The sequence below is a fragment of the Corallococcus sp. CA049B genome (assembly GCF_003611685.1).
GTDB lineage: Bacteria > Myxococcota > Myxococcia > Myxococcales > Myxococcaceae > Corallococcus > Corallococcus coralloides.
Genome location: NZ_RAWC01000005.1, coordinates 57672 through 100969, shown reverse-complemented (window position 1 = coordinate 100969; position 43298 = coordinate 57672). Strand labels below are relative to the sequence as shown.

20 protein-coding genes (1 of these 20 only partly in view) are annotated in these 43298 nt (G+C 71.1%); 12 read left to right on the top strand and 8 right to left on the bottom strand.

Features of this window, described 5'->3' with window-relative positions; genetic code table 11:
* The 4 genes from D7W82_RS02170 to D7W82_RS02155 form a co-directional block, all read left to right on the top strand.
* The coding region (locus D7W82_RS02170; protein ID WP_147439181.1) for a phosphopantetheine-binding protein at window positions 1-764 on the top strand (764 nt) is incomplete at its 5' end.
* Entirely contained in the window at window positions 757-5268 is a 4512-nt protein-coding gene (locus D7W82_RS02165; RefSeq protein ID WP_120616726.1) for a type I polyketide synthase, read from the top strand. The genes D7W82_RS02170 and D7W82_RS02165, both read left to right, overlap by 8 nt.
* Before the next feature lie 6 nt (window positions 5269-5274).
* Window positions 5275-17637, top strand: coding sequence for a non-ribosomal peptide synthetase (locus D7W82_RS02160; protein ID WP_120616725.1), 12363 nt, complete (start codon window positions 5275-5277; stop codon window positions 17635-17637).
* An 11-nt stretch (window positions 17638-17648) separates the two neighbouring features.
* Window positions 17649-19265, top strand: coding sequence for a cyclic peptide export ABC transporter (locus D7W82_RS02155; protein ID WP_199727662.1), 1617 nt, complete (start codon window positions 17649-17651; stop codon window positions 19263-19265).
* 39 nt (window positions 19266-19304) lie between these two features.
* Here D7W82_RS02155 and D7W82_RS02150 read toward each other — a convergent pair whose 3' ends face one another.
* Both D7W82_RS02150 and serC read right to left on the bottom strand, forming a co-directional pair.
* Window positions 19305-20282, bottom strand: coding sequence for a JmjC domain-containing protein (locus D7W82_RS02150; protein ID WP_120616723.1), 978 nt, complete (start codon window positions 20280-20282; stop codon window positions 19305-19307).
* A gap of 73 nt (window positions 20283-20355) precedes the next feature.
* On the bottom strand, window positions 20356-21444 hold the full coding sequence (gene serC, locus D7W82_RS02145; RefSeq protein ID WP_120616722.1) for a 3-phosphoserine/phosphohydroxythreonine transaminase: 1089 nt from the start codon (window positions 21442-21444) through the stop codon (window positions 20356-20358).
* Window positions 21445-21571: 127 nt separating this feature from the next.
* Here serC and D7W82_RS02140 point away from each other — a divergent pair, with 127 nt between their 5' ends.
* From D7W82_RS02140 to D7W82_RS02130, 3 genes are all read left to right on the top strand, one after another.
* A complete protein-coding gene (locus tag D7W82_RS02140; RefSeq protein WP_120616721.1) occupies window positions 21572-22459 on the top strand; it encodes a sigma-70 family RNA polymerase sigma factor in 888 nt (295 codons plus the stop codon).
* A 77-nt stretch (window positions 22460-22536) separates the two neighbouring features.
* Entirely contained in the window at window positions 22537-23499 is a 963-nt protein-coding gene (locus tag D7W82_RS02135; RefSeq protein ID WP_120616720.1) for an SMP-30/gluconolactonase/LRE family protein, read from the top strand.
* 30 nt (window positions 23500-23529) lie between these two features.
* Window positions 23530-26244: a serine/threonine-protein kinase gene (locus D7W82_RS02130; protein ID WP_120616719.1), complete on the top strand. Its 2715-nt coding sequence runs from the start codon at window positions 23530-23532 to the stop codon at window positions 26242-26244.
* Window positions 26245-26316: 72 nt separating this feature from the next.
* Here D7W82_RS02130 and D7W82_RS02125 read toward each other — a convergent pair whose 3' ends face one another.
* Window positions 26317-26901: a superoxide dismutase gene (locus tag D7W82_RS02125; RefSeq protein WP_120616718.1), complete on the bottom strand. Its 585-nt coding sequence runs from the start codon at window positions 26899-26901 to the stop codon at window positions 26317-26319.
* A gap of 47 nt (window positions 26902-26948) precedes the next feature.
* On the bottom strand, window positions 26949-27449 hold the full coding sequence (locus D7W82_RS02120) for a flavin reductase family protein (protein WP_120616717.1): 501 nt from the start codon (window positions 27447-27449) through the stop codon (window positions 26949-26951).
* 146 nt (window positions 27450-27595) lie between these two features.
* Here D7W82_RS02120 and D7W82_RS02115 point away from each other — a divergent pair, with 146 nt between their 5' ends.
* Genes D7W82_RS02115 through D7W82_RS02095 form a run of 5 tightly spaced genes read left to right on the top strand, consistent with a single transcriptional unit; the run spans window position 27596 to window position 40941 of the window.
* Window positions 27596-29944: an AAA family ATPase gene (locus tag D7W82_RS02115; protein ID WP_120616716.1), complete on the top strand. Its 2349-nt coding sequence runs from the start codon at window positions 27596-27598 to the stop codon at window positions 29942-29944.
* Between the two features lie 31 nt (window positions 29945-29975).
* On the top strand, window positions 29976-38102 hold the full coding sequence (locus tag D7W82_RS42275) for a hypothetical protein (protein WP_147439180.1): 8127 nt from the start codon (window positions 29976-29978) through the stop codon (window positions 38100-38102).
* 12 nt (window positions 38103-38114) lie between these two features.
* Window positions 38115-38642 carry a hypothetical protein gene (locus tag D7W82_RS02105; RefSeq protein WP_147439179.1) on the top strand — a complete coding sequence of 176 codons (528 nt, stop codon included), beginning with the start codon at window positions 38115-38117 and terminating at the stop codon, window positions 38640-38642.
* Window positions 38643-38659: 17 nt separating this feature from the next.
* Complete coding sequence (locus D7W82_RS02100; RefSeq protein WP_120616713.1) at window positions 38660-39424, top strand: hypothetical protein; 765 nt, start codon at window positions 38660-38662, stop codon at window positions 39422-39424.
* The gene (locus D7W82_RS02095) at window positions 39424-40941 is read left to right on the top strand and encodes an SUMF1/EgtB/PvdO family nonheme iron enzyme (RefSeq protein WP_120616712.1); all 1518 of its coding nucleotides are present in this window, start codon (window positions 39424-39426) and stop codon (window positions 40939-40941) included. The genes D7W82_RS02100 and D7W82_RS02095 overlap by 1 nt, the downstream gene beginning before the upstream one ends.
* Before the next feature lie 269 nt (window positions 40942-41210).
* Here the strand turns inward: D7W82_RS02095 and D7W82_RS40375 are convergent, their stop codons facing one another.
* The 4 genes from D7W82_RS40375 to D7W82_RS02070 all read right to left on the bottom strand — a co-directional run.
* The gene (locus tag D7W82_RS40375) at window positions 41211-41600 is read right to left on the bottom strand and encodes an AgmX/PglI C-terminal domain-containing protein (RefSeq protein WP_158617562.1); all 390 of its coding nucleotides are present in this window, start codon (window positions 41598-41600) and stop codon (window positions 41211-41213) included.
* A 1144-nt stretch (window positions 41601-42744) separates the two neighbouring features.
* The gene (locus D7W82_RS40370; RefSeq protein ID WP_158617561.1) at window positions 42745-42894 is read right to left on the bottom strand and encodes a hypothetical protein; all 150 of its coding nucleotides are present in this window, start codon (window positions 42892-42894) and stop codon (window positions 42745-42747) included.
* 142 nt (window positions 42895-43036) lie between these two features.
* Window positions 43037-43258 carry a hypothetical protein gene (locus D7W82_RS02075; RefSeq protein ID WP_014396098.1) on the bottom strand — a complete coding sequence of 74 codons (222 nt, stop codon included), beginning with the start codon at window positions 43256-43258 and terminating at the stop codon, window positions 43037-43039.
* Window positions 43255-43298, bottom strand: the 3' portion of a protein-coding gene (locus D7W82_RS02070) for a hypothetical protein (RefSeq protein ID WP_147439177.1). It continues 688 nt past the right edge of the window; only the last 44 of its 732 coding nucleotides appear in the window; its start codon lies beyond the right edge, outside the window; the stop codon is at window positions 43255-43257. Before D7W82_RS02070 ends, D7W82_RS02075 begins: the two co-directional genes overlap by 4 nt.

Genomic DNA, 43298 nt, shown 5'->3' with positions numbered 1-43298 from the left:
CCTCCTCTCCCGGCGCACGCCTCTACCGCACCGGCGACAGGGCCCGCTGGCTGCACGACGGCACCCTCCAGTTCCTCGGCCGCCTCGATGACCAGGTGAAGCTGCGCGGCATCCGCATCGAATTGGGGGAAGTCGAGGCCGCCCTGCGCCTCCACCCCTTCCTCTCCGACGTCGCCCTCCTGCTCCGGGAGGACGCTCCCGGCGACAAGCGCCTCGTCGCCTACTTCACCGCTTCCCAGCCTCCCCAAGCCTCCGAGCTGCGCTCCTTCCTGGAGCAGCGTCTGCCCTCCTTCATGGTCCCCTCCGCCTTCGTCCTCCTGGACGCGCTGCCCCTCACGGCCGCGGGCAAGGTCGACCGCAAGGCGCTGCCTGCTCCGGACGGTCTGCGGCTGGGGGCACAGGAGAGCTACGTCGAACCGGGCACCGAGCTGGAACGCGCCATCGCGCGCATCTGGCAGGAACAGCTCCGGCTGGTGCGCGTCGGGCGCGACGAGCGCTTCTTCGACCTGGGAGGCAACTCCCTGTCCATCGTCCAGGTCCACGGCAAGCTGCGCGGGGTGTTGGGCCTCGACGTCTCGCTGGCGGATCTCTTCCAGTACCCCACCGTGGGCGCGCTGGCCACGCACCTCGCGCGGGCCGACGAGCGCCCCTCCACCGAGGAGAAGGGCCAGCGCCGCGTGCAGGCCCGGCGCGAGCGCGCCGGACAGCGCGGCAGGCCGGCCCGGACCCAGCGTTCTTCCAGTGAGGATGATCAGGATGAGTGACACGCAGCCGGCCCGGCACGAGGGCGTCGCCATCATCGGCATGGCGGGTCGCTTCCCCGGCGCCCCCGACCTGGAGACCTTCTGGAAGAACCTGCTCCACGGCGTGGAGGCCCGCACCGTCCTCTCCGATGAGGAGTTGGAGTCCGCGGGCGTGCCGCATCCCCTGCGCACCCAGCCCCACTACGTGCGCTCCGGCTTCTTCCTGGACGGCGTGGAGCTGTTCGACGCGGGCTTCTTCGGCCTGACGCCGCGCGAGGCGGAGCTGTTGGATCCGCAGCAGCGCTTCTTCCTGGAGTGCGCGTGGGAGGCCCTGGAGCGGGCGGGCTACGCCAGCTCCCAGGAGGACCTCTCCGTCGGCGTCTTCGCGGGCGCCAGCGCCAGCAGCTACCTGCTGTCGAACCTGCTGTCGCGGCCGGAGCTGGTGCGCACCGTGGGCGCCCAGGCGCTCACCCTGGCCAATGACAAGGACTACCTGGCCACGCGTGCCTCGTACCTGCTCGACCTGCGGGGCCCCAGCGTCACCGTGCAGACGGCGTGCTCGACCTCGCTGGTCGCGGTGCATCTGGCGTGTCAGGCGCTGCTGAACGGGGAGATGGACGTGGCGCTCGCGGGCGGCGTGTCCATCCCCGTGCCTCACCGCGTGGGCTACCTGCACCAGCCGGGCTCCATCGCGTCCGCGGACGGACACTGCCGCGCCTTCGACGCGGAGGCCCAGGGAACCGTCTCGGGCTCCGGCGTCGGGCTGGTGGTGCTCAAGCCGCTGGAGCGCGCGCTGGAGGACGGCGACACCGTCCTCGCCGTCATCCGCGCCTCCGCGCTGAACAACGACGGCGCCACGAAGGTGGGCTACACCGCGCCGAGCGTGGAGGGCCAGGCCGCCGTCATCCACGAGGCGCTGGCCATGTCGGGCCTGACGCCCGCGGACATCCAGTACGTGGAGGCCCACGGCACGGGCACCGCGCTGGGAGACCCCATCGAGGTCTCCGCGCTCAACCAGGCCTTCGAGAGCCGGCCCGCGTCCGCCGGGCCCTGCGCGCTGGGCTCGCTCAAGCCGAACATCGGACACCTGGACGCGGCGGCGGGCGTCGCGGGGCTGATGAAGACGGTGCTGGCGCTCCAGCACGGCAAGCTCCCGCCCAGCCTGCACTTCCACCAGCCGAGCCCCATGGCCGACTTCGCACGGGGTCCCTTCCAGGTCGTCACCGGGGCGCGTGACTGGACGCCGCACGACGCGCCCCGGCGCGCGGGCGTCAGCTCCTTCGGCATGGGTGGCACCAACGCGCACGTGGTGCTGGAGCAGGCGCCAGAGGCCGGGCGCGCCAGGGAAGCACGCCCCTGGCATGTGCTGATGCTGTCGGCCCGGACGGAGCAGGCGCTGGACGCGGCGACGGACCAGCTGGCGGCGTGGATGGAGCGTCATCCGGACGCGGCGCTGGCCGACGTGGCCCACACGCTCCACGCGGGCCGGCGGCGCTTCGAGCACCGGCGCATCCTCGTCTGCCAGGACGCGGAGGACGCGCGTCAGGGCCTGACGTCACGCGACGCGCGGCGGCTGCTCACCCTGCCGTCCGAAGGCGCGGACAGCCCCGTCGTCTTCCTCTTTCCGGGACAGGGCGCGCAGCACGCCAGCATGGGCCAGGGGCTGTACGCGTCCGAGCCCGTCTTCCGCAAGCACGTGGACCGCTGCTGCGAGCTGCTCCAGCCGCAGCTGGGGCTGGACCTGCGCGCCGTGCTCTACCCCGCCGACGGAGGACGGGAGCAGGCCCAGGAGCGCCTGCGGGACACGGCGCTCGCGCAGCCCGCGCTGTTCGTCACGGCGTATGCGCTCGCGCGCCTGTGGATGTCCCTGGGCGTCCGCCCGAAGGCCATGCTGGGTCACAGCGTGGGTGAGTACGTCGCGGCCTGCCTCGCGGACGTGATGTCGCTGGAGGACGCGCTCGCGCTGGTGGCGGCCCGCGGCAAGCTCATGCAGTCGCTGCCCGAGGGCGCCATGCTGTCCGTGGCGCTGTCCGAGCAGGCCCTGCGTCCGCTGCTGGGGAACGGGCTGTCGCTGGCGGCCATCAACGCGCCCTCGCTCTGCGTCGCGTCAGGCCCCGTGGCCCAGGTGGAGGACCTGGAGGCGCGGCTGCGGGAGCGCGGCGTGGAGCACCGGCGCCTGCACACCTCGCACGCGTTCCACTCGTCGATGATGTCGCCCATCCTCGACGCGTTCGAGGCCCGCGTGCGGCGGACGCGACTGGCGCCGCCGAAGCTGCCCTACCTCTCCAACGTGACGGGCGCGTGGGTGACGGCGGAGCAGGCCACGGACCCGCGCTACTGGGTGGAGCACCTGCGCCAGCCGGTGCGGTTCGCGGACGCCCTGGGCGCGCTGCTCCAGGAGCCCGAGCGGGTGTTCCTGGAAGTGGGCCCCGGGCAGACGCTGACCCTGTTGGCCCGGCAGGCGGGCCCCCACGCGGTGGGGCGCGCGATGTTCACCTCCATGCGGCGCCCCCAGGACACCGCGCCAGACGCCGCGGTGCTGCTGGAGACCGCGGGGCGCCTGTGGATGGCGGGCGCCCGGCTGAAGCCGGACAGACTCCACGGCTCCACGCGGCGGATCCCCCTGCCCACGTATCCCTTCCAGCGCCAGCGCTATTGGATTGACGCGGGCACCGCCCCTGGCGCTGTCCCGGAGGCCCGGGACGCCACCGCGCGCAAGGAGTGCGCGGAGTGGTTCTACCGGCCGGTGTGGAAGCGGGCCCTGCCGCCCCCTGCCCCCGCGATCGCGGAACCCGGCCGGTGGCTGGTGTTGCTCGATGGCGCGGACCTGGGCTCGCGCCTGGCCGCGCACCTGGTGGGCCAGGGCGAGGACGTGGTGACGGTGACCCCGGGCGGAGCCTTCCTCCGCCAGGGCGAGCGCCAGTACACGCTCGACGTCCACCAGCCGGAGCACTACGCCCTGCTGCTGTCCGCGCTCCAGGCCGACAGCGGCATCCCCCAGCACATCGTCCAGCTCTCCGGCCTGGGCACCGGCACGGACAGCCTCTCCGGCTTCCACGGGTTGCTCTTCCTCGCCCAGGCGCTGCGGGCCCACGAGGCCCACGGGCCCTTCGAGCTGAATGTCATCACCCGGGGCACGCAGGACGTCACGGGCGACGAGCGCCTGGAGCCGGGCCGGGCCACGGTGCTGGGCCCGTGCAAGGTCCTGCCCCAGGAGGAGCCCGCGCTGCGCTGCCGCGCCATCGACGTGGTGCCTCCGGAGGACGGCGGCCCCGAACCGCGGCTGGTGGCGCGGCTCGCGGACGAGCTCCGCGCGCCGATGGACGGGACGGCGGTGGCCTACCGGTCGGGCCAGCGCTGGAGGGAGTCCTTCGAGCCCGTGCGGCTTCCCGCGCCAGCGGGCCGCCCGGCCCTGCTGCGCGAGCGCGGCGTCTACCTCATCACCGGCGGCCTGGGCCGCATCGGACTGGCGCAGGCGGAGGTGCTCTTCGAGAAGGCGCGGGCCCGGCTGGTGCTGGTGGGCCGCACCGCCATGCCCGAGCGGTCCACCTGGGAGGACCATGTCCGCACCCACGACGCGCACGACGCCACCCGCCGGACGCTGGAGCGGCTGATGGCGCTCGAACAGCGGGGCGCGGAGGTGCTGTGGGTGCGCGCGGACGTCGCCCGGCGCGAGCAACTGGAAGCGGCGGTCGCCGCGGCTCGGGCGCGGTTTGGTGAGCTGCACGGCGTCATCCATTCGGCGGGCAGCGTGGGCGAGCAGACCTTCCTCCTCGCGAACGAGGCGACCCCGGCGCGGTGCGAGGAGCAGTTCCAGGCGAAGGTCCACGGCACGTGGGCCCTGGACGAAGCGCTGCGGGACGTGCCCCTGGACTTCGTGCTGCTCCAGTCCTCGCTGGCTTCGGTGCTCGGCGGTCTGGGCTTCAGCGCGTACGCGGCGGCCAATGCCTTCCTGGACGCCTTCGCGGCCATGCGCTCGCGCACCGGGGGCACGCCGTGGTTGAGCGTGAACTGGCCCGGCTGGCACACCGCGGAGGGCCGCCCCGCCGAACACGCGGTCTCCCTCTCCGAGGGGTTGGAGGCCTTCCTCCGGCTCCTGGACGCGCCCGCCACCGCGCGCTGGGCCGTGTGCACCACGGACCTGTCCGCGCAGGCCGCCCGCTGGCTCCAGGCCGCGGCGCCCTCCGCCCCGAAGAAGGTGGGCGCCCGGCATCCGCGTCCCCCCCTGGCCACCCGGTACGTGGCGCCGCGCGACGACGTGGAGCAGGCGCTGGCCACCTGCTGGGAGGAGCTGCTCGGCATCGACGGCATCGGCGTGGAGGACGACTTCTTCGAGCTGGGCGGCCACTCGCTGCTGGGCACGCAGGTGCTGTCACGCGTGCGCGAGCTGTACCGGGTGGACCTGTCCCTGCGCGGTCTCTTCGAATCCCCCACCATCGCCGCGCTCGCGCTGGCCATCGTCAAGCACAAGGCGGCGACGGCGGACGCGCGGATGCTGGAAGCCCTCCTGGCCGAGTTGGAGTGAACAGACATGAGTGACATCGACCAGCGGATCGCCAGCCTGCCCCCGGAGAAGCGCGCGCTCCTGCTCAAGCGGCTCGCGGAGAAGGAGGCCGCCCAGGCCGGCGCGAAGGCCACGGCGCCAGCGATGCCCACGCGCGACCCGGCCCTGCCCGCGCACCTGTCCTTCGCCCAGCAGCGGCTGTGGTTCCTGGAGCGGTTGCAGCCGGGCACGGCGCTCTACAACAACCCCGCCGCCTTCCGCATGCGCGGCGCCGTGGACGTGGCCGCGCTCGAGTACGGGCTGGCCCAGCTGGTGCGGCGGCACGAAGCGCTGCGCACCGTCTTCACGGAGCGGGACGGACAGCCCCTCCAGGTCATCCTGCCCTCGCTGGAGCCGAAGGTCGCGCTCGTGGACCTGCGCGAGCTGCCGGAGCCGGCGCGCGAGGCCGAGGCGCTGCGGCTGGCGCAGGAGGAGGCCCAGCGGCCCTTCGACCTGGAGACAGGCCCGCTGCTGCGCGTGGGGCTGCTGCGGCTGTCGGAGCGTGAGCACCTGCTGCTGCTGACCATGCACCACATCATCTCCGACGGCTGGTCGCTGGAGGTGCTGGTCCGCGAAGCGGTGACCTTCTACGCCGCGCGGCTTTCGGGAGCGCCCGCCGCGCTCGCGCCCCTGCCGGTGCAGTACGCCGACTTCGCCGCGTGGCAGCGCGGCTGGCTCCAGGGTGACGTGCTGCGCACGCAGCTGGACTACTGGAAGGAGCGGCTGGGCGGCACGCTCCCCGTCCTCCAGCTGCCCACGGACCGGCCGCGTCCCGCCGCGCTCACGCAGCGGGGCGCCACCCACACCTTCCTGTTGCCCGCCGCCACGCAACGCAAGCTGGAAGCCCTCTGCGCCCAGGAGGGCGTGACGCTGTTCATGGCGCTGCTGGCGGTCTTCCAGCTGCTGCTCGCGCGCCACACGTCCCAGGAGGACCTGGTGGTGGGCACGCCCATCGCCGGCCGCAACCGGCGGGAGACCGAAGGGCTCATCGGCTTCTTCATCAACACGCTGGTGCTGCGCACGGACCTGTCCAGGAACCCGTCCCTGCGCGAGCTGCTCCGCCGCGTGAAGGAGGTCTGCCTGGGGGCCTATGCCCACCAGGACCTGCCCTTCGAGACGCTGGTGGAAGCGCTCCAGCCGGAGCGGCACCTGAGCCGCACGCCGCTCTTCCAGGTGATGTTCAACCTCCAGAACACGTCCCCGGGCCCGGGTCAGCAGGCCCTGGCGGGCCTGACGCTCAGCCCCCTGGACCTGCATCCGGGCACGTCGATGTTCGACCTGAGCCTGTCGCTGGCCCCGCATGCGCAGGGGCTGACCGGGCTCTTCGAATACAGCACCGACCTCTTCGACCCGGCCACCGTCGCGCGGCTCGGTGAGCGCTACCTCGCGCTGGTGGAGGGCCTGGTGGCGGACCCGTCCCAGCGGGCGTGGGCGCTCCCCCTGATGGCGGAGACGGAGCGGCGGCGGGTGGTGCGCGCGTGGAGCAATGCCTCCGCGCGGCCCGCGCGGGAGGCGTGCCTGCACACGCTCTTCGAGGCGCAGGTGGCGCGCACCCCGGACGCGGTCGCGCTCGTCTTCCAGGAGCGCTCGCTCACGTACCGGGAGCTGGACGCGCGTTCCCGTCAGCTCGCGGGGCACCTGCGCGCGCTGGGAGTGGGCCCCGACGTGCGCGTGGGCCTGTGCCTGGAGCGCTCGCTGGAGCTCATCATCGGCATGCTGGGCATCCTCCAGGCGGGCGGCGCCTACGTGCCCATGGACCCCGCGCTGCCCGTGGGACGGCTTGCCCTGCTGCTGGAGGACAGCGCCGCGCCGGTGCTGCTGACCCAGCAGCGGCTGCTCGCGCAGCTGCCCGCGCATGCGGCCCGGGTGCTCTGCCTGGACTCGGACTGGGAGCGCATCGCGAGCGGGCCCGGGGACACGCGCCCCCCGGCCGTCGGCCCCGGCCATGTCGCGTACGTCATCTACACCTCCGGCTCCACCGGCAGGCCCAAGGGCGTGCTCATCGAGCACCGCGCGGCGTGCACCCTCGTGGCCGCCGAGGCGCCCATCTACGGGGTGGGCCCGGGCAGCCGGATGCTCCAGTTCGCGAACGTCAGCTTCGACATCTCCGTGGAGGAGATCTTCACGGCGCTGACCTCGGGCGCCACGCTGTGCCTCGCCCCCGCGGACGCGCTGGCCCCGGGCCGGCCGCTCCAGGAGCACCTGCGGGAGGCCGCCATCACGGTGGTGAGCCTGACGCCCGCGGTGCTCGCGGCGACGCCCTCGGAGGACCTGCCCGCGCTGCGCGTCGTCATCTCCGGCGGCGAGTCCTGCCCCGCGGAGCTCGTCGCACGCTGGGGCGCGGGACGCCGCTTCTTCAACACCTACGGTCCCACGGAAGGCACGGTGGTGGCGACGCTGGTGGAGTGCGTGACGGGGGACGAAGCGCCCCCCATCGGCCGGCCGCTGGAACACGTGGAGGTGTACGTGCTCGACGCGCGGCTGGAGCCGGTGCCTCCTGGCGTGCACGGGGAGCTGTACCTGGGCGGCGCGGGCCTGGCCCGGGGCTACCTGGACCGGCCGGCGCTGACGGCCGAGCGCTTCATCCCCCACCCCTTCGCCACGGCCGCCGGACAGCGGCTGTACCGCACGGGGGACGTGGTGCGCTTTCGCGAGGACGGACAGCTCGCGTACCTGGGCCGCGCGGACACGCAGGTGAAGGTGCGCGGCTTCCGCATCGAACCCGGCGAGGTGGAGGCCGTGGTGCGCGGGCGCCCGGAGGTCCGGGACGCGGCCGTGCTCGTGCGCGAGGACGCGCCGGGCGACAAGCGGCTGGTGGCCTACGTCGTCCCCGCGCCCGGCCATTCGCTGGACGCCGCGGGGCTCCGCCGCGCGCTGAAGGACGCCCTGCCCGACTACATGGTGCCGTCCGCCTTCGCCGTGCTGGACGCCCTGCCCCTGACGCCCAACGGCAAGCTGGACCGCGCCGCCCTGCCCGCGCCAGTCCAGGGCGCGGTGCGCGAGCGCGAGTACGCCGCGCCCCGCACCGACGTGCAGCGCCAGCTCTCGGACATCTGGTCGGAGCTCTTGCGCGTGGAGCGTGTCGGGCTCCACGACGACTTCTTCGAGCTGGGCGGCCACTCGCTGCTCACCACGCAGGTCCTGTCGCGGATCCGCAGGGTCTTCCAGGTGGAGCTGCCCCTGCGGGAGCTGTTCGACGCGCCCACGCTGGCGGGCCTGTCCGTCGCCGTGGAGGCCGCCATCGCCCGGGGCCAGGGCGTGCACCGGCCGCCGCTGGAGCGCACCCCGCGAGAGGCGCGGCTGTTGCCCTCCTTCGCCCAACAGCGGCTGCTCTTCCTGGAAGAGCTGGAGCCGGGCAGCCCGCTCTACAACATCCCCGCGGTCGTGCTGCTGGAGGGCGCGCTGGACGCCGGAGCGCTCGAAGCCGCCCTGTCCGAAGTGCTTCGCCGGCATGAGTCCCTGCGCACGACGTTCCACGTCGATGACGCGGGGCCGTTCGTGCGCATCGCGGCCAGCGCGCCGCGTGCCCTGGAGCAGGTGGACCTGGGCCCCCTGCCCGAAGGGGAGCGGCTGGCGGAGGCCCTGCGGCTCGCGCAGCAGGAGGCCCAGCGCCCCTTCGCGCTGGCAACGGGCCCGCTCCAGCGCGCGCGCCTGCTGCGGCTGGAGGCGCGGCGGCACGTGCTGGTGCTGACGATGCACCACATCGTGTCCGACGGCTGGTCCATGGGACTGCTCGTGCGGGAGGTGGGCGCCCTGTACGCGGCGTTCCACGCGGGCCAGCCCTCGCCGCTGCCGGAGCTGGCGTTCCAGTACACCGACTTCGCGGCGTGGCAGCGCGGCTGGCTGCACGGTGCGGCGCTGGAGGCGCAGCTCGACTGGTGGCGCCAGCAGCTGGCGGGAGCAGCGCCCGTCCTGGACCTGCCCACGGACCGGCCGCGTCCCGCGACCCAGACCTTCCGGGGCGCCACCGTCCCGGTGCGCATGCCCGTGGAGCTGGCCCTGGCCGTGCGGGCGCGGTGTCAGGAAGAGGGCGTCACGCCCTTCATGCTGCTGCTGGCCGCCTTCCAGGTGCTGCTGCACCGGTACTCGGGACAGGACGACATCAGCGTCGGCTCGCCCATCGCGGGCCGGAACGTGGCGGAGTCCGAAGACCTGCTCGGCCTGTTCGTCAACTCCCTGGTGCTGCGCGCGCGGCTGGGTGAAGCCACCACCTTCCGCGAGCTGCTGGCCCAGGTGCGGGAGACGACCCTGGGCGCCTATGCGCACCAGGACCTGCCCTTCGAGCGGCTCGTGGAAGCGCTCCGCCCCGCGCGCGACCTCAGCCGTCCCCCCCTCTTCCAGGTGATGTTCGTCCACGACCAGGAGGCGCAGCGGGAGCTGGCGCTGCCGGACCTCACCCTGCGCCCGCTGGGAATCGAGCAGCGCACGTCCAAGTTCGACCTCACGCTCTTCTTGTCCGTCACCCCTGACGGCCTGGGCGGCGCGTTCGAATACAACGCGGACCTCTTCGACGCCGCGACGCTCGAACGCATGGCCGGGCACCTCCAGCACCTGCTGCGCGCCGCCGTCGCGCAGCCGGCCCTGCCCCTCTCCCGCCTGCCCCTGCTTCCAGAGCAGGAGGCGCACCAGGTGCTGCGCGACTGGAACGCCACGCACGCGGCCTTCGCGGGCGAGGACTGCCTCCACCACGCCATCGAAGCCCAGGCCCTGCGCACGCCGGACGCGCTCGCCGTCCTGGACGACACGCGGACGCTCACCTTCCAGGAGCTGGACGCGCACGCCAACCGGCTCGCCCGGTACCTGATGCTCCAGGGCGTGGGGCCCGAGGCCCGCGTGGCCTTGTGCCTGGAGCGTGGCGTGGAGCTGGTGGTGGCCGTGCTGGCCATCCTCAAGACCGGGGGCGCGTACGTCCCCATCGACCCGGCCTACCCGCATGAGCGCCAGGCCTTCGTGGTGAAGGACAGCGGGACCCGGCTCGTCGTGACCCAGACGCTCCTCGCGTCGCGCTTCGACGCACCCGGGGTGGCCGTGCTGTGCCTGGACGACTCCACCGTGCGGGAGGCCCTGGGCCAGCAGAGCGCGGCCACGCCGCCGCGCGTGGGCCGGCCGGAGCACCTGGCCTATGTCATCTACACGTCGGGCTCCACCGGCTGGCCCAAGGGCGTGATGATTGAGCACGCGTCGGTGATGAACCTGCGCGGCGCGCTCGCGGACACCGCGCACGCGGGCACCCGGGTCCCCCAGCGGGTCACCCTCAACGCCCCGCTCGTCTTCGACGCCTCCGTGCAGCAGCTGGTGCGGTTGGCGGACGGGCACGCGCTGTGCGTCGTGCCCCAGGAAGCCCGCGAGGACGCGGCCCTGCTGGTGGCGTGGCTGGAGCGCCACGCGGTGGACGTGCTGGACTGCTCGCCTTCGCACCTGCGCCTGCTGCTGGAGGAAGGCCTGGGCGCGAAGCGTCCCTTGCGCGTGTTGGTGGGCGGAGAGGCCGTGGACGCCGCGCTGTGGGCGGCGCTGGCGGCGCATCCCCGCATCGACTGCTTCAACGTCTACGGCCCCACCGAATGCACGGTGGACTCCACCTGTCGCGCGGTGCGGGGCACGGAGCGCCCCACGCTGGGCGGCCCGTTGGCCAACGCGCGCGCCTACGTGCTGGACGGGCACCTGCGGCCCGTGCCCGTGGGAGTGCCAGGGGAGCTGTTCATCGGCGGCGCGGGGCTCGCCCGGGGCTACCTGGGCCGGGCGGACCTCACCGCCGAGCGCTTCCTGCCGCACCCCTTCGCCACGGTCCCTGGCGAGCGGCTGTACCGCACCGGCGACAAGGCCCGCTGGCTTGCCACGGGCGAGCTGGACTTCCTGGGCCGCGTCGACTTCCAGGTGAAGCTGCGCGGCTTCCGCATCGAGCTGGGGGAGATCGAAGCGGTGCTCGCGCGGCACGCCACGGTGGGCAAGGCCGTGGTCGCGGTGCGCGAGGACTCGCCGGGCCACCCCCGGCTGGTGGCCTACGTCGTCCCGGCCCCGGGAGCGCAGCTGGCCTCCGCGGCCCTGCGGGAGCACGCGGAGCAGCGGCTCCCGGAGTTCATGGTCCCCACGGTGTTCGTGACGCTGGCGTCGCTGCCCCTCACCGTCAATGGCAAGGTGGACCGCCGCGCGTTGCCGGCCCCCGAGCCCGTCACCGTCACGCGGGCCGCCACGGGGGCGCGGACGCCCGTGGAGCACACGCTGGTCGCCGTCTGGGCCTCCGTGCTGCGGCGCGAGGACATTGGCATCCACGACAACTTCTTCGAGCTGGGCGGCGACTCCATCAGCAGCATGCAGGTCAGCAGCCGCGCGCGTCAGGCCGGCCTGCGGGTCACCCCCAAGCAGCTCTTCCGGCACCAGACCATCGCGGAGCTGGCCCGGGTGGTGACGCAGGGCGCGTCGCGCCCAGATGAGCAGGGGCCGGTCACCGGCCGCGTGCCGCTCACGCCCATCCAGCACGTGTTCTTCCAGCAGGGCTCCCCGCAGCCCCACCACTTCAACCAGTCCGTGCTGCTGGAGCCCCGCGAGCGCCTGGACGCCGCGCGGCTGGCGCGAGCGGTTGACCACGTGACGCGGCACCACGACGCCCTGCGGACGCGCTTCACCCGCACGGCGGAAGGCTGGGAGCAGCACGTGGACGGACCGGGCGCCACGGCGGCGCTGAGCCAGGTGGACCTGTCGCACCTGCCCGAGGACGCGCGGAGCCCGGCGCTGGAGCAGGCGGCGGCCACCGTGCAGCGCGGGTTCCGGCTGGACCAGGGCCCCCTGCTCCATGCGGCCCTCTTCGAGCGGGGCGAAGGCCAGTCCCAGCGGCTGCTGCTGGTGGTGCACCACCTGGTGGTGGACGCGGTGTCCTGGCGGTACCTGCTGGAGGACCTGGAGACGGCCTACCAGCACCTGGGGCGGGGCGAGCCCGTGGTCCTGCCGCCCAAGACGACGTCCTTCAAGACCTGGGCGGAGCGGCTGGAAGCTCACGCGCGCTCGGAGGCCTTGGAGCGCGAGCTGCCGTTCTGGCTCGCGGGTGCGGCGCAGGCCGCGCGGCCGCTGCCCGTGGACAAGGCGGGGGAGAACACGCTGGCGTCGGCCCGCACGCACACCGTGTCGCTCGAAGTCGAGGAGACGCGCGTCCTGCTCCAGGAGGCCCTGGCCACCTTCCGCGCGCGGGTGGACGACGTGCTGCTCACCGCGCTCGTCCTCGCGTTCGCGCGGTGGACGGGGCAGCCCCGGCTCCGGGTGGACCGCGAAGGGCACGGCCGCGAAGAGCTCTTCGACGACGTGGACCTCTCCCGCACGGTGGGCTGGTTCACCGCGATGTCCCCCGTGTCGCTGGAGGCCGCCCCCGCCGAATCGCCGCTCCTCACGCTGCGCCGGGTGGGCAAGGCGCTGCGAGCGGTGCCTGGGAAGGGGCTGGGCCACGGCCTGCTGACGTACCTGCGCGCGGACGCGGCGTCGCGGCGGCTCCAGTCCCAGCCGCGCGCCCAGGTGCTCTTCAACTACCTGGGGCAGCTGGACACGCTCGCGGCGGGCACGGCCCTGTTCGCCCTGGCCTCCGAGCCAGGCGGCCCCGCGCAGAGCGACCAGGGTCCCCGCTCCCACCTGCTGGAGGTGAACGGGGGCGTGTTCCAGGGCCGGCTGGAGCTGGCCTGGACGTACAGCGAGAACCTGCACGAGCAAGGCACCATCGAAGCGCTGGCCCGGGGCTACCTGGAGGCCCTGCGGGCGCTGCTCGCGGAGCACCACGCGCAGCGCGCGTCCCGCCTGCCCCGGGTGGACCTGTCGCTGGCGGAGCTGGACCGGCACGTGCTGGAGCAGGTGCTGGAGCAGACCCCCGGCCTGGAAGACCTCTACCCGCTCTCCCCCGTGCAGGAGGGCATGCTCTTCCACGCGCGGCTCAGCCCCGGGTCGGGCGTGTACTTCGAACAGCTGGCGTGGACGTTCCGGGGCCCGGTGGACATGCCCCGGCTCCAACGCGCCTGGCGTGAGCTGGTGGAGCGCAACGCCATCCTGCGCACCACGTTCCTCTGGGAGTCGGTGCCACAGCCGCTCCAGGTCGTGCGCGCGCAGGTGGAGCTGGAGTGGGCGGAGCACGACTGGCGTGGGCTGGAGGCCGCCCAGCAGCAGGCGCGGCGGGAGGCCCTGCTGGACGAGGACCGGGCCCGGGGCTTCGACCTGGTGCGCACGCCGCCATCCCGGGTGGCGATGGTCCGGGTCGCGGAGGGCGAGTGGCGCTGCCACTGGAGCTTCCACCACCTGCTGCTGGACGGCTGGAGCGTGGGGCTGCTGTTCGATGAGCTCTTCGCGCTCTACGACGCGCTGGAACAGGGCGCACCGCCGCCGCGGGAGCGGGCACCGGAGTACAGGGGCTACATCGCCTGGTTGAAGCAGCAGGACCTGGGCGAGGCCGAGTCCTGGTGGCGCCGGACGCTCTCCGGCTTCACGACGCCCACGCCCCTGCCGGAGTCCACCGCGGCGGTCCGCGAGGGCGCGGGCGTGCCGGCGGTGAAGGAGCTGAAGCTCCGGCTGCCCGACGCGATGACGGAGTCGCTCCAGGCCTTCACCCGCCGCCACCGCGTCACGCTCAACACCCTGGCGCAGGGCACCTGGGGACTGGTGCTCGGCCGCCATGCGGGTGTGGACGACGTCGTCTTCGGAGCCACCGTCTCGGGCCGCCCCCCCGCGCTCGCTGGCGTGGAGGGGATGGTGGGCATGTTCATCAACACGCTGCCGGTGCGCGTGCGCCTCCCGTCGCACGAGGGACTGCTGCCGTGGCTCCAGCAGCTCCAGGAGCAGCAACTGGAGCTGCGGCAGTTCGAGCACAGCCCGCTGGTGCAGGTGCAGGGCTGGAGCCAGGTGCCGCGCGGGACGGCCCTCTTCGACAGCATCCTCGTCTTCGAGAACTACCCGCTGGCCTCCGAGGTGATGGAGCAGGCCCGGCGGCTGGAGATGGACGACGTCGAGCTGCTCGACCGGACCAACTACCCGCTCTCCGCCTGCGTGATGCCCCAGGACGCGACGGTGCTGATGCTGTCGTACGACACGGAGCGCTTCAGCGACGCCACCATCCAGGTGCTTCTGGGCCAGTGGCGCACCGCCCTGGAGCAGTTGCTGGAGGTCCCCGGAGGCCGGCTTTCGGACCTCACGCTGCTGTCGCCCGACGAGCGTCAGCGCATGCTCTTCGCCTGGAACGACTCGCACGTCGCCTTCACCCAGGACACCTGCGCGCACCACCTCTTCGGGGCCCAGGCCGCCCTCACACCCGATGCGCCCGCACTGGAGTGCGAGGGCACCACGCTCTCCTACCGGGAGCTGGACTCGCGCGCCAACCAGCTCGCGCACCACCTGCGCCTGGCGGGCGTGGGCCCTGACACCCCCGTGGGCCTGTGCTGCGAGCGCTCGCCGGAGCTCGTCATCGGCATGCTCGGCATCCTCAAGGCCGGCGGCGCCTTCCTGCCGCTGGACCCCGGCCATCCTCCAGAGCGCATCGCCTTCGTCCTGCGCGACGCGGCGGCGCCCATCCTCCTCACCCAGTCCGCCATCGCTGACGAGCTGCCCTCGCAAGGTGAGCAGGTGGTGTGCCTGGACGACGATTGGCGGGCCATCGCGCGTCAGCCCACGCACGCGCCCGCGACCCGCGTCCTGCCGGACCACCTCGCCTACGTCATCTACACCTCCGGCTCGACTGGCCTCCCCAAGGGCACCCTCCTTCACCACCGCGGCCTCTGCAACACCGCCCAGGCCGCCGTCCTGCGCCACGGCTTCGGCCCCGCCTCCCGCGTCCTCCAGTTCGCTTCCCCCTCCTTCGACGCCTCCGTCTGCGAGGTCTTCGCCTCCCTCCTCGCGGGCGCTTGCCTCGTCCTTGCTCCCGCGCACGCCTTGCTGCCGGGCGCGCCCCTCCAGTCCTTCCTCGCGGCCCACTCCATCTCCGCCGCCACCCTCACCCCTTCGGTCCTCGCACTCCTCCAGCCCGAGGCACTCCCCTCCCTTCGCACCGTCATCTCCGCGGGCGAGGCCTGCCCTCCAGAGCTCTCCCGCCGCTGGGCTCCGGGCCGAAACCTCCTCAACGCCTACGGGCCCACCGAGGCCAGCGTCTGCGCCTCCATCAACACGCGCCTCGGCCCTGACTCCCTCCACATCGGCTCCCCCTGGCCCAACACCTCCCTCTTCGTCCTCGACTCCTCCCTTCGCCCCGTTCCCCTCGGCGCTCCGGGTGAGCTCTTCATCTCAGGTGTCGGCCTCGCTCGCGGCTACCTCCGCCAGCCCTCCCTCACCGCGGAGCGCTTCCTCCCCCACCCCTTCTCCTCCTCTCCCGGCGCTCGCCTCTACCGCACCGGCGACAGGGTCCGCTGGCTGCCCGACGGCAACCTCCAGTTCCTCGGCCGCCTCGATGACCAGGTGAAGCTGCGCGGCATCCGCATCGAATTGGGGGAAGTCGAGGCCGCCCTGCGCCTCCACCCCTTCCTCTCCGACGTCGCCCTCCTGCTCCGCGAGGACGCTCCCGGCGACAAGCGCCTCGTCGCCTACTTCACCGCTTCCCAGCCTCCACAGGCCTCCGAGCTGCGCTCCTTCCTGGAGCACCGCCTGCCCTCCTTCATGGTCCCCTCCTCCTTCGTCCTCCTGGACGCGCTGCCCCTCACGGCCGCAGGCAAGGTCGACCGCAAGGCGCTGCCCCCTCCGGAGCAATTGGGGCTCACGGACCGCTACGTCGCGCCCCGGACGCCCACGGAAGAGCTGCTCGCGGGGCTCTGGGCCGACATGCTCGGCCACGAGCGCGTGGGCGTTCAGGATGACTTCTTCGAGCTGGGCGGGCACTCGCTGCTGGCCGCGCAGCTCATCACGCGGATCCGCGCCACCTTCGATCGCGAGCTGTCGCTCAACGATCTGTTCGAGGCCCCCACCGTCGCCGCGCTGGCGCTGAAGCTCGGCACGGTCCAGGAGTCCCTCCCGCTGTCTCCGGTGGAGCCCTGCGACCCCATGGAGGAGCTCCCGCTCTCCCTCGCCCAGCAGGCGTACTGGTCACCGGAGCGCGGAGGCCCCGCGAGCCCGCTCAACTCCGTGCCAATGGCCTTCCGCGTGGACGGACCGCTCGACGAAGCGGTGCTCGCCAGGGCACTGACGGAGCTGGTGCGCCGGCATGAAATCCTCCGCACCACCTTCCCCCGCGTGGACGGGGTGCCCGTCCAGCGCATCGCCGCACCCGGCGACTTCCCGCTGGCATGCCTCGACCTGGAGCCCATCGCGGAAGCCCAGCGCGAGCAGGCCGCCCTGTCACGGCTTCACGAAGCGGCCTGGCGTCCCTTCGACCTGGAGCAGGGCCCGCTGATGCGCGCGCTCCTGCTGCGGCTGGAGGAAGAGCGGCACCTGTTGCTGCTCAACCTCCACCACGCGCTCACGGACCTGGTGTCCGGGCAGGTGCTGATGACGGAGCTGGCGACGCTCCACGACGCCTTCCAGCACGGGCGGGAGTCACCGCTGGCCGAGCCCCCCTTGCAGTACCGGGACTTCACGCGCTGGCAGCACGCCTGGCTCCGCGGCGAAGTCCTCGACGGCCTGCGGAGCTGGTGGGGGCGGAAGCTGGAAGCCCCCCTGCCCCTCCCGGCGCTGCCGCGGGAGCCGTCGCGAGAGGCCGGTGACGGCGGACATGGCGCCGGGAGCGTCCCCTTCACCCTGACGCCGGAGGTCTCCGGACAGCTCGTCGCCCTGAGCCGTCGCGAGGGCGTCACGCCGTTCATCCTCCTGATGGCCTCCTTCCAGGTCCTGCTGGCGCGGGCCTCGGGCCACGAAGAGGCCCTGGTGTCCTTCGCCCATGCGCACCGGCCACGTCCTGAGCTGGAGCGGATGCCGGGCATGTTCGCCAACCTGCTCGTGGTGCGCACGCCGCTCGCGGGCAACCCCGGCTTCCGCGAGGTGCTGCGCCGCGCGCGCACCGCGTACCTGGAGGCGTTCGAACACGCGGGGCTGCCCCACGGAGAGCTGATGCGGCTGTTGGGCGCGAGCAGCACCCGGGCCCCGCCCGCGCTGCCCGCGGGGTTCTCCTTCGCGCAGGTGGGCCAGGCCCCCCAGGGACTGCCCGGGCTCACCCTGAGCCCCGTGCCGCTGGAGCTGGAGCAGACCGTGAGCGACGTGTCCCTGTCCGTGCTCCAGGGCCCGGACGGGTTCGGTGGAAGTTTCGAATATCGTGCCGGGCTGTTCCGCCGGGAGACGCTGGAGGCGCTGGGCCAGGCCTTCGTGGGACTCCTGGAGCGAGTGGCGGTGGAGCCAGAGGCGCGAGTGGACTCGCTGGTGGAGTCGTCTGGCGTGCTCGCGGGAACGTTGACGGGTCGGGGTGTCGCTTGAATCTGCTGCGGATGCTGCTGAGGAATTCGAGGCTGGCGCTGGTGCTGGCCGTGGTGACGGGGCTGGCCTCGGGCGCGAGCAGCGCGGGCCTGCTCGCCATGACGGGTGCCGCGCTGGTGGGCAAGGCCCAGGGCATGGGGTGGTACTTCGCCGCGCTGTGCGCCGCCGCGCTGCTGTCGCGGTTCGCCTCGCACGCGGTGCTCAACTGGATGCACCACGGGCTCGTCTTCCAGATGCGCACGGAGCTGGGGACGCGGATGCTCGCCACGCCGCTGCGGCGGCTGGAGGACCTGGGCAGCCACCGGCTGCTGGCGGCGCTCACCGGGGACATCTCCTTCGTCGGCGCCGGGCTGATGCTGCTGCCCCAGCTCATCATCCACCTGGCCATCCTGCTCGGGTGTCTGGGCTACATGGCCTGGCTGTCCCGGCCCCTGCTGCTCACCACCCTGGGCTTCATGGCGGTGGGCATCGCCACGTACATGCTGCCCGCGCGGCGCTCGCTGGGGCTGATGCGGACGGCGCGCGAGCTGTACGACCGGCTCCTGAAGCACTTCGACACGCTGTCGGAGGGCACCAAGGAGCTGAAGATGCACCGCGAGCGCCGCCTGGCCTTCCTGCGCGAGGACCTGGTGGGCACCTCCGCCTCGCTGCGCCGGGTGGACGCGCTGAGCGGCGCCATCGACGCGGCCAACTCCAGCTGGGGCATGCTGCTGTTCTTCGCCATCATCGGGTTGCTGCTGTTCGTGATGCCCACCTTCGGAGGCATCGACTCCGCGACGCTGACGGGCTTCAGCCTCACCATCCTCTACATGCAGCAGCCGCTGGACTCGGTGCTCAACAGCTTCCACGGCGTGGGACAGGCCACCGTCGCGTTGGGGAAGCTGGAGGCGTTGGGGCTGGGAGAGGAGCCGCCGGAGCTCCAGGGCCCCCTGGAGGCCCCCCGCGCCTTCGAGCGCCTGGAGCTGCGCGCCATCACCCACGCCTACCGGCGCGAGCACGAGGACGGCCGCTTCCTGCTGGGCCCCATCGACCTGGCCCTTCGTCCGGGGGAGCTGGTGTTCCTGGTGGGAGGCAACGGCAGCGGCAAGACGACGCTGGCCAAGCTGCTCATCGGCCTCTACACGCCGGAATCAGGAGCTGTCGTCCTGGATGGCAAGCCCCTTGCCAGCGAGCAGGACTGGGAGCGCTACCGGCAGCTCTTCTCCAGCGTCTTCGTGGACTTCTGCCTCTTCGACCGGATGCTCGGCCTGGAGCGCCAGGATTTGACGGAAGCCGCCCAGCGCTACCTGGAGCGTCTGCAATTGACCCACAAGGTCCGCATCGAAGGGGGCGCGCTGTCCACCACCCGCCTGTCGCAGGGACAGCGCAAGCGGTTGGCGTTGCTGACCGCCTACCTGGAGGACCGGCCCATCTACCTCTTCGACGAGTGGGCGGCGGACCAGGATCCCGTCTTCAAGGCGCTCTTCTACGAACAGCTGCTGCCGGACCTGAAGCGCCGGGGAAAGGCCGTGCTCGTCATCACGCACGACGACCGCTACTTCCACCTCGCGGACCGGCTGCTGCGGCTGGAGTACGGCCAGCTGTTGCCGGAAGAGACGCCGCAGGCCCTGCGCCCGCACGGCTCGTGACGGACGGAGGGTCCGCCACGAGCGGGGGCGCGCCGGGAGCTATTCCCTGTAGGCCATGAACCCGAGCCGCTCCACGCGCTCGGCCCACGCCTTGGTGAGCGCGGCCTGGAATTCGCCGCCGGTCAGCAGCTCGCGCAGGGCGTGGGTGGAGGCCTCCAGTTCGGAGGGCACGGCGTCCGGCCGCCAGTTGTCGATGATGGTGTTCCGGCCGCCCAGCTTCGAGGTGAGCACGTCCTTCACCAGCTCGCTGATCATCTCGGAGAGGTTGGCCTTGTGCCAGAAGCCGATGGCGCACGTGGCGACGACGCCGCCCGTGCCGGTGGCGACATGGTAGGCGGATCCAGGCCAGTACATGACGTCACCGGGCTCGGCGATGAGCTCCGTGGCGTCCTTCTCGAACAGGGGGATGGCCGCGTTGCCGGCCTGGAGCTGCTGGAGGCGCTCCGGGTGTTCATCGAAGTACGCCTCCGGCCACACCAGCATCCGCTTGCGCCCTTCGATGACCAGGGTCAGCACATCGGCGGAGTCGTCCTTGTGGATGCCGAACGGCGTCACGTCGTAGTCACCCGCGAAGATGGTGGACTCGACGTTGCGCGCGGGGATGCCCACGCGGGAGATGAGCGGAGCCAGGAGCTCCCGCAGCAGGACGCCCAGCCGCGCGTTGTAGAGCTCCACGTCGTTGAGGATGATGCCGACGCGCGCGCCGTCGAAGGTGGCGTTGAGCTCCTGGATGTAGCCCGACAGCCCGTCCCCCCGGGGCATGAACTTGAGCTGCTCGGTGGGGCCAATCTGTCGGCCCTCCACGAAGAGGCGGACGTGGCCGCCGCGCTGCCTGGACGGCGCGGCCCCGGCCCCCTGACCCATGCTGTGGGTGACGTAGCCTCCGAAGGTCTCCAGGACGTCCAGGCCCGTCAGGAGGTCCTTCGGAACCACGCCCTTGAAGACCACGGACCGCTTCTTCCAGTAGTCCCGAGCGAAGTCGTCCCAGAACGCCGCCGTCAGCGCCGTCTTTTCCATGAAAACCTCCCTTTAAGGGAAGCGTCGACGGGCTCACACTCTGTGTCAATACAGGTTTGAAAATGCCTGGCGACTACCCGTTGCGCTTCGCGAAGTCGTCCATGAAGGACACCAGCGTCTTCACGTGGTCCACGGTCACCGCGTTGTACAGGGACACGCGGATGCCTCCCGTGATGCGGTGGCCCTTCATTCCCACCATGCCGGCCTTGGCGCCTTCAGCCACGAAGGCCTCTTCGAGCTTTTCATCCGGCAGGCGGAACACGACGTTCATGTACGAGCGCGACGCCTTCTCCACCGGGGCCCGGTAGAAGCCCGCGTTGCGGTCGATGGCCGCGTACAGCAGCTCGCCCTTCTCGCGGTTCCAGGCCTCCACCTGCTTCAGGCCTCCCACTCCCTTGATCCACGCGAGCACGTTGCGGCAGAGGTAGATGGAGAAGGTCGGCGGCGTGTTGTAGAGCGAGTTGTTCTCCGCGTAGGTCGTGTAGCGGAAGATCTTCGGGATGTCCTTGCGGCCCTTCGCCATGAAGGACTTCTCCACCAGCACCAGGACGATGCCTGAGGGCCCGATGTTCTTCTGCGCCCCCGCGTAGATGAGCGCGAAGCGGCTCACGTCGATGGGCTTCCACAGGATGTCGGAGCTCATGTCCGCCACCAGCGGCACCTGCCCCACTTCCGGGAAGGTGTGCCATTGCGTCCCGAAGAGCGTGTTGTTGCTCGTCATGTGGACGTAGGCGGCCTTCGGATCCAGCTGGAGCTCGGCCTGGGTGGGGACTCGCGTGAAGCGCTTGTCCTTGTCCACCGTGTTCGCGGCGATGCGCGGCGTGCCGTAGTAGCGCGCCTCGTCCACCGCCTTCTCGCTCCAGCCTCCCGTCACCACGTAGTCCGCGGAGCCGCCCTGGGGCAGGAAGTTCATCGGCACCTGCGCGAACTGCTGCGAGGCGCCTCCCTGGAGGAAGAGGATCTCGTGGGTGTCCGGGACGGCCAGCAGCTCCTTCACCAGGGCGAGGGTCTCGTTGTGGACGGCCTCGAACGCCTTGCCCCGGTGGCTGTGCTCGATGATCGACATCCCCGTGCCCTGGAAGTCGAGCAGCTCGTCCCGGGCCCGCTCCAGCGCTGCCGTGGGAAGGCCCGCCGGGCCGGGATTGAAGTTGATGACGCGCATGGCAGTGTCCTCTGGCAAGTGAACCGCGCCGGCATTCTCGCCGGAGGGACTCCGGGGGTCACGAGCAACGTGGGCTCGGGCGGGCGGTGGCCTTCCTCCGCCTGGTGGGGGTGCTAGCGTCCCGGGCGTGTCCCCCACTCCTTTGGCCTCCGCCTTTCTCGCGGTTCCTGGCCGCGCGCCTGCTTCGCTTCCGGAGCCCTCGCACCTGGAGGATCTGCTCCGTGCGTCGATTGACCGCGCCCGGGCTCGCTGGCCCGGGGTGGAGCTGGAGCCGCTCGCCTTCGTGGCGTTCGTCGCGGAGCGGCTGACGTCTCCGCCAGTGCTCCTGGAGGCGCTCGAAGGGGCCTCGCCTGCCTTCTCGGAGCTGTACCTGGCCTCCGGGTGCCTGCGGCATGACCGCGCCGCGCTCCAGTTCTTCGAGGACGGCTACCTCCGCGACGTCGGCGCGTTCGTGTCCGGCGTGGACCGCTCTCCGGCTTTCGTCGCGGAGGTGCGGCAACTGCTCCGCGAGCGGCTGTTCACGGGTGAGCCGAAGATCGCGGAGTTCACCGGCGGCGGCGCGCTGGGCGGCTGGGTGCGGGTCGCGGCGCTGCGCATCGCGCTCAACCTGAAGCGCTCCGAAGCCCGGGCCGACTCCGCCGCGCAGGACTCCGTCGAGTCCGCGTTCGGCGAGCAGCTGGGGCCGGAGCTCGAACACCTGCGCTCGCGCTACCGCGAGGCCTTCACGGAGGCCGTGCGCACGGCGCTGGGCGGGCTGTCCGACCGGGACCGCACGCTGATGCGCCTGTACCACGTGGAGGCGCTGTCCCTGGACGCCATCGCGGCCCTCTACCGCGTCCACATGTCCACCGTGTCGCGGTGGCTCAGCCGCGCTCGGGAGCAGGTGGCGGAGAGCACGACGCGGCGGCTGTGCGAGCGCCTGGGGGTGGGCGCGTCCTCGGTGGACAGCATCGCGGCGCTGGTCGTGAGCCAGGTGGACCTCAGCCTGACGCGGCTGCTCGGTCCGGGGGGCTGAACTTTCGCTGCAAGGGATTTCCCGGCCGGTGTCAGGGCGTCGAAAGGCCCCTTCCGGGCCTCACCGAGGAAAGCCCCATGCGCGTTGCTTCCTGGCTGTCCGTCGTCACCCTCGCCGCCACCGTCTCCGCCTGCGAGCCGTTCCCCGACGATGCCCCCTCCATCCCCACCGAGGTGCAGTGGCCCGGCGAGGCCTTCTTTCCAGAGGGCATCGCGGCCTCGAAGGACGGCACGCTCTACGCGGGCAGCCTGGGCACCGGCGCCATCGCGCGCGTCAAGCCGGGCTCGCTGGGGGCCGAGGTCTTCGTCCCGGGCCGGGCCTCCTTCGGCGTCTACGGGCTCGAGGTGGACGAGGCCCACGACACGCTCTGGGCCTGCACCTACGACGACCTGCTGCTGCCCGCGCAGGCCTCGTACCTGAACGGGTATGCGCTCTCCACGGGCGCCCTGAAGGCCAGCCATGCCATGCCCAGCGAGGTCAGCTTCTGCAACGACGTCGCCGTCGATGCCGCGGGCAATGTGTACGTGACGGACTCGTTCGGGAACGCGGTCTTCCGGCTGGCCGTGGGTGGGACGGCGCTCGACACGTGGTCCTCGGATGCCGCGTACGAGCCCTCCGAGCCGGGCCTCATCACGCTCAACGGCATCGCCTACGACGGGGCGAACCGGCTCTACGTCGTGAAGAGCGACACGGGCGCGCTGTTCTCCATCGATATCCAGCCGGATGGCAGCGCGGCGGCGCCCGTGACCATCCCGGTGACGCCGGCGCTGGAGACGCCGGACGGGGTCGAGTGGGTGGATTCGGGCCGGCTGTTCGTCGTGGAGAACACGGTGGGGCGGGCTTCGCTGGTGACGCTGGGTGAAGGCGCTGGCGCGAAGGAGGTGCTCGCCAACGGCTTCGTGGAGCCGACCGCCGCCGCGATCACGAAGGATGGCGCGTGGGTGCTGGAGTCGCAGATGGGCTTCTTCTTCGGCACGCCGGGGACCCCGGCCCTGCCCTTCCGCGCGTACCGGGTCGCGGTCCCCCCTCTTCTGCCCTGAGCGCGAACGCTCGTAGAGTCGCGTCCCACCATGTCGGGATGTCCCTCCGAGGAAACGATTCTCGCCTTCGTGGAGGACCGCCTGCCGCATGAGCAGCGCGCCCTCGCGGAGGCGCACCTGTCCCGCTGCGATTCCTGCGGGTCGCTGCTCGCGGCCGTCGCGGCGACGTGGCACGCGGAGGGCCGGCTCGCGGAAGCGGCTCCTCCCCGCTCGTTCGCTCCTGGGGAGCAGGTGGGGCCGTACGTCATCGTCGACCATGCGGGCAGCGGCGCGATGGGGGACGTGTACCGGGCTCGCGATGGGCGGCTGGGCCGGGACGTGGCCTTGAAGGTGCTCCCGCTCCGGTTCGCGCAGGACGCGGAGCGCCTGGCCCGCTTCCGCCAGGAGGCCCGCGCGGCGGGGGCGCTGTCCCATCCCCACCTGCTCACGCTGTTCGACGTGGGGACCCACGAGGACGTGCCGTACCTCGTCACCGAGTGGCTGGAGGGGGGCACCCTGCGGGCGCGGCTGATGCGTGGGCCGATGCCACCTGAGCAGGCGCTGCGGATGGGCATCCAGTTGTCGCAGGGGCTCTCGGCTGCGCACGCGCGCGGCGTCATCCACCGCGACCTCAAGCCCGCGAACATCTTCCTGTGCTCGAACGGCAGCGCGCGGGTCCTCGACTTCGGGCTGGCCCGGCTCACCGAGCGGCTCGAGGACGCTTCGCTCACCCAGAGCGGAGCAGTGGTGGGCACCGCCGGGTACATGGCTCCGGAGCAGATCCGCGGCCAGGGCGTGGACGCTCGCGCGGATGTGTTCTCGCTCGGCGCGGTGCTCTACGAGGCCGTGAGCGGCCGCGCTCCCTTTGGCGGTGACAGCCCGGTGGAGCGGATGAGCGCCGCGCTCCGCGATGTGCCTCCCGTGCTGCCGGGAGAGCTGGGGACGGTGATTGCTCGCTGTCTGGCGAAGGACCCGGGCGAACGGTTCCAGTCCGCGCAGGACCTGGCCTTCGCCCTGGAGTCCATCGCGGCTCGCGGTGCGCCCCTGGCCTTGCGGCGCGGAGTGTTCCCACGCCCTGCCCTGTGGGTGGCTGCGGCGGCCGTGCTGCTGTCTGTCGTGGGTGGCTTCCTGGCGTTCGGACACAGGCCGGCGACTCCGGCGGTGCCGACGGCGCAGTCCTCACGCCCGACGTACCGCCCCGTCACGTTCCGCCGGGGCCACGTGCTCAACGCCCGGTTCTCCGCGGACGGACACACGTTGCTCTATGGCGCGGCGTGGGAGGGAGGACCCGCGGAGCTCTACAGCGCGCGCACGGAGCGTCCGCTGTCACAACCGCTGGGGCAGCGCGCGGATGTGCTCGCCGCGTCTTCCAAGGGGGAGCTGGCGGTGCTGCTCGAGCCCCGGTTCTTCGACGCCGACCACGGCAGCGGGACGCTGGGCCTGATGCCGCTCGCGGGCGGCGCGCCCCGGGCCGTGCTCGATGGCGTGCTGGAGGCGGACTGGGGACGCGCGGATGGACCGCTCGCGGTGGTGCGCCGCGTGGGTGAGAACTTCCGGCTGGAGCAGCCCCCCGGCACGGTGCGCTTCGAGTCCCAGGGATGGATCAGCCACGCACGCGTCTCCCCCGACGGAGCGCGCATTGCCTTCCTGTTCCATGCGCACCCCAAGGACGACCGGGGCGGGGTCTGGGTGCTGGAGAAGGACGGTCCGCCCCGCGAGCTCTCGTCGGACTGGGCGAGCATCCGGGGGCTGGCGTGGGCTCCGGATGGAAGCGAGGTGTGGTTCACCGCCTCGCTTACAGGCGCGGACTCCGAGCTGTTCGCCGTCGACCTGCGCGGCGCGACGCGGCCGGTGGATCGGATCGCCGGGCGGATGGTGCTGCATGACATCTCCCGGGACGGCTCCGTCCTGGTGGATCACCCGGTGATCCGCACGGGGCTGGCCTTCGGGCACGCGGGATTGGAGAAGGACCTGACGTGGTCGGACTCGTCGTTCATGACGGACATGTCCCGCGACGGCCGGACCTTCCTCTTCGCCGAGGGCGCGGAGGTGGAGGGCCCCACCTACGGCGCCTATCTGCGCACCTCCGATGGCGCACCACCGATCCGCCTGGGCGACGGCATCCCCATGGCGCTGTCTCCGGACGGCAAGCAGGTGCTGATGGTGCGCTACGGCGAACAGATGGAGTTCCTGCTGCTCCCCACGGGCGCGGGCGAGCCCCGGTCGCTGTCGCTCACTCCTGTCACCACGGTGCTCACGGCGCGCTGGTTCCCGGATGGGAAGCGGTTGCTCCTGCGCGCGCACGAAGAGGGCCGTCCTGCCCGGCTCTGGGTCTTCGAACCCGGCGCCGGAGCCCCCAGGCCCATCACGGCGGAGGGCATGGGCCTCACCGCGGCCATCTCTCCGGACGGCTCACGGCTCGCGGCGGTGGATGCGGAGGGGAGCCTTCGCGTGTTCTCCGCTACAGGCGAGGCGCAAGGCACGGTCCCCGGCCGGTTCACGGATCAATGGGTGGTGGGCTGGGACGCGAGCGGAACGGCGCTCTACCTGCGAAGCGTCTCGCTCCCGGTGCACGTCTCCAGGGTCGACGTGAAGACTGGCGTCAGCACACCGCACCTGACCCTTCCGGCGGGCGGCGTCACGCCGGGCCTCATCTCCGTGATGACGCTGGCCATCTCCGAAGACGGAAGGTCCTACGCATACACCTACAACGAGGCGCTTTCCCGGCTGTTCCTGGTGGAGGGATTGGCTGCCGGGCGGCACTGAATGCATCCGAGAACCGCGCCGCTCCGGACCGTGCCGAGCCGGGCCGCGCGGTTCCCGTCACTTCACTTCACGTCAGGCGTTCTTCAGGTTCTCGTTCACGAAGTCCCAGTTCACGAGGCTGTTGAGGAAGACCTCGACGAACTTGGCGCGCAGGTTGCGGTAGTCGATGTAGTAGGCGTGCTCCCAGACGTCGACGGTGAGCAGCGCCTTCTTGCCGTGCTTCATCGGCAGGTCCGCGTTGGACGTCTTCATGATGGACAGCTTGTTGCCATCCTTCACCAGCCAGGCCCAGCCGGAGCCGAACTGCGTGATGGCGGCCTCGGTGAACTGCCTCTTGAACTCGTCGTAGGAGCCGAAGTCGCGGTCGATGGCGGCCGCGATGTCACCCGTCGGCTTGCCACCGCCGGCCGGCTTCATGCAGTTCCAGAAGAAGGTGTGGTTCCACACCTGGGCCGCGTTGTTGAACACGGCGCCGTCGCTGCTGAGGATGACCTCCTCCAGCGACTTGGCGGCCTCGGGCTTGCCGGCGGTCAGCTCGTTGAGCTTGTTGACGTAGGCCGCGTGGTGCTTGTCGTGGTGGAACTCCAGCGTCTCCTGGCTCATGTGAGGGGCCAGCGCGTCCTTCTTGTACGGGAGCTCGGGCAGCGTGAAGGGCATTTGGGTGCGTCCTTTCCGGGTTCAGTGAGGTTGCAGCTACGCGTTCGCTACTTCGGGGCGGGCCCTGGCTCCGGGTGCGCCGTCAGCGCGCGATATGCCCGGTTCCAGTAGAGCAACGGTTCTCCGTCTACTCCCCGCTGGATGCGCTCCACACGGCCCACCAGCAACAGGTGATCGCCGTAACGGTGCACATCCAACAGAGTGCACGCCAGACCCACCAGGCTGTCCTGCACGAAGGCTCCTTCGTCGAACATCTGGCCTTCGGCCTCCCCCTTCGCGCAGCGGACCGACACGTCGCGTTGGATGGTGGACAGCACGCTCACACTGAAGCGGCGGGCGGCCTCCACCCGCGGAAGCGTGCGGGAGGACTGCTGCAGCGCCAGGACGATGAGCGGAGGCGTCAGGGAGAGGGAGCTGAAGGAGCTGATCGTCGTCGCCGCGATCCCGTCCGCGTCACGGACGGAGACCACCGCCACCCCGCTCGCCCACCGGGACATCGCCTCCCGGAAGTCCAGGGCCGACACCCCTTCAGTACCGCTCTGAGTCATGTGCCGGTCTCTACCACCCGCCCCGCCACCCGGTCAGCAGTTCCTCCAATCCATTGGCGGAATACCAACGCAGTGGCACCTGCCCTCCGGGCCCGTCCATGGCCGGATCCACCCGCCATCCGTATGCTGGCCGGCTGGAGGCGCCCATGGATCCGTTGTGGGGGGAGACGCTGAGGCGTCTGGATGCGCTGCTCGTCCAGGTGTGTGACCTGGAGGAGGCCCGCGCGGCGAAGCTCCGGGGGGAACAGGAGGCGGGCTGGGATGCCGTGCGCACCACCGTGCGCCCCTCTACCGCCGAGCTCGCGTTCAGCTCCGCGCTCGCGGAGACGCCGCTTTTGGGAGCTGCGCCTCCCCTTCCCTTCGCCCGGCTGCGGGCCTCGCTTCGCGTGGACCCCGTGGAGGAGGAGGCGCTGTTGCTCCTGCTCGCGACGTGGCTGGAGCCCCGGTACTCGCGCCTGTTCGCTGTGCTCCAGGACGAGACCGCGCAGGGCTGGAACGTGGAGCGGTTGCTGCTCACCGTCCTGGGGCGCACGCCCGCTCGCGCTCGGCGCTTGCTGGCGTCCCTGACCGACAGCGGGCTTTTGGTGGGCGGTGGATGGGTGCAGACAGGGGCCGGCGCTTTTCCTCCCATGCTCCGGCCCGTGGACCTGGCTCCGGAGGTCCGCGAGGCCCTGCTGGAGCTGCCCCGTCCCTCCGTGCTGGGGGAACTCTCCCTGGAGTGGCATGGGCCGGAGGCGCTGCCTTCCTCCTCGCGCGGGACGTTCGCCGTCATACATGGCGAGGGGGAACGGCTGGGCGTGGCGCTGGGGCTCGCCGCGGAGGCGGGTGTGCCGCTGGTCGTCGCCCGGTGGGCGGGGGCTCCGGATCCGGTTCCCATGGCCCAAGCCCTGTGGCGTCTGGCGTCCGTGCGCGGCGCGCTGTTGGCCGTGGACATGTCCGGTGCCGAGCGGGGGCTGGCTCTCTCCGTCACCGAGACGCTGTCCGGGCTGTGCCAACGGTTTGGTGGGCGGGCCCTGGTGCTCGCGGACTCCGCGCAGCCTGTCGCAGTTCCGCACCACGATGCTCCGGCGCTGGGCTTCGTCCAGCGGCGGGCCCTGTGGGTGGAGGAGGCCCGGGCTCGGGGACTGTCATTGACGGAGTCGGACGCGGGACGGCTGGCGTCTGGCTTTCGGGGAGGGCGTCAGGAGATCCGCCGCGTGTTCGACTCGGCTCCGGGCGGTGACGCGGAGGCGCTTCGCGCGGCTGCCTCGCGGCTCGTCCAGGTGCCCCTGCGCCATGGCTACCGGCTGGAGACGTCACGGACGTTCGCGGAGCTCGTGGTGCGGGACACCACTCGCGCGGCCCTGGAGCGCTTGCTGTTCTATGTGGCCCAGCGCGACCGCGTCGCCGAGGAGCGGGGCCTGTCCCGCCGCTTCCGGCTGCACACGGGCCCGGTGGCGCTGTTCTCCGGACGCTCCGGCACGGGCAAGACATTGGCCGCGGAGGTCATCGCCCATGCGGTGGGCCGGCCTCTGTACGTCATCGACCTGTCCCGGCTCGTCAGCAAGTACGTGGGCGAGACGGAGAAGAACATCGACGAGGTGCTGTCCCACGGCGAGCGCTCTGGCGCCGTGCTGTTCTTCGACGAAGCGGACTCGCTGTTCTCCTCGCGCACGGAGGTCAGCAATGCCAATGACCGCTTCGCCAACCTGGAGGTCGGCTTCCTCCTCCAGCGCATCGAACGCCACGACGGGCTGATCATCCTCGCCACCAACCTGCAGACGGCCATCGATGAAGCGTTCCTGCGCCGCTTCCACGCGCGCATCGAGTTCCCCTTCCCCGAGGTCGAGGAGCGCCGCCGCATCTGGGAGCTGATGCTTCCGGAGGGTGTTCCTCGCTCGGGGACGCTCGACCTGGCGGGCCTGGCGCAGCGGCACCGGCTGGCGGGTGGTGACATCCGCAACGCCGCGCTCAAGGCCATCTTCCTCGCGGAACAGGCCGGTGCCCCGCTGGCCCAGGAGCACCTGGAGCGCGCCGTCGCGCTGGAGCTGTATGAGCTGGGCCGGCTCTCGCGGCGTCCGGAGGCGGACGCTCCCTCGGATGCGGGCACACGCCTGCGGCGCGTGGCGGAGGTGTTCCAGGAGGCACTGGACTCGCAGCTCAGACAACACTTCCTGAAGGAGGTCCACATCCTCCACGGCTCTCCCACGCGGGAGGCGCTCGCGGGGAAGCGGCCCGCGGTGTCGCTCGCGCTCTACCGGCTGGCGGTTGCGCAGAACGGTGCGCTGCGGCTGGGGCTCATCGTCTCCGCGTGGTCGCACCGCGCGGAGGAGGAACATGAGCTGCTCGGCGTGCTGCATGGGCTGCTCTCACGTGGACTCCCGCACGAGCTGGATGGCCGCAAGCTCACACCTCGCGTCCAGGAGAGTTATGACTTCGACCTGCTCCACCGCTTCTGGAGCAGTCATGGACATCCCATCCGGGCCTCGCTGGTCCTCGATGTGGAGATGACCTAGCGTCCCTCGCGCTGATGGTGCGGGGGGGACCGTGCGCATCCGTGACCAGGGCCCGAAGGCCTCCGCCAAGGCCATGCTCCGGAAGAACTCCGGGCGCACTCCCTCGTCCTCCGCGGCCCTTCCCCGTGCTCCGGGGGTCGTTCCCCGGGGCCCCTCCTCGTCCAATCCCGCACGTGAGCTGGCGGCACGGCTCGCGTCACTGAAGGGCGCGGCCCCTGCCCTTCACGGGCCCGTGCTTCGCGATGCCGCGCGCGACCTGGAGCGCCGCTGGAGCGACCCGGCGTGGCGCACTCTGGGCGGTCCGCGCTCGCATCTTTTCGAGCCTTGTCCGGTCCACCCGCCGGAGGTCGCGCTGCTCTCCACGCCCGGCGCCGTCGAGGCGGAGCTGGGCATCCATGGGCTCTCGCCACAGCCGAACACCGGGCTCGCGCAGGCGGCGGGCGCGTCCCAGCCCGCGACCGTCGCGCAGCAGGAGGAGGAGGCTCGGCGGCGTGATGCGGCGCGCATGGCCGTGCTGCCTCCGGGCTCCGCTGAACAACTGGGAGACACCGCCGCGCGGCTCGCCGAGGCCCGTGATTCAGACCTCACGCCAGTCACTGGCACCGAGGAGTCCGAAGCGGCGGGACTTGGGGGCAGCACCTCTCCCGCGCCCGATGACCTTGCAGCGACCACCGTCGATGCGCCCAGCGCGGGAGGTGAACTGGCAACGCCGGATCAGGCTCCCGCACCCGCCTCCATCCCCGCGGGGACGGCCCCTGGCGGCATGGACGACGCCGCTCGCATCGACACGCGGGTGACCGGGCTGTCGGGCCAGAGCGACGTCCACATCGTCGTCCGTCAGGCGTCCCCTGGCGCAGGGCCCCTGGAGCCCCCTTCCATCCAGACGGATGCCACGGTCGACGCAGGTCCCAAGGTGCCCGTGCCGCCGGCCGCGATGGACTGGCAGAAGGAGCTGGCCGCGGCCCACGCGCAGGGCGTCCAGGGCATCCAGCACGGTCTCGAAACCGCGCCGGATCCAACGGGCGCCGTCGCGGCGGTGGAGCCCCCTGCCCTCCTTCCCGCTCCGCCTCCTGCTCCGGCAGCGCCTGCCACGGCAGGGCCCATCCCCTCCGCTCCGGCGATGAGCACGGACGCGGATCCGGTCGCCGCATGGAAGGGTCGCATCGCCAGCAGCACGGCTCGGGTCCCGGAGCCCCAGCTTCCTCCCGCGCCTCGCTACACGTTCAAGATCATCCAGGCCGCCGTGGACCCCAACGCGGTCCGCGCCGCGCGCCTCAAGCAACTGGAGGACGAGGGCAAGAAGGCCATCACCCCGGCGAAGCAGCCCAAGGACCTTCCGGCCATCCCGGACGACCCCACCGGCAAGGCCTCCTCGCTGGTGGATGCGAAGTGCGAACGGAAGCTGGAGGTCAAGGAGGCCAGGCTCCCCGACCTGCGGAAGAGCCCGCTGGGCCACGTGCCGGAGATTGGCGCGCAGCTCATGCGCGACGACGGCGGGCACACGCTCATCAAGGGCCCGCTCGGCGACATCGTCTACAAGCCCGGCGGCCCCAAGCCCACCGACCCGGAGAAGCTCAAGGACTGGACGCGCCTCCAGAAGAAGATCACGGCCCAGGCCGAAAAGCAGAAGAAGGCGAAGGTCCAACCCAAGGAACCCGCGAAGGGCATCACCGTCCTCGAGCAGGCCGCCCCCGCGCCCATCAACGTCCCCGACTTCGCTCGCGTGGACATTGGCGACGTGCTGGCGCGGCTGCTCGCCGCTCCGGACAAGTACGCCGATGCCTCCGTCCAGAAGGCCCGCGAGGCCTATGTCCCGGGCGGCCTGGATGCGTCCTGGGGCGTGCCGCTCATCGCCGCCGAACGCCCCCTCTTCGCCGCGGAGCTCCAGCGCGTCGCGGACGCCGCGCAGATCAAGAAGGCGGACCTGGACGCGAAGGTGGAGGCCCGCCGCAAGCAGCTGGTGGACTCGCACGCCGCCACCGCCGGCTCGCTCAGCAAGGCCCACGAGGAGGCGAAGAGGAGCCTGGAGGAGAGCGGCAAGTCCTTCGCCGATTCCCTGTCCCGCATGCGCGCCTCGATCGACGCGCAGTCCGAGGCCAAGGCCGCCGCCATCAAGGGCGGCGTCGACCTGACCGAGGCCCGGCGCAAGCGCGACGCGCTCATCGCGGCCGTGGACACCAAGGTGAGCAACTGGGTCGTCCGGTACGACCAGAACGGCAAGCGCTTCAAGGAGTCCTTCGCGAAGGCCGCCAGCGACCAGATGCACGCCTACGAGCTCGCCGCGCTCCAGGACGAGTGGGAGCTCAAGAAGGACGCTGGCGATGATCCGGTGAAGCTCAAGGCGGCCACGGAGGCGTACCGCCCCACCAGGAAGTGGCTGGACGACCGCCGCAAGGAGCTTGGCGCTGTCGTCGCGAAGGCGAAGCGCGACATCGACCAGAGCGTGGAGCGCTACCAGCAGGAGCTGCACGACGCGGGCAAGGAGGCCCGGGAGGTCATCCGCGACTGGCACGCGAAGCAGATCGGCTACGAGCGCGGCTTCTGGGACCGGCTGCTCGGGTGGATCATCGACTGGCTGGATGCCGCCCACGACGAGAGCCGCGCGTGGGAGGCCGCTCGCGCGGCGGAGAACAAGACGTCGTTGGATCAGAACATGCTGTTCCTCGCGGAGGTGCGCCTGCGCCAGGGCGAGGCGCTGGACGCGGAGGCCATCCAGGGCAACCGCGCCCTCAGCGAGGAGCAGAAGGCCATCCTGCTCTCCTACTACGGCAAGGGGGGCAAGGACGCGGTGCAGGCGCTCGCGGAGGGCCTGGCCGTGCGCATCATCGGCCAGCGCCGCAAGCCGCTGATGGAGGCCCTGGAGAAGGAGCTGCTCGCGTCCACCGACCTGGAGCGGCTGAAGGTCGTCGTCGACCAGCAGGAGCCCCTCTTCAGCAACCGCGCCCGCAACATCTCCCTCAAGGTCTGGGAGGGCGTGGACCAGTGGGGCACGGACGAGAAGAAGATCTTCGACGCGCTCGCCAACCTCAACCCGCTGCAGGGCCACTACATCGAGGTCCTCTACCAGCAGGAGCACGACGAGAACCTGCGCGAGCGGCTCAAGAGCGAGCTGGACGACTTCTTCAGCACCACCACGCATGACTGGGACAGGGCGGAAGCCCTGCTCTCCGGCAACGCCGCCAAGGCCGCCGCCGTCGAGCTGAACGACGCCATGGAGGGCACCTTCCTCGGGACCGGCTGGGGCACGGACGAGGACGCCATCTTCAACCTGCTCCGCGGCAAGACGCCGGAGCAGATCGAAGTCATCAAGAAGGCCTACCAGCAGAAATACGGCAAGGACCTCGTCGCCCAGATGGACGACGAGCTGCGCAGCGGCGCGCGCACGACGCACGACGCGGACGAGATGCACGCCCTGGTGGAGGGCCGCACCGAGGACGCGCGCGCCATCGAGATGGACCGCGCCATGCGCGGCGGGTGGTTCTTTGGCCTGGGCACCGACCGCAAGGCCATGGAGGGCGTCTACGACCGCATCCGCAAGGAGACGGAAGCAGACGCGCAGCAGTACGGCTGGGATTCCAAGACGTTCCGCGCGGAGCTGCTCAAGCGCAACCAGGCCATCGACGCGTCGTACGAGAAGCAATACGGACCGGAGTGGACCGAGCGCACCGCCGGGGAGAGCGCGCTCAGCGCCGCGTTCCACGACGAGATGAAGGGCGAGGACCTCAAGCTCATCGAGGGCCTGCGCGACGACAAGGGGCTCCAGGTGGATGCCGCGCGCATCCGCATCGAGCACACCAGCATCTTCTACGCGGACGACAAGATCATCCGCGACGCCATGTCCGCGCAGGGCAAGCGGCAGATCGCCGACGCGCGCCGCGACGGCTACCTGGACATCCAGGAGCGGATGGACATCGAGCGCACGCTGGACGAGGCGAAGGTCAAGCCCGCCAGCGAGGGACCGCTCACCGAGGAGGACCGCCGCAAGGGCCGCATCAGCGAGCTGGAGTTCCTGGAGAAGTGGAGCCCGGAGAAGGTCCAGGCCCGCGTCGCGAAGGAACGCAAGGAGGTGGACGGCAAGGCGAAGGCCCAGGCCCAGGCCGACGCGCAGGCGAACATGAAGGCGCTGGCCGCCGAGTACGACAGCGCCTACGTGGAGGGCACGCACCTTCAGGCGGGCTTCGAGCAGGCCGTCCTGATGGACACCTCCGGCGCGGACCGGGACGCCGTCGCGGCGATGCTCCAGAAGGGCTACCTCACCGACGCGGAGATCGTTCAGTACGCCGTGCAGGGCGTGGGCACGGACGAGGACGCGCTCAAAGAGGTCTTCGCCGGGAAGACGAAGGCGGAGATTCAAGCCATGGCCGAGGAGTGGGCCAAGGACCACCCCGCCGACCCTGGCGACACGCGCACGCCCTTCGAGCGCTTCCGCGCGCGCATCGACGAGGAGCTGAGCGGGCGCGAGGCCTTCGACATCCTCGACATGGTGGACTACGGCGAGCCCGTCACGCCCCGGGAGAAGGCGGACCGGGCCTGGCGCCGGGTGCACTTCGAGGCGCGCTCCACCAACAGCATGGCGTCGTCGGAGTACCAGCTGGTGCTGGACCAGGCGTCCGCGCTCGACGCCGAGGTGAGCGCGCTGGAGCTGCACGAGCGGATGCGCCCCAAGCCGGGGGACAAGAACTACACCGTCGACGGGCTGCGCCAGTGGCAGGACGACTGGGAGAAGAAGTCCGAGCGCGTGCAGCGCCAGGGCGAGTACGCCGACGAGGCTGTGCAGATGCACCGCGAGCAGGTGGACTTCATCACCGACCGGCTGGTGACCATCCTCTCCGTGGTGGTGATGGCGGTGGTCATCATCATCGGCGTCGTCGTCAGCATCTTCTTCCCGCCCGCGGGCGTGGGGTTCTGGGCCGCGTTCGGCGCGTTCATGGCCAGCACGCCGGTGCTGGTGGGCACGGCGGTGGCGACGGCCGCCGTGACGATGCTGACCAAGGCCGCCTTGAAGGGCAGCGCCTACGGCTGGGAGGAGGCGGCCACCGACGCGGGCGTGGGCGCCGTGGACGCGCTCACCGCCGCGGCCACCGCCGGCATGGGCACCAAGCTGCTCAAGCTGGGCTTCCTGGCGCGCATGGCGGAGGAAGGCGGCGTGGTGGCGCGGATGACGGCGCACGGCCTGGCCCAGGGCGCGGAAGGCCTGGCGCAGTCCGTGCCCTCCGCGTTCCTGGGCAACGTCCTCAACGACGAGAACTACAAGGGCGGCAACGCGCTCTTCAACGTGCTGGCCGGCACCGCGATGCAGGCGGCGCCGGGCGCGGTGATGGCAGGGGGCCTGGGCGCGCTGGGCGGCATCTCCAAGCCCCACGTGCCGCCGCGCACCCAGGACCTGCTCCACTTCCGGGGCACGCCGAAGGAGCGGCTGACCCTCTTCAGGAAGTGGAAGGCGGAGAACCCCGCCGGAAACATGAAGGAGTTCCTGCGCGAGTTCGACGACGGCCTGCTCAAGCAGATGTCCGGCGACTTCGACAGGAAGCAGCTCCAGCGCGCGATGCGCAAGGAGCTGCTGGAGCACATCCCGCCCGCGCAACGAAAGGCGTTCGCGAACACGCCCATCGAGATGCTCTCCGAGGGCGACTTCGAAGCGCTCACCGGCAGCAAGTCCGCGCAGGCCGTCACGATGTTCCGGCGCGGCAAGCCCACCCTCATCGTCAAGGCGGGCGCGGACCTGTCGGAGCTGGGCGAGGAGGGCCTGCACCTGCTCCAGCGCCACGACAAGGCGACGCGCGAGCTGGTGAGGTCGCTGGACGAGACGGCGCTGCGGCACTGGGACCAGCTGCCCATCGAGAAGCAGTTCGAGCTGTACCGCAAGAAGCTGCGGCTGGAGATCGCGGCGCAGGAGTCGCTGCTCACGTCGCTGGAGGGCAAGCGCGGCGTGACCCTGGAGCCCGCGGAGGCGACCCGCCGCATCCGTCAGGGGAAGAAGACGCTGGAGAACCTGCGCCAGCGGATGAAGGAGGTGGATGCCTTCACGCCGGTGGAGATGGCGGAGTTCGGCCAGGGCGTGCGCTCGAAGCCGCAGTACCTGAATGAACCGCCGCGGCTGTTCAGCAAGAAGGAGCCGCCCGTGCCCCCGCCGGCACCGGAGGGAAAGCCGCCGGAGGTGGAGGGGGCCCGGCAGTTGGAGATGGAGTTCGCCGCGCCAAAGCCGGTGAAGCCGCCGGAGCCGGAGGTGCCGACGCCCCAGCAGATGGAGCTGTTCCCCGCGCCGAAGCCGCCGGAGGTGGTGGTCCCGGAGACGAAGCCACCCAAGGTGGAGGCGCCCAAGCCTCCTGGCGAACCCGAAGTGCCCAAGGGGGACCTGGCCGAGGGCGACTGGCCCCAGACCTCCCACGTTCACGCGAGCGCGGACGTGGGCCCGTACTCCCTCCAGCGGCCCGACCTGGAGGATCCGAAGGTCGCCTTGATGGAGCGCACGCCGCTGACGGAGGCGCAGCTCCAGCGCACCACGCAGCAGTTGGCGGAAGGAGAGTCGCTGGCCCAGGTGGGGCCGGCCTGGGAGGAGCTGAAGTTCAACAAGAAGCGCCGCGTATACGAGAAGCGCTACTACCGCCTGGTCGAAAAGACCCAGGCGAACGGCGAGAAGATCCTCATCGAGGAGATCCACTCCGCCCGCTCGGGAAACCGCTGGGAGACCCGCGGCGACTTCATCCGCAGGGAGGGCGACGAGCTGGAGAAGGTCGCCTCCCTGCGGATGACCGAGGAGAACCTGGGCGACCGGCTGGGGCCAGGCAAGGAGTTCCAGCGCGTCACCTTCAAGCCCAAGGGCGAGCAGGGCAGCGGCTTCGACGAGCTGCTGTTCCAGTTCGATGACGGCGTCAATCCCACGAAGGCGGACATCCACATCATGGAGGTCAAGGGCGGCAGGGAAGAGCCGCGCTTCCGCAAGTTCACCTCCACCGGCGGGACCCTGCCGCGCAACTTCGAGCTGCTGCGCGAGGCGCTGGACGACCCCAACTGGACGCGCGCCCACCAGCTGGGCCCGGCGCACGTCGCGGCGATCAAGACCGCCCTGGATGAGTGGCGGGTGCGCATCGAGCTGCGCGTCGGGCCCAGGACGAAGATGCCGCCCCGCGCCTTGTCCGCGCGCGTGGAGCGGGTGGCCAGCGCCTGGCGCGAGCTGGATCTGCTCACCCGGAAGCTGCCGGAGGGCGCGGTGGAGGACCTGGCGCGCGTCAATCAGCTCCAGGCGGACCTGAAGGCGGCCCTCAAGTCGAAGGACCTCGGCGTCGCGGATCAGGCGCTCAAGCGGGTGGAGGAGGCCGTGAACGGCGCCGAACCCGGCACCGGCCTCTTCGCGAAGCACGGCATCCAACAGGAGGCCCGGCCGCCCCTGGTGCGCGGACTGAATCCCGACGAGGTCGCGGGCACCATCGTCCGCATCGACGAGAAGTTCATGCCTCCCCCACCCGTCAAGCCGGCCTCGGTGGAGGAGGTGGTGGACTCGGTGACGGGGCTGGATGAAACCAAGCGGGTCCGCACGCTCGTGGGCGGCACGGTGCTGGGATGGGGAGGCTTCGACATCACCGAGTCCCTCCAGTGGAAGTCGCGGAAGCTCCTGACCTTCGAGCGCGCGCAGCTGCGCGACATCCGCGACCGGCTCGTCCAGATTCCCGAACTCGACCCCAAGCGCTTCGCCGGGCTGACGCCCATCGACAAGGAGCTGGCGCTGCGCGAGGCGGCGGAGGCCACCTTCGAGGCGCTGGGCATCCCGAAGTCACGGCGGCCGGACGTCCTCTTCAAGAGCCTGAAGGGGGACTATGGCTACATGAGCTGGAACTTCCAGAAGCTCAAGAGCGGGCGGCTGAGGCCGTACAAGAAGCGGGGCCGGCTGGTCATCGCGAAGGGGCTGACGGTGGGCGAAGCGGTGGGCACCATCGTCCACGAGTCCCGGCACTACTATCAGGCCTATCAGGCGTATCTGGAGTCGCTGGGGCGCAAGTCCGCGCATCCGCTCGCGGCGCTGTGGGCGGGCAACCTTCCCGGCTCCGGCGGCACGTACTACCTGTTCGGGGCGAGCTACTATTCACAACCCATCGAGGTGGACGCGGAGACCTTTGGCCGCCGTCTCATCGATCTGCTTCCGGGGCGATGGCCCCCATGAGGTCAAGACGCCATGCGTGGTCCTCCATCCAGGACAGTCACCTGCTACGTGTGCGGTTCGAAGTTCACCGTGCACCAGAAGCTGGTGGTCACGAAGCGCGACACGGAAGTGGTGCCGGACCCGGACGCGTGCCCGTACTGCGACACGCCCCTCAAGACCATTGGCGAGCTGGGCGAGGGCGAGGCCAAGGGACTGGTGCTGCTCGCGGCGGGCTTTCCGGATGAGGTCAAGGAGTACGGGAAGCTGGAGGACTACCTGGAGGAGTTCACGCTGACGGAGAAGGACCTCGACACGCTGGTGGAGGTGGCGCAGGGGTTGGATTTCGCGGCGTGGGCCGAGGACAACGCGCAGCGGCTGGCTCGGCGCAAGAACCCGCGCGTGCAGGCGGTGTCACGCGTCCTTCCCAAGCTCCAGGCACAGATGGAGAACGGTGAGCTTCCCGGGCGATTGCGGCAGGCCGCGGAGCACGTCAAGGATCTGTACCGCAAGCGGAGGGAGCGCCACCTCGCGATCTTCGAGAAGCGGCGGAAGCAGCGATGACGGGCGATGGAGGACGCATGGCGGAGCAACCGGTCGACATCCCCACCACCTGGAGCGCGCTCTTCTCCGGTGGCCGTGAGTGCGCGAACGCGAAGGAGACCGTGAGGCTCCTGACGCCTTCCGCGTTGAAGAACGTGAACGTCCCCGCGCGGGAGGCGGGGCCGCTGAGCAACACGCTCACCCTGGCGCTGGTGCTGTGCGAGCCCTCCGAGGGCCGGGCGCTGGCGGAGCCCCTGTCACGGCTGGCCGGGCCCGCGCTCCAGCAGGTCGCGAGGGACTTCGGCTCCCTGCGGCCCGCGCAGGTCATCAACGTGCTGTCGTTCGTGAACGCGCAGGAGTGCGCGGGCGTGCTGGAGGGACTGCTGGCGGGCTCGCCCGTGGAGGCGTGGCTGGAGGCGCTGATGAAGGTGCGCCGGACGCTGCACGAGGACCTGGCGTACCGGTGTGGACTGGTGGCGCTGGCGCTGGGGCCGCCGGAGCTGGCGGCGCGGTTCGTGGGCGGCGGCGCGCTGACGGAGGACTTCACGCCGGGGCAGACGTTCGGGTTCAACGTCCAGGGCTTCGTGCGCTACCTGGCGACGGCTCGGCTGCGGAAGGCCCCGGCCCAGGAGGTGCGCCCGGCGTGGGAGGCGTTCGTGGAGGCCTTCCCCATGAAGGCGGCGGCGGGCACGCTCGAGTGGAAGGACCTCTTCTGGGCGGCGCGCGCGTACTTCGCGGGCCTGGAGGGGCGGCCGGTGGCGCGGGTGGGCGAATCCCTGCATGCGCGAGTGAAGCCCGCCTGATGCGCTCCCCTGCCCTCGTCACGCGGCCGGAGGTTTCGTTCGAGGCGATGGACCGGGTGCTGGAGGCGATGGGCTGGTTCCTCCAGTCCGAAAGCCAGACGCCTCCGCTCATCCCCGGTGAGCCGGAGCTGGCGGTGTACGTGAAGCGCGCGACGGGCTCGGCGCTCCATTACACGTTCAACCCGGTGCTCCGGCTGCGGGTGCTGGAGTTCTCCGGACCTGACGCCGTGGGGGAATGGGCGATTGTGCGCAAGGCGTTGCCCGTGTTGGAGGCCCCGGCGCTCGCGGCGCTGCTGGCGTCGTCGGAGACACAGGACGTGCTGCTGGGGCTGCTGGCCACGGAGGCGCTGCGCGAGCGCTCGTCGATGGAGCGCGTGGCGGCGCTGCGGTTCCATCCGGAGTTCAGCGTGTCGCGGACCGCGGAGCGTGTGCTCGCGTCGCTGGTGCCGGATGGGACGGAGGAGGCGTTCGCGCGGTTGAAGGAGGAGAAGGAAGCGCACCCGGACCGCTCCGTGCTGTTCGCGCACCTGCCGGGGGAGGAGCAGCGGCGGCAGGTGTTGCGCTGGCTCATCCATGATCAGCCTGCGTCGAATCCGGACGTCGACGCGGTGCTGCGCGCCGCGCTGGTAGACGCGGACGCGGAGGTACGGGTGACGGCGGTGATGGCGGCGGCTCGGCTCCAGGCGAGGGAGGTGCTGCCGGCGCTGCGTGAGGCGCGGATGCCTACTTCGACGCGGGAGGGTGCGGACCCGAGGGACCGGCAGTTCTATTCGAACCTGCGGGACCTGGTGGCCCAGGTGCTGGCGGGCAGGCCTTTGCCTCCGGAGGGTTCACCGAAGCGTGAGCGGATGGCTCCGTTGCTGCGCGCGTTGTCGGGTCCCGCGGACGTGCGGGACGATCCCACGCTGCTGCTGCATGCGCTGACGACTCCTGTGGATCCAGGGTCGCGTCCGGAGGGTCTGCCCGAAGCGGTGGTGGAACGGGAGGGCACGTACCGGCTGCGCCGCTCTGGGTTGGAGGCGCGCTGGGTGCCTCCGGTGGAGCACTGGCTTGGGACGGGGCCGACGCTGCGGCGGGTGAAGTCACCGGGGTTCTTTGTCGCTCGGGTGCCCGTGAGCCGGGCCGCGGCGGCCTGGGCGATGGCGGCTTCGCAGGGGCCGGTGGGGACGGCGGGGCCGGATGTGGAGGAGCCGTTGCCGTGCACTTTCGGGGAGGCGGAAGCGCTGTGCTCGGCGCTGTCACGCATTGAAGGCGCGGCGCTGCGGCTGCCTTCCAGTGAGGAATGGGAGATGGCGGCCCGTGGTCCGGATGGCCGGCTGTTCCCATGGGGCAATTCGATGCGGGACGACGGGGCTTCGCGCGCTTCTCCCTGGGGCGTGGAGGGGCTCGTGGCTTCGATTCCGCAGTGGGCGCAGGGAGGCCTGCTGTGCGGGGGACGAGAGCAGCCGGTGTGCACATCCCGTCGCGAAGAGGCGTCGGCGGTGGGCGCCGCTCGGTGGGTGGTGTCCGCGCCTTGAGCGGGCCCCGCATTTGAGCGGGCGGAGCGCCAGCCGCCTACCTGACAGCTGCGTGCGAGGCGGAGTGGAGGGGAGCAGGAAGAGAGGCCATCCTGGTACGCAAGGTGGCCATCAACCGCCTCGCGAACGGACGACGGGTGGTTCCGGACAGGCGACCTGGGCTATCTCGCCGAGGGAGAGCTCTTTGTGACGGGGCGGCTGAAGGACCTCATCATCCACCGGGGAACCAACCTGTAGCCTCCGGTCGGTTGGGTGGGCGCTAGCCTGGCTCAGGTCCCCGCATCCCGGTTCGGCTGATAGACAAAGGGATAGGTGATTCGGACCGTCCCCCCAGACGGCGCCGAGAAGGTGGCGGAGTGAAGCACCTCCACGAAGCAGGCCTGGAACCAGGGATCCGGAATGGAGGAGTCGACGATCTCCTCATCCTCGATGAATCCAGACGTCCCCTGCCCCTGGAGGGTGAAGGCGACTGTCACCTTCTGAGGCCCGGGGTAGCGCACGGCCGCCTTCTCGAAGCATGCCTTCACGCCAGGCCGCAGGGATTGGATGACATCCCTCACGGACTCGCGAGGCAGCGAGCCCGTGTGGACCGAGGACGAGCGGCTCTCCACCGGAGGAGGAGGCGGCGGAGGCGATGACGGAGGGAGGGCCGCACGCACGAGAGGCCGCGCTTCCTCGGAAGGCCCGGCACGCTCCCCCGGGGAGGAGCGGACCGCGGGCATCGTGGGGGCCAGGGACGATGCGGAGGACCTGGCTTGCTGGCCGGAGGATGGGGGCGAAGGCTGCTCACGAGGCGGAGCCACCCGCGGCTCGCGAGCACTCGACGGGACGGCGGCCGCGGCCACCTTCACCTCCCCGGCGGACGCGGAGGGCTCGGCCCCGGTTCCCTGCGAAGGGTTGGAGGACCCGGTCAGGAGATAGCCGGCGACCGACAGGGCGACGAAGGATAGACACACGCCCAGGACGATCCGCCAGGGCGCGGACCCTCGTGGGCGCTCCCCTGCTCCGCGTGGTTCGTTTGGGAAAGAAGGCATGCGGCGTTTCTCTCAGGGTTCGCGGGAGGGTGCTCCCACAGTGGGAGCTCCAGGAGGCAGGTCCATCAAGAGCATACGATCCCAATGGGGCTCAATATGGGTGGTCGCCGCGAGGAGCGTGAGCGCCACCCCCGCGCTGCCCGACAGCACTCCCGGGGCATCCTGCCAGGCCTCGCTCGCCGCACCTTCGAGCTCCAGTCTCTGGTAGCCCCCGATTCCGCACCCCGGCTGGAACACCTCCTTCGTGAAATCGATCTGCGCGAGACGGCTGTGTCCGAAGCCGCGCGGGCCACGCTGGTGCGCGAGCATGGCCTTCGGATCATGTCCGCCCCGTGAGGTGGGTGCAGGCAGATTTCCAGCAAGCGCTTGAAGAGGAGATAGCAGGTGTGGATGTCCGACCGCTCGTTCAGCTCCGACAGCAAGCGTTTGCGAACCGCATGGGGGCTGTCTCGCAGGAATGTCAGTGACTGGAGAGTCCTGTTGGTCTGGACGTCCTCGTAGGTCGAGTCGATGGCCAGAAAGGGCTTCTTGTAGGAGTACTGCACCCCCGCGTTGGGGGTATGCAGGGTCCTCACGACGCACGTCACGGAGGGACGCTCCAGACGACCTGAAAGGCACCACTGAACCCGTGCTGGTGGATATCGGTGGTGCCATCCAGCCAGTAATAGAGATCAATGACGAGCCGGTGGTCGGAGAACACCGTGATGGGCGGCTGCCCGAAGTCGGACCGTGCGGTCAGCTGTCGAGGGAAGTCCCGGGTTCTGAACAGTCATTCAATGGGGGCCATGGAGTCGAAGCCCTTGTACGGAGCCATCTCCCGCAGGACACGCGCCGCGAGTTCGGGAAAAGCCTCCTCATCATGGTTGTACTTGACCCATCGCTCCTGAATGAGCCTCCCCATCTCCTCGCAGACGCGCACGGGTGTCCCCCAATGGGAAGTATGAGCAATGACACCACTGTGCGCCGGAAAAACAGACCTCGTCAAGCAAGCCTTTCATGAGTGAAGCGGCAACGACTCACGTGAAGAGTTGCAATGCCACTCCTCGTGGCCGGATGCCGCGCTACTTCTTCGGAATCCGGATGCTGGGGTTCGCGGCGATCCGGGGTGCGCTCTTCGCCTTGAAGCTGCCCCCGGCCGCGGCCTTCATCGTGGGTCCCTTGGCCGTGGCTCCCAGCTGAGCCCTGGCTGTGTCCGTCTTGGGCTGCTGCGAGGGCGCGATGGCCTTGTTCATGGCGGGCTTGCGGTCGGGTGTCTTCCGAGTCTGGGGCGTCATCGTCTTCATGGGTTGCCTCCGGGAATGCGGCCGGCGGGGATGCCTTCCA

Bases quoted from the DNA above. Each gene is read 5' to 3' on its own strand.
- D7W82_RS02135 (WP_120616720.1), top strand. From the start codon at position 22,537: ATGCGCGTTGCTTCCTGGCTGTCCGTCGTCACCCTCGCCGCCACCGTC.
- D7W82_RS02115 (WP_120616716.1), top strand. From the start codon at position 27,596: ATGGATCCGTTGTGGGGGGAGACGCTGAGGCGTCTGGATGCGCTGCTC.
- D7W82_RS02095 (WP_120616712.1), top strand. From the start codon at position 39,424: ATGCGCTCCCCTGCCCTCGTCACGCGGCCGGAGGTTTCGTTCGAGGCG.
- D7W82_RS02125 (WP_120616718.1), bottom strand. From the start codon at position 26,901: ATGCCCTTCACGCTGCCCGAGCTCCCGTACAAGAAGGACGCGCTGGCC.
- serC (WP_120616722.1), bottom strand. From the start codon at position 21,444: ATGCGCGTCATCAACTTCAATCCCGGCCCGGCGGGCCTTCCCACGGCA.
- D7W82_RS02130 (WP_120616719.1), top strand. From the start codon at position 23,530: ATGTCGGGATGTCCCTCCGAGGAAACGATTCTCGCCTTCGTGGAGGAC.
- D7W82_RS02155 (WP_199727662.1), top strand. From the start codon at position 17,649: ATGCTGCTGAGGAATTCGAGGCTGGCGCTGGTGCTGGCCGTGGTGACG.
- D7W82_RS02120 (WP_120616717.1), bottom strand. From the start codon at position 27,449: ATGACTCAGAGCGGTACTGAAGGGGTGTCGGCCCTGGACTTCCGGGAG.
- D7W82_RS02165 (WP_120616726.1), top strand. From the start codon at position 757: ATGAGTGACACGCAGCCGGCCCGGCACGAGGGCGTCGCCATCATCGGC.
- D7W82_RS02105 (WP_147439179.1), top strand. From the start codon at position 38,115: ATGCGTGGTCCTCCATCCAGGACAGTCACCTGCTACGTGTGCGGTTCG.
- D7W82_RS02160 (WP_120616725.1), top strand. From the start codon at position 5,275: ATGAGTGACATCGACCAGCGGATCGCCAGCCTGCCCCCGGAGAAGCGC.
- D7W82_RS02150 (WP_120616723.1), bottom strand. From the start codon at position 20,282: ATGGAAAAGACGGCGCTGACGGCGGCGTTCTGGGACGACTTCGCTCGG.
- D7W82_RS02100 (WP_120616713.1), top strand. From the start codon at position 38,660: ATGGCGGAGCAACCGGTCGACATCCCCACCACCTGGAGCGCGCTCTTC.
- D7W82_RS02075 (WP_014396098.1), bottom strand. From the start codon at position 43,258: ATGAAGACGATGACGCCCCAGACTCGGAAGACACCCGACCGCAAGCCC.